The organism is Citrobacter sp. CK195 (genome assembly GCF_030333365.1).
Taxonomy (GTDB): Bacteria; Pseudomonadota; Gammaproteobacteria; order Enterobacterales; family Enterobacteriaceae; genus Citrobacter_B; species Citrobacter_B koseri.
The window spans coordinates 1-56,436 of sequence record NZ_JAOWGB010000017.1; the positions used below are offsets into that span (position 1 = coordinate 1).

55 protein-coding genes and 3 tRNA genes (1 of these 58 only partly in view) are annotated in these 56,436 nt (G+C 53.8%); 23 read left to right on the top strand and 35 right to left on the bottom strand.

Going from position 1 to position 56,436, the window contains the following annotated elements; translation table 11 throughout:
- Positions 1-153 precede the first annotated feature (153 nt).
- Positions 154-822 carry an epoxyqueuosine reductase QueH gene (locus OGX93_RS00800; RefSeq protein ID WP_024130285.1) on the bottom strand — a complete coding sequence of 223 codons (669 nt, stop codon included), beginning with the start codon at positions 820-822 and terminating at the stop codon, positions 154-156.
- Positions 823-1,149: 327 nt separating this feature from the next.
- Between OGX93_RS00800 and OGX93_RS00805 the strand changes: the two genes are divergently transcribed.
- Entirely contained in the window at positions 1,150-1,560 is a 411-nt protein-coding gene (locus OGX93_RS00805) for an ASCH domain-containing protein (RefSeq protein ID WP_165383406.1), read from the top strand.
- Between the two features lie 121 nt (positions 1,561-1,681).
- Here the strand turns inward: OGX93_RS00805 and OGX93_RS00810 are convergent, their stop codons facing one another.
- From OGX93_RS00810 to shiA, 3 genes are all read right to left on the bottom strand, one after another.
- Positions 1,682-3,460 (bottom strand): aminopeptidase P family protein, encoded by a 1,779-nt coding sequence (locus OGX93_RS00810; protein ID WP_286449285.1) that lies wholly within the window; start codon positions 3,458-3,460, stop codon positions 1,682-1,684.
- Between the two features lie 15 nt (positions 3,461-3,475).
- Positions 3,476-4,930, bottom strand: coding sequence for an AMP nucleosidase (locus OGX93_RS00815; RefSeq protein WP_012131819.1), 1,455 nt, complete (start codon positions 4,928-4,930; stop codon positions 3,476-3,478).
- 117 nt (positions 4,931-5,047) lie between these two features.
- Complete coding sequence (shiA, locus tag OGX93_RS00820) at positions 5,048-6,364, bottom strand: shikimate transporter (protein ID WP_012131820.1); 1,317 nt, start codon at positions 6,362-6,364, stop codon at positions 5,048-5,050.
- A gap of 228 nt (positions 6,365-6,592) precedes the next feature.
- Between shiA and OGX93_RS00825 the strand changes: the two genes are divergently transcribed.
- The 3 genes from OGX93_RS00825 to OGX93_RS00835 are packed head-to-tail and all read left to right on the top strand — an operon-like array spanning position 6,593 to position 9,409.
- The gene (locus OGX93_RS00825; protein WP_233593962.1) at positions 6,593-7,426 is read left to right on the top strand and encodes an ABC transporter ATP-binding protein; all 834 of its coding nucleotides are present in this window, start codon (positions 6,593-6,595) and stop codon (positions 7,424-7,426) included.
- 19 nt (positions 7,427-7,445) lie between these two features.
- Complete coding sequence (locus OGX93_RS00830; RefSeq protein WP_024130219.1) at positions 7,446-8,402, top strand: ABC transporter substrate-binding protein; 957 nt, start codon at positions 7,446-7,448, stop codon at positions 8,400-8,402.
- Positions 8,399-9,409 (top strand): FecCD family ABC transporter permease, encoded by a 1,011-nt coding sequence (locus OGX93_RS00835; protein WP_286449284.1) that lies wholly within the window; start codon positions 8,399-8,401, stop codon positions 9,407-9,409. The genes OGX93_RS00830 and OGX93_RS00835 overlap by 4 nt, the downstream gene beginning before the upstream one ends.
- A gap of 98 nt (positions 9,410-9,507) precedes the next feature.
- On the opposite strand, the gene OGX93_RS00840 is transcribed toward OGX93_RS00835, so the two are convergent.
- Positions 9,508-9,583 (bottom strand) — tRNA-Asn (locus OGX93_RS00840).
- A gap of 327 nt (positions 9,584-9,910) precedes the next feature.
- Between OGX93_RS00840 and nac the strand changes: the two genes are divergently transcribed.
- Both nac and cbl read left to right on the top strand, forming a co-directional pair.
- Positions 9,911-10,828, top strand: coding sequence for a nitrogen assimilation transcriptional regulator NAC (nac, locus tag OGX93_RS00845; RefSeq protein WP_047462844.1), 918 nt, complete (start codon positions 9,911-9,913; stop codon positions 10,826-10,828).
- A 101-nt stretch (positions 10,829-10,929) separates the two neighbouring features.
- Complete coding sequence (gene cbl, locus OGX93_RS00850; protein ID WP_024130225.1) at positions 10,930-11,880, top strand: HTH-type transcriptional regulator Cbl; 951 nt, start codon at positions 10,930-10,932, stop codon at positions 11,878-11,880.
- A gap of 37 nt (positions 11,881-11,917) precedes the next feature.
- Here the strand turns inward: cbl and OGX93_RS00855 are convergent.
- Positions 11,918-11,993: transfer RNA gene (locus tag OGX93_RS00855), tRNA-Asn, on the bottom strand.
- Between the two features lie 100 nt (positions 11,994-12,093).
- Positions 12,094-12,891: a DgsA anti-repressor MtfA gene (gene mtfA, locus OGX93_RS00860; protein WP_012131863.1), complete on the bottom strand. Its 798-nt coding sequence runs from the start codon at positions 12,889-12,891 to the stop codon at positions 12,094-12,096.
- A gap of 93 nt (positions 12,892-12,984) precedes the next feature.
- Between mtfA and OGX93_RS00865 the strand changes: the two genes are divergently transcribed.
- The 6 genes from OGX93_RS00865 (at position 12,985) to OGX93_RS00890 (ending at position 19,238) form a co-directional block, all read left to right on the top strand.
- Positions 12,985-13,074: transfer RNA gene (locus OGX93_RS00865), tRNA-Ser, on the top strand.
- Between the two features lie 609 nt (positions 13,075-13,683).
- The gene (locus OGX93_RS00870) at positions 13,684-14,292 is read left to right on the top strand and encodes a fimbrial protein (protein ID WP_153257679.1); all 609 of its coding nucleotides are present in this window, start codon (positions 13,684-13,686) and stop codon (positions 14,290-14,292) included.
- Positions 14,293-14,387: 95 nt separating this feature from the next.
- Positions 14,388-15,089: a fimbrial biogenesis chaperone gene (locus OGX93_RS00875; RefSeq protein ID WP_012131866.1), complete on the top strand. Its 702-nt coding sequence runs from the start codon at positions 14,388-14,390 to the stop codon at positions 15,087-15,089.
- An 11-nt stretch (positions 15,090-15,100) separates the two neighbouring features.
- Positions 15,101-17,587, top strand: coding sequence for a fimbria/pilus outer membrane usher protein (locus OGX93_RS00880; RefSeq protein WP_286449283.1), 2,487 nt, complete (start codon positions 15,101-15,103; stop codon positions 17,585-17,587).
- A complete protein-coding gene (locus tag OGX93_RS00885) occupies positions 17,578-18,573 on the top strand; it encodes a fimbrial protein (RefSeq protein WP_275375009.1) in 996 nt (331 codons plus the stop codon). The genes OGX93_RS00880 and OGX93_RS00885 overlap by 10 nt, the downstream gene beginning before the upstream one ends.
- Before the next feature lie 14 nt (positions 18,574-18,587).
- Positions 18,588-19,238 (top strand): fimbrial protein, encoded by a 651-nt coding sequence (locus tag OGX93_RS00890; protein WP_104868514.1) that lies wholly within the window; start codon positions 18,588-18,590, stop codon positions 19,236-19,238.
- A gap of 59 nt (positions 19,239-19,297) precedes the next feature.
- On the opposite strand, the gene mrkJ is transcribed toward OGX93_RS00890, so the two are convergent.
- From mrkJ to iucA, 8 genes are all read right to left on the bottom strand, one after another.
- Positions 19,298-20,014, bottom strand: coding sequence for a cyclic-di-GMP phosphodiesterase MrkJ (mrkJ, locus tag OGX93_RS00895; RefSeq protein ID WP_286449281.1), 717 nt, complete (start codon positions 20,012-20,014; stop codon positions 19,298-19,300).
- 142 nt (positions 20,015-20,156) lie between these two features.
- On the bottom strand, positions 20,157-20,741 hold the full coding sequence (locus tag OGX93_RS00900; RefSeq protein ID WP_441302677.1) for a helix-turn-helix transcriptional regulator: 585 nt from the start codon (positions 20,739-20,741) through the stop codon (positions 20,157-20,159).
- A 15-nt stretch (positions 20,742-20,756) separates the two neighbouring features.
- Positions 20,757-21,470 carry a flagellar brake protein gene (locus OGX93_RS00905; protein ID WP_286449280.1) on the bottom strand — a complete coding sequence of 238 codons (714 nt, stop codon included), beginning with the start codon at positions 21,468-21,470 and terminating at the stop codon, positions 20,757-20,759.
- Between the two features lie 176 nt (positions 21,471-21,646).
- Positions 21,647-23,848: a ferric aerobactin receptor IutA gene (iutA, locus tag OGX93_RS00910; RefSeq protein WP_286449278.1), complete on the bottom strand. Its 2,202-nt coding sequence runs from the start codon at positions 23,846-23,848 to the stop codon at positions 21,647-21,649.
- Between the two features lie 25 nt (positions 23,849-23,873).
- Positions 23,874-25,208 (bottom strand): NADPH-dependent L-lysine N(6)-monooxygenase, encoded by a 1,335-nt coding sequence (gene iucD / locus OGX93_RS00915; RefSeq protein WP_012131874.1) that lies wholly within the window; start codon positions 25,206-25,208, stop codon positions 23,874-23,876.
- Positions 25,209-25,211: 3 nt separating this feature from the next.
- Positions 25,212-26,945, bottom strand: coding sequence for an NIS family aerobactin synthetase IucC (iucC, locus tag OGX93_RS00920; RefSeq protein ID WP_286449277.1), 1,734 nt, complete (start codon positions 26,943-26,945; stop codon positions 25,212-25,214).
- Complete coding sequence (gene iucB / locus OGX93_RS00925) at positions 26,945-27,892, bottom strand: N(6)-hydroxylysine O-acetyltransferase IucB (protein WP_286449276.1); 948 nt, start codon at positions 27,890-27,892, stop codon at positions 26,945-26,947. Before iucB ends, iucC begins: the two co-directional genes overlap by 1 nt.
- Positions 27,893-29,617, bottom strand: coding sequence for an aerobactin synthase IucA (gene iucA, locus OGX93_RS00930; protein ID WP_286449275.1), 1,725 nt, complete (start codon positions 29,615-29,617; stop codon positions 27,893-27,895).
- A gap of 132 nt (positions 29,618-29,749) precedes the next feature.
- Here iucA and OGX93_RS00935 point away from each other — a divergent pair, with 132 nt between their 5' ends.
- Positions 29,750-30,961: an MFS transporter gene (locus tag OGX93_RS00935; protein ID WP_286449274.1), complete on the top strand. Its 1,212-nt coding sequence runs from the start codon at positions 29,750-29,752 to the stop codon at positions 30,959-30,961.
- 15 nt (positions 30,962-30,976) lie between these two features.
- Positions 30,977-31,873 carry a siderophore-interacting protein gene (locus OGX93_RS00940; RefSeq protein WP_071258796.1) on the top strand — a complete coding sequence of 299 codons (897 nt, stop codon included), beginning with the start codon at positions 30,977-30,979 and terminating at the stop codon, positions 31,871-31,873.
- A gap of 64 nt (positions 31,874-31,937) precedes the next feature.
- Here OGX93_RS00940 and ompC read toward each other — a convergent pair whose 3' ends face one another.
- Positions 31,938-33,116, bottom strand: a complete 1,179-nt coding sequence (ompC, locus tag OGX93_RS00945) for a porin OmpC (RefSeq protein WP_286449273.1) — start codon at positions 33,114-33,116, stop codon at positions 31,938-31,940.
- A 405-nt stretch (positions 33,117-33,521) separates the two neighbouring features.
- Between ompC and OGX93_RS00950 the strand changes: the two genes are divergently transcribed.
- The 3 genes from OGX93_RS00950 (at position 33,522) to OGX93_RS00960 (ending at position 36,174) form a co-directional block, all read left to right on the top strand.
- Entirely contained in the window at positions 33,522-34,217 is a 696-nt protein-coding gene (locus OGX93_RS00950) for a phosphohydrolase (RefSeq protein ID WP_286449272.1), read from the top strand.
- A gap of 72 nt (positions 34,218-34,289) precedes the next feature.
- Positions 34,290-35,723 carry a DNA cytosine methyltransferase gene (locus tag OGX93_RS00955; RefSeq protein WP_286449271.1) on the top strand — a complete coding sequence of 478 codons (1,434 nt, stop codon included), beginning with the start codon at positions 34,290-34,292 and terminating at the stop codon, positions 35,721-35,723.
- Positions 35,704-36,174 (top strand): very short patch repair endonuclease, encoded by a 471-nt coding sequence (locus tag OGX93_RS00960; protein WP_219936895.1) that lies wholly within the window; start codon positions 35,704-35,706, stop codon positions 36,172-36,174. Before OGX93_RS00955 ends, OGX93_RS00960 begins: the two co-directional genes overlap by 20 nt.
- Here OGX93_RS00960 and yedA read toward each other — a convergent pair.
- Positions 36,163-37,083 (bottom strand): drug/metabolite exporter YedA, encoded by a 921-nt coding sequence (yedA, locus tag OGX93_RS00965; protein ID WP_286487711.1) that lies wholly within the window; start codon positions 37,081-37,083, stop codon positions 36,163-36,165. The genes OGX93_RS00960 and yedA overlap by 12 nt on opposite strands.
- Before the next feature lie 177 nt (positions 37,084-37,260).
- On the opposite strand from yedA, the gene OGX93_RS00970 reads away from it, so the two are divergent.
- The 3 genes from OGX93_RS00970 to dgcQ all read left to right on the top strand — a co-directional run bounded on the left by OGX93_RS00970 (position 37,261) and on the right by dgcQ (position 40,247).
- Positions 37,261-38,172: a DUF808 domain-containing protein gene (locus OGX93_RS00970; protein WP_286449269.1), complete on the top strand. Its 912-nt coding sequence runs from the start codon at positions 37,261-37,263 to the stop codon at positions 38,170-38,172.
- A gap of 78 nt (positions 38,173-38,250) precedes the next feature.
- On the top strand, positions 38,251-38,433 hold the full coding sequence (locus OGX93_RS00975) for a YodC family protein (RefSeq protein ID WP_024130230.1): 183 nt from the start codon (positions 38,251-38,253) through the stop codon (positions 38,431-38,433).
- Positions 38,434-38,531: 98 nt separating this feature from the next.
- Positions 38,532-40,247 carry a cellulose biosynthesis regulator diguanylate cyclase DgcQ gene (dgcQ, locus tag OGX93_RS00980; protein WP_110494109.1) on the top strand — a complete coding sequence of 572 codons (1,716 nt, stop codon included), beginning with the start codon at positions 38,532-38,534 and terminating at the stop codon, positions 40,245-40,247.
- Between the two features lie 170 nt (positions 40,248-40,417).
- Here the strand turns inward: dgcQ and yodD are convergent, their stop codons facing one another.
- A complete protein-coding gene (yodD, locus tag OGX93_RS00985; protein ID WP_024130232.1) occupies positions 40,418-40,645 on the bottom strand; it encodes a YodD family peroxide/acid resistance protein in 228 nt (75 codons plus the stop codon).
- 130 nt (positions 40,646-40,775) lie between these two features.
- On the opposite strand from yodD, the gene dsrB reads away from it, so the two are divergent.
- The gene (dsrB, locus tag OGX93_RS00990; RefSeq protein ID WP_012131894.1) at positions 40,776-40,964 is read left to right on the top strand and encodes a protein DsrB; all 189 of its coding nucleotides are present in this window, start codon (positions 40,776-40,778) and stop codon (positions 40,962-40,964) included.
- A 55-nt stretch (positions 40,965-41,019) separates the two neighbouring features.
- On the opposite strand, the gene rcsA is transcribed toward dsrB, so the two are convergent.
- The 14 genes from rcsA to fliF form a co-directional block, all read right to left on the bottom strand.
- Positions 41,020-41,643: a transcriptional regulator RcsA gene (gene rcsA, locus OGX93_RS00995; RefSeq protein WP_047462896.1), complete on the bottom strand. Its 624-nt coding sequence runs from the start codon at positions 41,641-41,643 to the stop codon at positions 41,020-41,022.
- Between the two features lie 280 nt (positions 41,644-41,923).
- Positions 41,924-42,718, bottom strand: a complete 795-nt coding sequence (fliR, locus tag OGX93_RS01000) for a flagellar biosynthetic protein FliR (RefSeq protein ID WP_012131896.1) — start codon at positions 42,716-42,718, stop codon at positions 41,924-41,926.
- A gap of 6 nt (positions 42,719-42,724) precedes the next feature.
- Positions 42,725-42,994: a flagellar biosynthesis protein FliQ gene (fliQ, locus tag OGX93_RS01005; RefSeq protein WP_012131897.1), complete on the bottom strand. Its 270-nt coding sequence runs from the start codon at positions 42,992-42,994 to the stop codon at positions 42,725-42,727.
- Between the two features lie 9 nt (positions 42,995-43,003).
- Entirely contained in the window at positions 43,004-43,741 is a 738-nt protein-coding gene (fliP, locus tag OGX93_RS01010) for a flagellar type III secretion system pore protein FliP (protein ID WP_012131898.1), read from the bottom strand.
- On the bottom strand, positions 43,741-44,115 hold the full coding sequence (gene fliO / locus OGX93_RS01015) for a flagellar biosynthetic protein FliO (RefSeq protein ID WP_058669300.1): 375 nt from the start codon (positions 44,113-44,115) through the stop codon (positions 43,741-43,743). Before fliO ends, fliP begins: the two co-directional genes overlap by 1 nt.
- Positions 44,116-44,117: 2 nt before the next feature.
- Positions 44,118-44,531, bottom strand: coding sequence for a flagellar motor switch protein FliN (fliN, locus tag OGX93_RS01020; protein ID WP_012131900.1), 414 nt, complete (start codon positions 44,529-44,531; stop codon positions 44,118-44,120).
- Entirely contained in the window at positions 44,528-45,532 is a 1,005-nt protein-coding gene (fliM, locus tag OGX93_RS01025) for a flagellar motor switch protein FliM (protein WP_012131901.1), read from the bottom strand. The genes fliN and fliM overlap by 4 nt, the downstream gene beginning before the upstream one ends.
- 4 nt (positions 45,533-45,536) lie before the next feature.
- A complete protein-coding gene (gene fliL / locus OGX93_RS01030; RefSeq protein WP_012131902.1) occupies positions 45,537-46,004 on the bottom strand; it encodes a flagellar basal body-associated protein FliL in 468 nt (155 codons plus the stop codon).
- A gap of 104 nt (positions 46,005-46,108) precedes the next feature.
- The gene (gene fliK, locus OGX93_RS01035; RefSeq protein WP_058669299.1) at positions 46,109-47,323 is read right to left on the bottom strand and encodes a flagellar hook length control protein FliK; all 1,215 of its coding nucleotides are present in this window, start codon (positions 47,321-47,323) and stop codon (positions 46,109-46,111) included.
- Positions 47,320-47,763 (bottom strand): flagellar export protein FliJ, encoded by a 444-nt coding sequence (fliJ, locus tag OGX93_RS01040; protein WP_012131904.1) that lies wholly within the window; start codon positions 47,761-47,763, stop codon positions 47,320-47,322. The genes fliK and fliJ overlap by 4 nt, the downstream gene beginning before the upstream one ends.
- A gap of 21 nt (positions 47,764-47,784) precedes the next feature.
- Positions 47,785-49,155, bottom strand: a complete 1,371-nt coding sequence (gene fliI, locus OGX93_RS01045) for a flagellar protein export ATPase FliI (protein WP_012131905.1) — start codon at positions 49,153-49,155, stop codon at positions 47,785-47,787.
- Positions 49,155-49,859, bottom strand: coding sequence for a flagellar assembly protein FliH (gene fliH, locus OGX93_RS01050; protein WP_071258771.1), 705 nt, complete (start codon positions 49,857-49,859; stop codon positions 49,155-49,157). The genes fliI and fliH overlap by 1 nt, the downstream gene beginning before the upstream one ends.
- Positions 49,852-50,850 (bottom strand): flagellar motor switch protein FliG, encoded by a 999-nt coding sequence (gene fliG / locus OGX93_RS01055; protein ID WP_012131907.1) that lies wholly within the window; start codon positions 50,848-50,850, stop codon positions 49,852-49,854. The genes fliH and fliG overlap by 8 nt, the downstream gene beginning before the upstream one ends.
- A complete protein-coding gene (gene fliF / locus OGX93_RS01060) occupies positions 50,840-52,516 on the bottom strand; it encodes a flagellar basal-body MS-ring/collar protein FliF (protein WP_058669296.1) in 1,677 nt (558 codons plus the stop codon). Before fliF ends, fliG begins: the two co-directional genes overlap by 11 nt.
- 216 nt (positions 52,517-52,732) lie before the next feature.
- Here fliF and fliE point away from each other — a divergent pair, with 216 nt between their 5' ends.
- Complete coding sequence (gene fliE, locus OGX93_RS01065) at positions 52,733-53,047, top strand: flagellar hook-basal body complex protein FliE (protein WP_012131910.1); 315 nt, start codon at positions 52,733-52,735, stop codon at positions 53,045-53,047.
- A gap of 63 nt (positions 53,048-53,110) precedes the next feature.
- Here fliE and yedF read toward each other — a convergent pair whose 3' ends face one another.
- Together yedF and yedE are read right to left on the bottom strand one after the other, a co-directional pair.
- Positions 53,111-53,344, bottom strand: coding sequence for a sulfurtransferase-like selenium metabolism protein YedF (yedF, locus tag OGX93_RS01070; protein ID WP_000790504.1), 234 nt, complete (start codon positions 53,342-53,344; stop codon positions 53,111-53,113).
- Positions 53,341-54,546: a selenium metabolism membrane protein YedE/FdhT gene (yedE, locus tag OGX93_RS01075; protein ID WP_200090721.1), complete on the bottom strand. Its 1,206-nt coding sequence runs from the start codon at positions 54,544-54,546 to the stop codon at positions 53,341-53,343. The genes yedF and yedE overlap by 4 nt, the downstream gene beginning before the upstream one ends.
- A 186-nt stretch (positions 54,547-54,732) precedes the next feature.
- Here yedE and yedD point away from each other — a divergent pair, with 186 nt between their 5' ends.
- Positions 54,733-55,146 (top strand): lipoprotein YedD, encoded by a 414-nt coding sequence (gene yedD / locus OGX93_RS01080; RefSeq protein WP_047463076.1) that lies wholly within the window; start codon positions 54,733-54,735, stop codon positions 55,144-55,146.
- Positions 55,147-55,226: 80 nt separating this feature from the next.
- Here yedD and amyA read toward each other — a convergent pair whose 3' ends face one another.
- Positions 55,227-56,436, bottom strand: the 3' portion of a protein-coding gene (amyA, locus tag OGX93_RS01085; RefSeq protein ID WP_286449268.1) for an alpha-amylase. It continues 278 nt past the right edge of the window; only the last 1,210 of its 1,488 coding nucleotides appear in the window; its start codon lies beyond the right edge, outside the window — the gene reads right to left on this strand; its stop codon occupies positions 55,227-55,229.

The following is a 56,436-nucleotide window of genomic DNA, read 5'->3' on the forward strand; positions in this document are numbered from 1 at the left end:
TGAGCGAATAGCAGCCAATGGTTTCGAAGATGGTGCTGGCTTTTATTTAGTGTCAGTGTCCTTACGTTACAAGAATGAATGCAATATATGGGATAAACGCCGTGGTTGTGCCAATGCTTACAGAAGCCCACATGCGAATGTGGGCTTCTGGTATTACTGTTCTTCGCCTTCCTTACCGTAGTAAAGTTTACCGAGTTTGATGAGCGGCCTGCCCTGCGATTTACGGTGCATATTAGTATCACGCAGTGAATAGACGCAGCCACAATACTCCTGCTGGTAAAACTGCTCGCGTTTGCTGATCTCAATCATGCGCGATGACCCGCCCTGCTTACGCCAGTTGTAATCCCAGTATGCCATTCCCGGATAATGCGCAGCAGCGCGTTGTCCGCAGTCGTTAATCTGCTGCATATTCTTCCAGCGGGAAATCCCGAGTGAGCTGCTGATCACGCTGAACCCATGTTCCGCGGCATACAGCGCGGTGCGTTCAAAGCGCATATCAAAGCACATGGTACACCGAACACCGCGCTCAGGCTCCCACTCCATCCCTTTCGCACGCTCGAACCAGTTGTCGGTGTCGTAATCCGCATCAACAAAAGGCACGCCGTGTTTTTCGGCAAAACGGATATTCTCCTCCTTACGGATGAGGTACTCCTTTTGCGGATGAATATTAGGGTTATAAAAGAAAATTGTGTAATCAATGCCCGAGGCCTGAATCGCCTCCATGACTTCCCCCGAACAGGGCGCACAGCACGAGTGCAGCAGTAGCTTGTCTGCGCCGTTCGGCAGCGTCAGTTGCGGGCGTTTAAAATCAGCGTTCTTCATAAATGGATGCTTTGGCAATAGTGAAACTTTCAGGAATTTTAGCATTCACATCGGCGATAACGAAATTAAGAAGTCGCTGTTGTCGTTGAACAAAGGTTTGCTGAGAAGCATCTGAAACGGTCGACAAAATCTGACCGCGATTTGAGAGCTGGTCAGAACAATTAAACTTCCGCTCCTGGCACGCAGCGGACAGGCTGGGCTAAAAGTCCGCTGTGAGAGATAAGCGGACCACATTATCTGAAGAAAGGCATCACTGATAATGTCGGGACAGCTCATACTAAAAAATGTATAACTTTTCTTTTCATCGACGATTCAGAAGGGATTTTAATGGTTTCGGTTGAGGAAATAAAAATGAAGTATCCAGGCGCAGATGCCTGGCAAATGGGTGACAGCCCGGAACTGGCTAGCGAGCTTGCGGACTTGATCAAAAAAGGGATCAAAACGGCCTCTTGCGGATCTTTTGCCTCTTACCAGCAGGAGGAATCTGCCCCGAGGATTGGGAGTTATAACATTATCCTTGATGGCCAGAATGTTCCGGTCTGCGTGATCAGACTGGTTTCAATGCGACTGGTGCGTTTTTGTGATGTGACTGAGGCGTTCGCCCGCAAAGAAGGTGAAGGCGATTTAAGCCTTGAATACTGGCAGAAAGAGCATCAGCGGTTTTTCACCCGCGAAGGTCATTTTTCTGAAGATATGGAGTTGATCGCAGAAGAGTTTGAAGTGGTTGAAATGCTGTAAGACGAGATAAACGGCTGATGTTTTATCAATTGCCATTTATAACAACATCCCCTCCTGGCACAAACCCGCCCCTCTACCCAAAGCCCACTTTTAGCGGGCTTTTTGTTTTCAGCATACAGGGTTAATTTGCGCGCACCCGTATGGGAGCGGTAGCGGCGAACAGCCACGGGCGGGCGTTGCTTTCTACGCGAGGGGATAATGTTTCTCTTACCTGTTGATGGTACTCATCAATCCACAGTTTTTCTGCCTCGCTAAGCAGATGCAATTCCACGAGACTTAAGTCGATCGGCACCAGCGTCAGTGTGGAGAATTTGCAGAAACCAGGGCGGCTTTCGACAATTTCGACCTGATTTTCAATGCGGATACCGTATTGTCCGGCGAGGTAATAGCCCGGCTCTATCGTAATGATGTTGCCCGCCACCAGCGGCCAGGGGTTCACTTTTTTGGCGATACGGTGCGGCTGCTCATGAATCAATAGCTGATGGCCTACGCCGTGTCCCGCACCGTGATCGTAATCCAGACCAAGATCCCAAAGCGCCCGGCGGGTAAAGGCGTCAAGCTGGTGTCCCTGAGTTCCGCTGGGGAATTGCAGGGTAATCAGCGACAAAAAGCCCTTCAACACAGCGGTGTAGTGTAACCGACGCTGCGGCTCCTGCGGCCCAAATGCGAGGGTACGGGTCGTGTCTGTCGTACCGTTCTGATATTGACCGCCCGAATCGTTCAGGTACATCTCCTGGGTTGTGACTGGCGCGTTTGTTTTCTCGCTTGAATGATAGTGGCACATGGCGGCATTGCCTGCCGATGCAGAAATGGTGTTAAAGCTCTGCTCAAGAAATCCCGGTTGTTGCTGGCGATAAGCCAGCTGTTTTTCCTGGGCTTCCAGCTCCGTTATCGGATTGCCTGCGGCTTCACGCAGCGGCACTTCGTGCGCCAGCCAGGCGAGGAAATTAACCCAGGCAGCGCCGTCCTGCTCATGGCATTCGCGGTATCCTGCCAGCTCGGTTTCGTTCTTGTGCGCTTTCATCAGCGTAATCGGATCTGCTGACCAGATGACGTCACCGCCATGCTGCTCAATGGCGAAGCGCAGGGCGACTGGGGCGAAATCTTTATCAACCAGGAAACGCTTTCCGGCCGCGCGTTGCTGACAGCGTGCAAGGAACTCACCCGGCGGGGAAATGGTCAGCGTGCTGAGCAAACTTGCAGGTAACGGCTGAGTTTTCTTTTCATCAACGAACCATTCCAGTTCGCCCGTGCGGTGCAATAACGCAAACGAGAAGGGAACAGGCACCATGTTGAGGTCGCTGCCGCGCACGTTCAGCATCCAGGCGATATTATCCGGCAGGGTGATCGGCAGGTAATCCGCCTGCTGTTTTGCCAGTTCGTCGAGAATGCGCGCGCGTTTCTGCGCGCTGCTTTCACCGCTGATTTCAACGGGCATTTCCCGGATGATGCCGCAGGGGGCGGCGGGGCGGTTTTGCCATACAACGTCGAACGGATCGCTGTCTAACGCCACCAGTTCGCAGTGGGTGGCTGAGAGTGTCTCAAACTGGCTGTTGACCATCAGCAGAGGTTCGAAGGCAATACGTGCGCCGGAGGCAACCTGTTCCTGCAAATACTCCGCAAGCGGCTCGTTATGCAGGTGATGAATTTCAAAATCATTACGATCGACTTCGGCGCGGGCCTGAACCTGGTAGCGGCCATCCACAAACAGCAATGCGCGGTCGCGAAGCACTAACGCCAGTCCGGCAGAACCGCTAAAGCCCGTTAACCAGGCCAGTTTATTATCGTGTGGCGTACAGTCCTCGCTTTGATGAGCATCGGCGCGAGGAACGATCATGCCATCCAGCCCCTGTGCAATCAGGAGATTACGCAGGGCGGAAAGGGGAGTTGGGTTGCTCATAGACACCTTCATGCCTTAACGGAACGGCGGTTCGTTGAATGTGCGCAGTTTACGTGAGTGCAGGCGATCGCCTTCTGCGCGTAACAGGTCAATGGCGCGGATGCCGATTTGCAGGTGCTCCGAAATCGCACCTTCATAGAAACGGTTAGCCTGACCGGGAAGTTTAATCTCACCGTGCAACGGTTTGTCGGAGACGCACAATAGCGTGCCGTAAGGTACGCGGAAGCGATAGCCCTGGGCGGCAATTGTGGCGCTTTCCATATCAATGGCGACGGCGCGGCTCAGGTTGAAACGCAATGCGGAGGCGGAGTAGCGCAACTCCCAGTTACGATCATCGGTGGTGACGACCGTACCGGTACGCAGCCGTTGTTTAACCTCTTCGCCAGGCATGCCGCTCACCATTTTTGTGGCGTCATACAGCGCGCGCTGAACTTCTGCGATGCTGGGGATGGGAATATCGGGCGGCAGTACGGCATCGAGCACATGATCGTCACGTAAGTAGGCGTGCGCCAGCACATAGTCGCCAATCGCCTGACTTTCACGCAGGCCGCCGCAGTGACCAATCATCAGCCAGACGTCCGGGCGCAGTACCGCCAGGTGATCGCAAATAGTTTTGGCGTTTGACGGCCCGACGCCAATATTCACCAGCGTAATCCCCTGGCCGTCAGCCGTAATCAGGTGCCAGGCTGGCATCTGGTGTTTTTTCCACGCCAGATCGGAGGTGGCTTCTTCAGGAGCCTCGGTTTCTGCGGTGATCCAGATCCCGCCAGCACAGGAAAGTGCGATATAGGGACTGTCCGGGTCCAGAATCTGGCTGCATCCCCAGCGCACAAATTCGTCTACATAGCGGGTGTAGTTGGTAAACAGAACAAAGGGCTGAAAATGTTCAACTGGCGTCCCCGTGTAGTGACGCAGTCGCGCCAGCGAGAAATCGACACGGCGCGCGTCGAAGTGAGAGAGCGGATAAAACTCACCGGGGTGGAACAAACCGTCTGCGGTCTCGTCGCCAATCTGCGCCAGTTCAGTGGTGGGGAAAAAGCGCGTCAATCCGGCGCTCATGGAGCGGTCAAGCGACAGTTCGGAACCGTCAATGACATAAGGATACGGAATTTCATGATGGGACGGTTCAACCGCGATATGCGCGTCATAATCCTGATACAGCAGCGTTAATTGCTCTTCAAGGTAAGGGCGAAACAGCGCAGGACGGGTGATGGTTGTGGTGTAGCAGCCAGCATGGGTAAAGCGGCCATAGGCGCGGGTCTTGGGGGGATTCGTCGCATTGCCGCTCCAGGAGACGGAAAGCGATGGGTAAACAAAAAGGCCATTATTTCGGGCTGTAATATCTGGAAGCTCCCCGTTTTCAACATACTTGCCAATTGCGTTACGCAGAGCCTGAACAGATTGCTCGTAGAGTTCGTCCAGTTTATCCAGCGCCTGAGACGGGGTCAGGCCGGCGCCCTTATTATTCATGTCTGTCTCCTTGTTCCACAGGTGTACTGCTCTCCCGATAGTATGTCACAGGAATGTGAAACAAAAGTCAGACGTTGCGTAAGAACAGACGGAGGCCAGATGGCCCCCGTACAGGGATTAGACGTGTGGTTTATTTTTCATCAACAGCGCCGTAACGGCAGAGATCAGGCAGCCTGCCAGCAGGTAAATGGCAACGCTGTGCCAGTTCCCATCGGAGAAGGTGACCAGTGCGGCGGCGATAAAGGGAGTGAACCCGCCGCCCACGACGCTGGCGACCTGGTAACCGACTCCGGCACCGCTGTAGCGATAACCTGCACCGAACATGCCGGTAAACATCGGCTGCTGTACGCAGACCACCATATCATGAGCAATATTGGCCAGCATGATGGAGAAGAACACAATCCAGAAGATTGACTGGGCTTCAAGCGCCATAAAAAACGGGAATGCGCTGAGCGTACCGATTAAGGCACCTGTAATATAGACACGCCGACGACCGAAGCGGTCCGCAAGCCAGGCAAAGCAGGGAATCGTCAGGCAGCTTAGTCCCCCCACCAGCAGACCGATATTCAGAAAAAGCTCACGCGGAAGGCCCAGATTTTGGGTGGAGTAGTTCAGGGCGAACGCGGTGACGATATACATCGTCAGCAGCTCGCACAGGCGCAGGCCGATGATTTTCAGAAATGCGCCAGGGTGGCGGCTCAACGCCTCCATAACCGGCAAGCGTTTTTTCGCCGGTGGTGTTTCCTGTTTTTGCTGTTCAAATTCGGCGGACTCTTCCATGCCATTGCGCACCCATAAGGCGCCAAGCACCAGAATAATGCTGAACAAGAATGGGATGCGCCAGCCCCAACTCAGAAACTGTTCATCGGTCGTCAGCGTGCTGATCAGCGAGACCAGACCGGTCGAGAGCAGCAGCCCTACGCCATAACCCACCTGAACGCCGCTGCTGTAAAACGCTTTTTTGTTCTCCGGCGCGCTTTCAACCGACAGCAATGCCGCGCCACCCCATTCGCCACCGACGGCAAAACCCTGAACAGCCCGTAATATCACCAGTAGTACCGGCGCCCACCAGCCTATAGTGGCGAAAGAAGGGAGGATGCCAATCAGTGCGGTAGCGATACCCATCATCCATACGGTCAGCATCAGCATACGCTTACGGCCCAGACGATCGCCGAAGTGGCCGAAGATCACCCCCCCCAGCGGGCGAAACAGAAAGCCAACGCCGAAGGTGGCAAACGCCGCGAGTGTACCCATCGCCGGGCTGATTTGCGGGAAGAATTCACGATTAAACACCAGGGCAGCGGTGATGCCATAGAGCAGAAAATCGTACCAGTCGACGACTGCGCCAGCGAAGCTTCCTAATGCGGCGCGGCGCGCGCGATTAAGCGAAGGCGTCTCATCCTGGGGACGCGTGGAGGTGAGGGTGGAATCCATAGTTATCCTGTCTGTGCTGTTTTTTTAGTTATTAGTATGGAGAAATGATTACTCATATTGCTGCCGACATATTAACGGCTTTTATGAGACTACCGCGACAGACGGAAAGAGAAAATGATTTTATCCGTCACGCGGGGGCAAGATGAAAAATAGTACGGAGCCCGGTTGAAATCGCCTTGTATCTCAGGGTTGTTAACGTTAATTGTTATGATATAACATATCCAATTAATGGTTCGATCATGGAAGAGGTTAAGTATTGTGCAATTCGTCGCATCCAGTGATCACCCGGCGAGTGCTCTGAGCGTCAATATTGCGTCGCTACAGCGGCCCGGAGGCGGAGAACTGCTTTGTGCAATTCGCTTTGAGGTTGAGGAAGGGAAATGCCTGGCCGTTATTGGGCCTAACGGCAGCGGTAAAACGTCTTTACTGAGGGCAATAAGCCAGGAACTCCCCCTTCAGAAGGGCGATATTCAGCTACTGGGCCAGTCTGTTTCGGCGCTGTCGCGGCAGCAGCGGGCAAAGCAGATCGCCGTTCTGGCGCAAAATGATACGCCCGATCTGAGGCTGGCTCTTGAGGATTATGTGGCGCTGGGGCGTATCCCGCACGCCCGGGATGCACCACGCGACAGGCATGATGCCATCGTGACGAAGGCCATTAAAGAGACGGGATTACTGGCGTTGCGAAAGCGGTCGCTGTCTGCGCTTTCTGGCGGAGAAAGGCAGCGGGCGGCGCTGGCGCGGGTGTTAGCTCAGATGCCGAGCCTGGTGCTGCTTGATGAGCCAACCAACCATCTGGATCCCTCCGGTCGGGTGGAACTGCTTTCGTTGGTGAAAAACAAGGGGATAACGGTGGTGGCGGTATTGCACGATCTGTCGCTGATTGAATCTTTTGCTGACCGCGTTCTTCTTCTGTCGCAGGGAAGAATGGTGCTCTGCGACACACCGGAGCGTGTGCTGGTGTCTGAAAACCTTTATCCCGTTTTTGGGTTGACCTGCTTTACCGTACCACACCCTGATACGGGGAAAGCGTTACGTATTTTTGAAGTTCCTGGCTATGCATAATAACTATCTGAGGATTGTGATGAAAAAATTGCTTGCAGGCATGGTTGCTATTTTGTCGGTATCGGCAGTAGAGGCTGCGGATTTTCCTGTCACCATAGAGAGTTGTGGAACACCCGTGACGTTCACGGAACCGCCAAAGCGAGCGATTATTAATGACCTTAATATGTCTGAAATGGCGTTCGCTCTGAATTTACAGGATCGTATCGTCGGTCTGACCGGTATCAGCGGGTGGTACAAAATGACGCCGGAATTTAAAAAAGCAATGGGGTCGATCCCTGAACTGGCACCAAAATATCCCTCTCTGGAAACATTGCTGGCGGTTAATCCAGATTTCTTTTTCGCAGGCTGGAATTATGGCATGAAAGTAGGGGGTGAAGTGACGCCTTCTTCACTCAATAAATATGGCATCAAGACTTTTGTTCTGAGCGAAAGTTGCGTCTTTACTGCCGCGCATAAGCGTAAAGCCAGTATGGATCTACTTTATAATGACGTACTGACGCTGGGGAAGATTTTTGGTAAGCAAGATGACGCTCGGGCGCTGGTTAATCGCTGGAAAAAGACGCTGGAGGCGCTGCCCAAACCGCCGAAAGGAACCCGACCATTAAGCGTGTTTGTTTATGATTCGGGAGAGGATAAACCTTTTACCAGCGGGAAATACGCGATGCCTGACGCCATTATTGAAGCGGCTGGTGGTAAAAATGCGATGGAGGCGCTGGATATCAGTTGGGGCACAACTTCCTGGGAAAGTGTGGCTGCCACTGAGCCGGACTTTATCATTCTGCTGGATTATCAAACGGGAAGTGGGGCTGATGAGCTTCGTCACTTCCTGGAAAATCACCCGTTGATGAAACTCACGCCAGCGGTGAAACACCAACGTTATCTGAAGCTGCAATATGCTGAACTGACGCCAGGCCCTGCGAATGTCAAAGCAGTAGAAAAACTGGCTCGGGCCATGTATCAGACGGCTGCACAATGAGTTTTACTTCGTACCGTTACCACTGGGCGATGTGGAGCGCGGTGGTGGTACTGGCAGGATTAATGTTACTCAGTATTGCCAAAGGCGCTGTTTCGTTATCGCTGTTGCAGGTGCTGGGAGCGATGGGGATTGCAGATGTGCCGGTATCGGATATGGTCAGCAGAATTGTGATTGACTTACGCGTGCCGAGGACGCTCCTCTCTGTACTTGCAGGGGCAGGGCTGGCGATAGTGGGCGCGTTGTTGCAGACCACCACACGTAATGATCTTGCCGATCCGTTTTTATTCGGGCTGTCATCGGGTGCATCGGCGGGCGCAGTACTGGTCATTACCCGATTCGGCAATCAGCTTGGCACGCTGACGCTCCCCGTATCGGCATTTGTTGGTGGGCTCTGCTCCGCTATGGCGGTGATGTTACTGTTCCACTTCAAAAAGCAACGCGGGGCTGAGCAGTTAATTATCAGTGGGCTTGCTATCTCCTTTCTGTTTGGCGCGTTAACCAGCTATTTCATTTTTTCTGGCGATCAACGTGCCGCCAGTTCCGTGCTGTTCTGGTCACTGGGCGGCCTGGGATTAGCCAGTTGGGGCAATCTGCCTTTTGCCTTACTGAGCCTGATATTACTGAGCGCTTTTATTCTGCTGCGATGGCGTGCGCTGGATGGCATGCTGGCCGGTGAGCAGACGGCGTTATCGCTGGGGATTAACGTCAGCCGCCTGCGGATGGAAATTTTCCTGTGCTGCGCGCTGGCGACCTCTTTCTTAGTGGCACTGACGGGAGTGATCGGCTTTGTTGGGCTGATGGTGCCACATTTGTGTCGGTACTTTTCTGGCGTTAAGCATCTGCTTTTACTGCCTCTTTGTGGTGTCTGGGGGGCTGTGCTGTTGTGCGGCGGCGATATTGTCAGCCGAACGTTGCTGACTTCGCAGGAACTGCCTGTCGGCATTATTACGGCGGGTATTGGCGGTTTGTTTATTATTGTGTTGCTCGCCAGAACGTCGTCAATATGACGGCCAGAAACGGTAAGCGGCTGGAACGTATACCTGATTGTGGTTGTTCGGAGTACAGAAAAGCAAAAAGCCCGCTAAAAAGCGGGCTTCTCTAAATTTGGCTCCTCTGACTGGACTCGAACCAGTGACATACGGATTAACAGTCCGCCGTTCTACCGACTGAACTACAGAGGAATCGTGTGAACGGGGCGCATATTAACGACGCCCACGAGCATTGTCAAAGGGTGAAATGCGATTGCGCGTTCGTTTGCTGACAAAATCAACAAAGCGATGATCTTTCATTCGGCCGCTATTTTGCGCCATTCTGGTGCAAACGTACCTCTTATGGGGCAGATCGGAAACAGTTGTTAACGTTAAAAACGTTGTCTTGTAATCACATTCTCTTATTTGACAGCAGGTTAGCATAAAAATCAGCGTCGGCCAGAAACTGGCAAGCCTTTTGCAAAATCCTTCATAACATGACAGCCAGTATCATGACTGGTATTCCTGACAGGAGGCAAAATGAACTTCAGACGACTGAAATACTTTGTGAAAATCGTCGACATCGGTAGCCTGACGCAGGCCGCGGAAGTATTACACATTGCGCAACCCGCACTCAGCCAGCAGGTCGCTACGCTGGAAGGGGAACTGGATCAGCAATTGTTGATTCGGACAAAGCGCGGCGTGACGCCGACTGAAGCAGGAAAAATCCTGTATACCCATGCGCGAACGATTTTGCGTCAGTGTGAACAGGCACAGCTGGCGGTTAATAACGTCGGGCAAACGCTGAGGGGGCAGGTGTCTATTGGTCTGGCGCCGGGAACGGCCGCTTCGTCGGTGACGATGCCGCTGCTACAGGCCGTGCGGGCGGAATTGCCAGAGGTGTTGGTCTACCTGCATGAAAACAGCGGGGTGGTGCTGAATGATAAATTACTCAGCGGCCAACTTGATATGGCGGTTCTTTACGAGCGTTCTCCGGTGGCCGGTATTACCAGCCAGCCGCTGCTGAAAGAAGATCTTTTTCTGGTGGGAACCCGGGATTGCCCTGGGCCGAGCGTGGATTTAACGGCGGTTGCGGAGATGAACCTTTTCCTTCCTCGCGACTATAGCGCCGTTCGTTCGCGTGTGGATGAGGCCTTTTCCTTACGCCGATTGACCGCAAAAGTGATTGGCGAAATCGAATCCATCGCGACATTAACAGCGGCTATCGCCAGTGGGATGGGGGTGACGGTGTTACCGGAGTCGGCAGCCCGATCGTTAAGCGGCGCGGCAAATGGCTGGATGGCGCGTATCACCACGCCGTCGATGAGTTTACCGCTGTCGCTGAATATGTCGGCGAGGGGGAGCCTGACGCCGCAGGCACAGGCAGTGAAAGAGATCCTGATGTCGCTGGTGAGCCGCCCTATGCTGGAAAACCGTGAACTTCTGCTGGTGAGCTAAGCGTTATTCCATCGCGGTATAAGATGCAGGTTTTTATTATTTGTTATGCCGGGCTTCAGACTTTAACAATAGCGTCATGTCTGATGTCTTCGGAGCTAAGCGTGAATTTCCAGCAACTTAAAATCATCCGCGAGGCGGCCCGTCAGGATTACAACCTGACTGAAGTCGCCAATATGCTTTATACCTCTCAGTCGGGAGTGAGTCGGCATATTCGCGAGCTTGAAGATGAGCTCGGTATTGAAATTTTTATCCGGCGCGGCAAGCGCCTGCTCGGGATGACAGAACCGGGTAAGGCGCTGCTGGTCATCGCCGAGCGCATTCTGAATGAGGCCAGCAATGTTCGCAGACTGGCCGACCTGTTCACCAATGATACATCTGGCGTACTGACCATTGCCACGACGCACACCCAGGCGCGATATAGTTTACCGGAAGTGATCAAAGCCTTTCGCGAGATTTTCCCGGAAGTCCGACTGGAGCTTATTCAGGGCACGCCGCAGGAGATAGAGGGGCTGTTGCAAAACGGTGGCGCGGATATCGGCATTGCCAGTGAGCGTCTGAGTAATGACCCGTTGCTGGTGGCCTTTCCCTGGTTTCGCTGGCACCACAGTTTATTAGTACCTCGCGATCATCCCCTGGTGCAGACCTCGCCACTGACGCTGGAAGCGATCGCGCACTGGCCGCTAATCACTTATCGTCAGGGCATTACAGGGCGCTCCCGTATTGATGAAGCCTTCTCCCGCAAAGGGTTGTTGCCGGATATTGTTCTGAGCGCTCAGGACTCTGATGTGATCAAAACGTACGTTGCTCTGGGGCTGGGGATTGGATTGGTCGCCGAGCAATCCAGCGGCGAGCAGGAAGAGGGGGCGCTGACGCGTCTTGATACCCGACATTTATTTGATGCCAATACCGTCTGGCTGGGGCTGAAGCGCGGACAGTTACAGCGCAACTACGTCTGGCGGTTTATTGAGTTGTGTAATGCGGGGCTGTCTGTCGAAGATATTAAGCGGCAGGTGATGGAGTCGGATGAGGCGGTCATTGATTATCAGATATAAAGCAAAAAGCCCGCTAAAAAGCGGGCTTCTTTAAATTTGGCTCCTCTGACTGGACTCGAACCAGTGACATACGGATTAACAGTCCGCCGTTCTACCGACTGAACTACAGAGGAATCGTGTGAACGAGGCGAATAATACTGACCGCTCTATAACGTGTCAACAGTAAAATTCGCACGTCATTTCAATTGGTTAATTAATCTTCAAAACCGCGATTTAATGGACGTGTGATGTCGGTATATTGTCCTCTTCTGGGTTATCACGCAGTCGCAGTAAGGGGTCCTGGCGATAAAACTGACAAAAACGTTGCCACAATGCCGGGAAACGCGGGGCGAACAGTTCCGGGGCGCTGAAGAAGTATTCTGACAGAACCGCAAAGCATTCAGCAGGGTCGGTTGCTGCGTAAGCATCAATGCTGGATGCGGTTTCACCCACAAGATCAATTTCATCCTGAATATTGTTCATAGCCGCGTGGAGATCGTGCTCCCAACTGGCCACTTCGCGCAGAGGAATCAACGGGATGCCGCTAGCCCGGTCGCCATTGCGCATATCAAGTTTATGCGCCACTTCATGGATAATCAGATTGAAGCCGGACGCATCGAAGGAGTCCTGGATATCAAGCCAGTTCAGAATTATTGGGCCTTGCTGCCAGCTTTGCCCGGACTGGACAACGCGCTGGTTATGCACCAGACCAATATCATCTTCCCATTCATCATCCACAACAAAAGGCACAGGGTAGATCAGCACTTCATGGAAGCCATCGAGCCATTCGATGCCCAGCTCCAGAACCGGGAGACAAAAAAGCAGCGCAATACGCGCGCTTTTCAACGCATCCAGTTCAAATCCCTGAAGAGCGACCAACCTTTTTTGCTGTAAAAAACGCTCGGCCAGCGCAATTAATCTGGCTTGCTCTTGCGCAGTCAGGTTGACCAGAAGGGGAATTGCCAGGGCGTCATCCCACGGCAAGGCCGCATTCTGGTCTGTTTCGTGTACTTTCCAGGGCCACTTAATCATCGTTTTGCTCGCAAACTCGTCACTTGAACAAAATTGCAGGAACAGGGTCTGTTAAAATGCCAAATTACCTGGCATCATGGCAACCACCAGAACGGAGAGATGCCGGAGCGGCTGAACGGACCGGTCTCGAAAACCGGAGTAGGGGCAACTCTACCGGGGGTTCAAATCCCCCTCTCTCCGCCACTATTCAAGCACTTAGTTCACTCCCTTTCAACGACCCCCGTCACACTTGGTATAGTGTTGGTATATTCACCGGGTATGCTTCTCGCCATCATCCTCCTCCGATTTTTCCAGAACAGGACGAGTCAGCGTCGTGGAACACTTACGCTTTGCGATCGGCAACAAACCTCTGGCTTTCCGTTCTATGATCGGAGAATAACGGCTTCTCTTTGCCGGGTTCGCCGCAAATTTAACCGGTGATCTTATTTGGCAATATTGGTGAAGCACTGACAGGCAGTACAGAGAGAAATTGTAGAAGTTTTAAGATAGCAATATGCCATTGAGTGGATTTTTCTATTTTTCAGGTGAGGATTAATAGGTGTAATCCTGTTAAACGGCCTCAATCAAGATATGAAAAAATGTATATTTGACTCCGAAATAGCATTCTTTGACGCCGACAGCATCAACGAGTTTTTATCGAGTTCGTTTTTGATACCTTAAATATAGCAGCTTCCGGTCAGTCGAAGTTTCTATTAACAGTCGCACAAGTAAGAATCGCATATCGCTTCTGATTTTTGTGTGAACTCACTGTTTGCTCATTGATACTTAATTCACTCTGACAAGGAAATGGCAATGAAAAAGGTTCTTCTCTCTGCTGCAATCGCGACTGCATTTTTTGGCATGGCTGCGGCAAATGCTGCTGATACTAATGTCGGCGGCGGTCAGGTTAATTTCTTCGGTAAAGTTACCGACGTATCTTGTACTGTTTCCGTAAACGGCCAGGGCAGCGATGCTAATGTTTATCTGTCTCCGGTAACGTTAACGGAAGTTAAAGCTGCGACTGCGGATACCTATCTGAAACCAAAATCTTTCACCATCGATGTTTCTAACTGCCAGGCGACGAATGGTGATCCACAAGATGACGTGAGCAAACTGGGTGTGAACTGGACCGGCGGCAACCTGCTGGCGGGCGCTTCCGACAAACAACAGGGCTACCTGGCCAATACGGAAGCGGCTGGCGCGAAGAATATCCAACTGGTTCTGTCTACCGACAACGCCACCGCGCTGACCAAGAAAATCATCCCGGGCGACGCCGCTCAACCGAAAGCGACTGGCGACGCGACTGCCGTTCAGGATGGCGCGCGTTTCACTTACTATGTTGGTTATGCCACCAGCACGCCTGACAGCGTGACAACCGGTGTGGTCAATAGCTATGCGACTTACGAAATTACCTACCAGTAATATCGGCTGAGAGATAAAACCGCCTCGCGCCGGGGCGGTATAAAACAATAATAAAGCGGCCGCTGCTGCCGCTTATTTTTTATTCAGAGGTCAGCATGAAGCTTATTGCCCTTTTTTTCTGTTTCATTTTTAGTTTTGCGGCTAATGCTAATAACATTATTGTTAATGGCACCCGCTTTATTTATCCAGGAAATGAAAAAGAAATAACGGTGCAGCTCTCTAATACCGCAGATCGTCCGGCACTGGCACAAGCCTGGCTGGATAACGGTAATGCCGATGCGACGCCGGATACGATTACTACGCCATTTATTATTACACCACCTATTTCCCGCGTTGACGCTAAAAGCGGTCAGACTTTGCGTATTAAGCTTGGCAGCAATGCAGGGCTCGCTAAAGATAAAGAGACATTATGGTGGCTGAACCTTCTGGAAATTCCGCCGGTAGAGGCTAACCAGAAAAATGAAGGGCAGAATATTCTGCAACTGGCGATTCGTTCTCGCTTTAAGTTTATCTATCGTCCGAATGGATTAGGCAACCGTGATGCGGCGGCGGAAAAGTTGGTGCTTTCCGCCAACGGCAGCAGCCTGTCCGTCAACAATCCCACGCCTTTTTATATCACCGTAAGCCGTATCTCTCGTGACGGCGGCAAAGCGCTGAACAGCAAAACGGTGATGTTTGCCCCACAGTCCAGTCAGACCATCGCACTTTCCTCGACAGTGAACAAAGGCGAGACCCTGACTGTTAACAACATTAATGACTATGGCGCAGATGTCGCAGTGAAAGTTGCCGTTAAATAAGGGAAACGATCATGAAGCAGAGGTCAATCCGCCCGGAAAGATTAAGTACGGCAATTGCGATTGCACTGTACTGCTTTCCGCCATTTTCAAGCGGCCAGGAAAACCCAGGAACGGTTTATCAGTTTAACGATGGCTTTATTGTCGGCAGTCGCGAAAAGGTCGATCTGTCGCGCTTTTCCACGAGCGCTATCTCCGAGGGTGTTTACTCACTTGATGTGTATACCAATGGTGAGTGGAAAGGCCGCTACGACCTGAATATCACCCGTGGAAAAGACGGCAAAATGGGCGTCTGCTACACCAAAGCGATGCTGATGCAATACGGTATCTCGCCAGAAAAATTTAACCCACAGCTTAGCGCGAAAGAGGGCTATTGCGGACGACTGCAAGAGTGGCGTAACGAAGAAAATGTCAGCGACAACCTGATTCAGTCCTCTCTGAGGCTGGATATTTCCGTACCGCAAATCTACGAAGATCAGCGCTTTAAGAATTTTGTCAGCCCGGAGTTCTGGGATAAAGGCGTTGCAGCGCTGAATTTAGGCTGGATGGCTAACGCCTGGAACAGCCACACGTCATCGGCCAACGGGTCAGATAACAGCAGCGCCTATCTTGGCGTTAACGCGGGTCTTTCCTGGGACGGCTGGCTGCTCAAACACATTGGTAACCTGAACTGGCAACAGCAGCAGGGGAAGGCGCACTGGAACAGCAACCAGACCTACCTGCAACGTCCGATTCCGCAAATTAACTCGATTGTCAGCGGTGGGCAGATTTTTACCAACGGTGAGTTTTTCGACACCATCGGCCTGCGAGGGGTAAATCTGGCGACCGATGACAATATGTTCCCGGACGGTATGCGTTCCTACGCCCCGGAAATTCGCGGCGTGGCGCAAAGTAACGCGCTGGTGACGGTACGTCAGGGCAACAATATTATCTATCAGACCACCGTGCCGCCGGGACCGTTTACGTTACAGGATGTTTACCCTTCCGGCTATGGCAGCGACCTTGAGGTTTCAGTAAAAGAAGCCGATGGCTCGGTACAGGTGTTCAGCGTGCCTTATGCCTCGGTAGCGCAATTACTGCGTCCGGGGATGACCCGCTATGCGCTCTCTGCCGGTAAGGTTGATGATAGTTCGCTGCGCAATAAGCCGATGCTCTACCAGGCGACCTGGCAACAGGGCTTAAATAACCTGTTCACCGGCTATGCTGGCGTGACCGGTTTTGATGACTATCAGGCATTCCTGCTGGGAACCGGGATGAATACCGGCGTCGGCGCCTTGTCATTCGATGTCACCCATTCGCGGTTGAAGAGCGATACCCTTGACGAGCATGGTCAGAGCTACCGCGCCACCTTTAACCGCATGTTCACCGAAACGCAGACCAGTATTGTCCTGGCGGCGTATCGTTACTCCACCAAAGGCTACTACAACCTGAACGACGCGCTGTACGCCGTCGATCAGGAAAAGAACCACAACAGCAACTACACCGTGTGGCGACAGAAAAACAGCATGACCTTTACCGTAAACCAGAACCTGCCGGACGGCTGGGGCGGTTTCTACTTAAGCGGTCGGGTTTCGGATTACTGGAACCGTTCAGGCACGGAGAAGCAGTATCAGCTCAGCTATAACAATATGTTCGGTCGTCTCTCATGGTCGGTCAGCGCTCAGCGCGTCTATACGCCGGACAGCTCCGGTCATCGTCGCGACGATCGCGTTTCGCTCAACTTTAGCTACCCGCTGTGGTTCGGCGAGAATCGCACCGCGAATCTGACGTCAAATACCTCGTTCAACAACTCGCACTTCGCCAGCTCGCAGATTGGCGTCAACGGCTCGCTGGACAGTGAAAACAACCTCAACTACGGCGTATCGACCACCACCGCGACCGGAGGTCAGCACGATGTGGCGCTGAACGGCAGCTATCGTACCCCGTGGACCACGCTGAACGGCAGTTATAGTCAGGGCGCAGGGTATCGTCAGAGCGGTCTGGGCGCCAGCGGGACGCTGATTGCCCATCAGCACGGCGTGGTGTTCTCGCCGGAAAGCGGCACCACGATGGCGCTGATCGAAGCGAAAGATGCCGCAGGCGCCATGTTGCCAGGTTCGCCGGGGACCCGCATTGACAGCAACGGCTACGCCATTCTGCCGTATCTGCGGCCTTACCGGATTAACGCCGTTGAAATTGACCCGAAAGGCAGTAATGACGATATCGCTTTCGATCGTACCGTGGCGCAGGTTGTGCCGTGGGAGGGGAGCGTAGTCAAAGTTGCCTTCAATACCACGGTGCAAAACAACATCACGGTGCAGGCGCGCCAGGCGAATGGCCTGCCGTTGCCGTTCGCCGCCACGATTTTTGACCCGAGCGGAAAAGAGATCGGTGTTGTGGGGCAGGGCAGCATGATGTTTATCAGCGACGCCAGCGCGTCAAAAGCCACGGTTAAGTGGAATGGCGGGCAATGTACGGTGGATCTGAGTCAGGCAAAAACAAAGGAAACGCTATGTCGCTGAGTAAAAGACTGACGCTTTTTATTGGATTAATGGCGCTGGGGACAACATCGGCATGGGCTTTCTGCTCGCGCCTTTCACAGCCGACGGTGACATTAGACATGGCCATCGGGCGAGTGGTTGTTCCGCCGGATCTGCCGGTGGGCTCAGTGATTGTGTCCCGTGACTGGACAATGTCGGCGTCGGGTGGAGCAAGCTATAGCTGTTCAGCCGGTACTAACCGTTTTGCGGCGAAAATTGTCGTGCCCGGAGCCACCGACCTGGGGAATAAAATTTATTCGACAAACGTAGACGGCATCGGCTTGCGTTTTAGTCGCGGTGGCGCAACGGTCAATATTGTCTACCCGGATGTCTACTCCTCCTATGTCAACAGGCAGACCAGTTATTCACTGGAAGGCTCCCGTTTTACGCTGGAAGTGATTAAAACTGCGAACGTGACCGGCAGTGGCACCCTGGCGGCGGGGAAATATACCTCTTATGACTGGGAAAACGGCAGTAACCCGATCCTTGAAACTTTCCTCAGCGCCAATGCCATCACCGTCGTCTCGCCCTCCTGTACCGTGTTAAGCGGTAAGAATATGAACGTTGATATCGGTACGATTAAGCGCAGCGATCTGAATGGCGTTGGCACTACGGCGGGAGGCAAAGATTTTAATATCCAGTTGCAGTGCAGCGGCGGCGTAAGTGAATCCGGTTTCGCCAATATCCATACGACTTTTTCCGGCAACCTGGCGACAAGCACCACTGCCGCTCAGGGCGTGCTCATCAACGAAAAAAGCGGAAACGCTGCGGCGAAAGGGATTGGCGTCCAGGTACTGAAAGACGGCACCCCGCTGGAATTTAGCAAGAAATATAATATCGGCACCTTGCAGACCCAGGAAACCCGTTACATTACATTGCCTTATCGTGCACGCTTCTATCAATACGCATCGACCACAAGTACCGGTGAGGTGGAGTCGCACATGATCTTTAATCTGACGTACGATTAATTCGGGAGGTGGGTATGCGTGATTCAGCACAGTATAAAAATATCAGACGACTCACTCAGTTGACCCTGATAAGCGGAATGCTTGTCGCCTCTTCAGCGTGGGGATTTGAAACCAATTACGATCGCGGACGGGTGGACTTCGCAGGGCGAGTGACGGATATCTCCTGTAGCGTGGCGCTCAACGGGGGCAACAATGCGGGCAGCGGTAGCGTCTGGCTGGCTCCGGTAAGCCTGGCGGAAGTACATGCCCGTGGCGCGGGCGCATTTATGAAACCGCAATCCTTCACCCTGGAATTGTCGAACTGCCAGTTACGTCATGATGGTGGCGCTGCGAATAACGATGAGATCAGCACGGTAAGTGTGCGCTGGATTGATGGATTCACGGTCAATACCGTCGGCAACGAAAATGCCGGTTATCTGGCGAATACACGAGCGGATGGGGCCAGCCATATTTTTCTGGCGCTGTCGACCAACGACAATAATACGCTGGATAAAAGCAATAAAATTGTTCCGGCTGACCCGCAGCAAAACCGGGTGCCTTTGGTGGAAAAAGCGGTAAGCGGCGGTGTGTTTACTTATTACATCGGTTACGTTACGCCAGCGCCGGAGAAAGCGACCAGTGGCCCGTTGACCAGTTGGGCGACCTGGGAGTTAGTGTATAACTGATTTCTTGCGTGTGAAGGTTGATTTTGATGCCGGAGTCTTCCGGCATTTTTTTCCCTTTTTTAAACCGCAATCTCTTCTTTGACCAGTTGTTCAATACTGACTTCTTTCCAGTAATGCCCCTGAATGGCAAACCACTCCATACCCTGCAACCATTTCTTATGCGCTTCGCTTTCGACGCCTTCAATAATCACATTATGTTGGTTACGGGAAAGGAAAGTGACCAGCGCATCCATCAATGGCCGACCAGACTCTTTTTGCATTAAATGCCAGAAGAAGTTTCTGTCGATTTTGACATAGTCAAAATGATAGCCGCGAATCGCGTTAATTCCCGCGTAGCCAGCGCCAAAGTCATCGAGCCAGAGTGGGGTGCTGTGGGAATCACACCAGGCGGCGAGAGAGTTATTCAACAGTTCGTTAGAGTTTTCCGTGATTTCAAAGTGAACGCAGCCCAGTGCTTTGACTTTCGCTTTCACTTCTGGCCGTAGCAGGACGCTAAGTATATGGTCGTCAACGTTAATCGTGGCAGAAACATTGTTTTTTATAAACCACGCTTTATGTTTTTCTATTAACGCCAGTTGTTCCATAAAGATACTTTCCCGTAAGTCCGCATTGGCATAACGAAATAACTCTTCTGGAGAAACAGGGATATGGTCAAAGCGGCTCAGGCACTCAACGGCGACAAGCGCCCCGAGAGGTGAAAACATTTTTTGGAAGACATATCGAACGGATATATCGCTACGTGACAAATTATGATTGAAAAACATAAGTGCGTCCATTATATCTCGTCAGAAATCAGGTCAACGGTGGGAGGAGGTGGTATTAATATAAGTGATATTTTTGTCGGTGAAAATGATTGACAGGGGGCTGGTTAACAATTAATTATCGGTTTTTGATTGGTCATCTGCACATTTAATATGTTTAGCATCGAAACATATTGACGATTCTTTTGTTCATCACTTGCGAGTTATTCATGCCTAACTTTCTCATAATACTCGCTCTGTGAGTGTGGGCTGTTTTATAGTCAATATTGAGAAGCTCTGCTATTTGTTTATTGTTATGGTTGGCAATCATTAGCGCCAGCACCTGCTGCTCCCTGGTAGTGAGTTTTCGCCGGGTGTATAAGCGCTGATATTCGCGGGTCGTTAAAGGATGTTTCAAGATAGCCGAGAGATCGGAGCAAGACGCGTTTTCCGTCAGAATCAATACATTTTCAAGATCGAGAAGTTCACGGCATAAGCTGGCGAGGTCGCTTTTTACAATCAGAACGAGCAGCGTGCAGTGCGTGAGATACATTCGTAATCTATTGAGTAAGGCGACCGTTCTGGCCGCAGAGATATCCTTATGAATGACATTGATAATAATCGTACCCGACTGAGGGGCACGGGTTCTCCCGGCGATCTCCTGATAGCCCAGCGTGGTAATATTTATCTCATTGTCCACCATGTAATGCAGGATTGATTGCCCAATGAGATTATCATCCGTGTAAAATAATAAATTGCTCAATGTTTTCCCGGTCCGTTAAACTAAAAAAATCTTATTTTTAATTTTATTGTCAATAATTAATTTGACGATAACATTCTCTATGTAATGTTTATAATCGTCACTTTTATGCTGAAACATACAAGAGATGCGGAAATCTGCTTCTTCATACGATTTTTCATTATGGAGTTCTGTTACGCTGATGATTTTTAAGTTAGTCATTACGCTGCCATATTCACCAAAGCTCATCTCAACATTTTCTAACACATTATCTTTACGCATAAATTTAAGTTGAGATTGGGTGGATATGAAAGAACACCCGCCGTCAGAGACATCATTTAACGTATGTTTAAAAGTAACGCCATTTTTATAACGACCAGAACAACAGAATTGATAACTCTCTCTTGTCTTAAGTCGGGGGGACGAACGCCGTTGCAATATGTTTATGCTCTCAGGAATGGCAAAGCGGAAAATATTATCCGGGCTATTGTGCTCAGTATTTATCTGTGCGGTGGCAAACTCAATCCTGCCAAGTTTACTGTGGATCTGAAAACAGACATCGTCGTTTTCAGATAACGAAGGCTGAAAAGAGGGAGGGAGATCGATATAAAAAGATGAACTGTCAACTTTTCGTAAATCTGATTGCCAGCTCAGATCGTTAAAACTAAAATCCAGTTTAGACTTAACCCTGAATTCTTCTCTCAGGATAGCAATAATTTCATATCTGGATTTTTTCGAAACTCCTTCTGACATACCATCTCTCTAAAATACAATGTCCTTTCAGATTATTATCCCATGTTGCGATCGCCTGTTTATTAAAAATAAAAGGATGCGGCCTATTGTTGAATTTTCAAAAATAGTTCAATGCTATTGATTGCGTATTGACATTCGGTGAATTTGCCCGGCATGTGCCGGGCAAGGAGGGCGGTTTAGAACAGAACTGAGTAGTTCAGACCAAAGGTGCGGCCGCGTCCTTTGTAGTCATACAGGGACGCGGGGCCGTAACCTGGGCTGTAGTACAGCGGCGCGCGCTGCCCCCAGACGGTGGTGTAGTCACGGTCGAAGAGGTTCTCAACGCTGAAGCTGAGTTTACCCACCGGAAGCTGATAGCTGCCGAGCAAATCGACGGTGGTATAGCCATCAATGCTGTAGCCTTCTGCATCGCTCACATCGAAGGAGGTGGTGCTCTGTACGCGCAGGCTCCACGGGTCCGGCGCCCAGCCGATGTAGGCTGTCGCTTTCGATGGGCTTGCCACCTTCACGTCATATTTCTGCCAGCTACCGTTCACTTTCGACTCGGTTTTCAGCACGTTGAAGTTCGCACCGGTACTCCAGTCGGTATCTGGAATCAGGTAGTCCACCGCGCCTTCCACGCCGTAAATGCGGCGTTTGTCGTCCACCACGCTGATGGTCAGATCTTTATTCGCCACCACGCTCTTATCGGAAATCGAGTAGTAGGCCGCGATTTGGGTGCGCAGGTTGTCGCCGGTAAAGCGCCAGCCCAGCTCATAAGAATCGACCTTCACGCCTTCCAGCTTGCTGTCGCCGACGTTCACGCTGTTGGTCAGAGGAAGGTGACCGTTCACCGCTGCGCCATAGGTGCCGCGACCGTAGTATTTACCCGGGTCCGGCAGCTCCACGCCCTGGGAGAAGTTGAGCCATGCCTGCTGGCGTTCGGTGATGTGCATCAGCAGACCGGCGTTGAACAGGAAGTTGTCGTAATCGACCGAGCCGCCCGGAATGGCGTCGGCGGATGTCGCCTTCCCGGCGGCAATCTGCTGTTGCTGCGCGTAGCCGATGAAATCATCAATCTTGTTCTCTGTGTACTGATAGCGTACGCCGCCGCTGAGGGTAAAGATATCATTGATGTCATAGCTCGATTGCAGGAAGGCCGCCAGGTTGGTGATGTCATACGACGGATAGCGCCCGGTGGTGTAAATCTTCTGGTTGTTCAGCCCCCCGGAAGCGCTTGCCTGGGCCAGATCGAAGAACATCTGGTTGGAGGTAAAGCGCTCGTGGTCGGCATCCAGCCCGTAGGTGATTTGCCAGCCGTCCAGCGGTTTGCTGTTCAGGGTCAGTTTCATGCCGTACTGGTCGGTGTCCTGCTGTGACGAGGAGAAAGCCGTCGCCTGTTTGTTCGCATTTACGGTCGGGAACGGGTAGAACAGCAGCGACTCATCACGGTAGTAAACCTGGCCGACCAGCTCCTGACCAAAGAAATCGCTGTTGGAGTACTGTAGGCTGATCAGATGACGCTCGGTGCCGGGAATACGGTCGGAATTCAGCCCCTTACTGACGTATGGCGTGCTGGTCCCGCTAATGGCGGAGAAATATTTCCCAAGATTCAGCCCGTAATCGTCGTCGCCCTGGCTTTTATAGTACTGCGTGATCAACTGAAGCTGCTGGGTTTCATCGATGTTCAGCGTACCGGTGCCCATGATGTCCAGGCGATCGGAATACTGTAGGCCGGTCTGGGTGTTATCGAGCAGGGTGGCATCGCCGTTACCGTCAAACCAGCCGCCAAACTTCTGGTACGCCACTGAAACACGCCCGGAGATATGGTCATTGCCGCCGGAGATGGCGCTGGCAATGCGCTCATCGTGATCTTTACTGCTGTTAAAGCCGCTTTTGGTGCCAGCCTCAAACTCCATCTGGGTTTCCGGCTGGCCTTTTTTGGTCACGATGTTGATCAGACCACCGGTACTGCCGCCGCCGTACAGGGCCGTCGCGCCGGAGATCACTTCAATATGGTCGATATTGAAAGGATCGATAGAATCCAGCTGTCGGCTGTCGGTGCGTGAAGAGTTGAGACGCACGCCGTCAACCAACACGACCAGCGGGCGGCCACGCACGTTCATACCGTAGTTGGTGCGGCTCTGGCTACTGACGTCAAGGCCAGGGATCAGCTGAGCCAGCGCGTCTTTCAGCTCTTTGCCGCCCTGAATCTGCTGTTCCAGTTCGGCGTTTTCGATAACCCAGGTGGTTTGCGCCATCTCCGCTACGGTGCGATTGCTGCGGTTGGCAGACACCACGAGCGTTTCATCATCGGTTTGTTGAGCGACTGCTGGCGCCATCATGGCGAGAAGCAGTGGGTTGAGAGCCCAAAGCGTATACTTTTTGCTTATCATCATTATTCCTTCACACGGGCGGAAAAAATCAGCCCAAAGATGCTGTGTAGCGAGTTAAAGAAGCAGCCTCCGGCTGCGGTTTTTCCCGGCTGCCGCTGCGCCATTGAATCAGGGCGGGCGGCATACTGAGATCGAATAAATCACGCCCCAGCGCGCGATTAAGAATACGGGCGGAGCGCCAGGCCATCAGGCTGAGCTGTGGTTCGGCGATGCCGTGGGTTTGCATACTGGCGTTGACCGCGAAGATGTTGTTCTCTTTCGGGCCGTTCCACTCCAGGGTGAAGTCGTCGCGTACTTTGAAATTGCACTCATCGCGCATGGCGATTCGCGACATCAGCGGTGAAAGTATCTGCGGCAGCGCGGGACGGTAGCCGGTGGCGAAAATCACCACGTCGCTTTCCAGAGTGTCATAGCCGTTATCCAGATGATGCTCCAGCAGCAGTTGCCAGCTCTGGCCGCGACTTTCCAGCCCGGTGACCGAGCGGCTTGGCAGCAGACGGGCGTTACGCGGTTGCCTCAGTACCTCGAAGCGGTGATACAACTCGCGATAGATGGTCAGTAGCGAGTCGGCCGTGATGCCGTCGGAGGTCATTTTCTGCTCGTCGAGCATCTTCTGGCGCGCGCTTTCATTCAGACCGACGAAGCCTGAAACGTACTCAGGCGTGAAGTATTCGTTGGCGAACGCCGCCTCATCCAGCGCGTTAAAGTTATTGCGGCGCGAGACCCAACTGATCTCTGCAACGTCGCCCCATTCTCCGCGCAGCGCATTGAGGAACAGGTCGGCGCCGCTTTGCCCGCCGCCAACCACGGTGACTCGCTTGCCGCCGAGGTCTGGCTGGCGCAGGCTCATTTCACTGGCGTGGAAGCAGGTTTGCGTCGCCGTTTTTACGCAAGGCGGCAGGTGCGGTTGCTTGCCAATGCCAAGGCAGATATTGCGGGCAACGCTTTCGCCCTGGCTGGTCTGCACCACAAACCGCTGGCGTCTCTCGTCGAAATCAATACTCTCAACGGTATGATTGAAATGCAGATTGTTCATCCCTTCGGCGGCCCAGCGCAGGTAGTCGGAAAACTCATCGCGGGACACGGTACGCAGCTCGGTGGTCAGGAAGCGGTAGAATTTTTTGCGCTTCACCAGATAGTTAACAAAGCTGTACGGGCTTGTGGGAGCCACAGCGCTAACCAGATCTTTCAGAAACATGGTTTGCATATGGCAGTCCGGCACCAGCATGCCGGGATGCCAGGCAAAATGCGGGCGGCCGTCAAAGAAGCGGCTGCTTAATCCTTCGGCCTGATGAGACAGCGCCGCGATGCTCAGGTTGAACGGGCCGATGCCTACGCCAATAAAATCTACAGTGTTTGTCATGATTCAGTCCCTGGTTGCCAGCCACAGCGGGTTTTGCAGATCCTCAAGGTAATTCGGCAACATGCGGCTGCCGCCATCCTGGTCGGGCCAGGTCAGTTTTACCGGGTTCAGCACTACGCGAATGATTTGTGGCTTGAAGAGTGAGAAAAGCGCAAAGCGCGCTGACATTTGTGGATGTTCCTGCATGTAATCACTCAACACTGCTGCCAGCAGTTGATAAAAACGCCTCTCCGGTACGCCAAGGCGAGCCATCAGCGGCGAAACAAAGCGCAGAACCGTCACGAAGTGGCCGGTCTGCAAATCATGAATTAAGTAGTCGGCGCTCAGGCGAGCGGTGACGTCCCGCACCTCCTGAGGCAGGGAGTCCATCTCCGGGAACGCATCTTTCACCAGCCGCATATCGCCCTGGAAGTCTTTCAACAGCACGCGCTGCGGTACGCCCTCTTTCATGGCGAGCGTTATATTTTGTCCGTGGGCGATAAGCGCGACGCCGTAGCGGCAGAGCAGGTGATACAGCGGAACCACTACCACCCGGAACAGCTGCGTGAGCCAGGTTTCAGCGTCCAGCCCGGAGCGGTCGATATATGCGCCTATCAGCGGCTGATTGTTTTCATCGCACTCCATCAGTGTCGCCATCAGAATCGGACTTTCGTCCGGCTTCAGCCAGCGACACGGATTCTCACGCCAGATAACGCCGAGCATCTCCTGGTAGCGGTAGGGGGCCTGGGCAAGCGCGGCATAGCCTTCATGGGACACATAGCCCGCCGCTGGTTCACCGAGGATCACCGCGCCGCTTTGCTTAAGCGTGGCGTCGGTCGCAAAAACCTGTTGCAGCCAGCGTGAGGCCAGCGGCCCGGCGGCGATGTATTTGCCCGGAATCCCCCGGTAGCAGGAGGTGTTGTAGATGGTCAGCGGCAGCTTGATATCCAGCCCGCCCTGGCGACTGGCGTTGGTCAGGGTGCGCAGCGACTGCTGGGCGAGCCACAAGTCGCCAAACTCGCCGAGCGAAACCATCCTGCCTTCGGCAAGATCGGCGATGAAGTCGAGGGCGATTTTTTGCTGCCACTGCCACGGATGTACCGGCAGTGGCAGCCAGTCGTTATCCAGCCCGTTTTCCTGCCAGACCTGATTGAAGCGGGCAAACTCCTGCGGGTCCATCGCGGCCGTCAACAACTGCTGAATATCCAGCTCGCTGTCGCAGCGCCAGACCATATGCTCACGTTTTACCGCCAGCCAGTGCAGTCTGAAGGTGTTGGCGTACTCTGGCGCATATCGCTCCAGCGCCTCTTTGCCCCAGCCCCGACGGCCTTTATTAAAAGCGAATTTAGGATGGCCGCTTAGCAGGCATTGCAGGCGGTCGGCATCAAGATCAATCAGGTCACTGGCGCTCAGCCCGCGCCGTGCCTTCAGCAGTTGCAGGTCACCCAGCAGCGTGGCATACAAATCCTGCATATGCTCAGCAACGGTGGCATCGCTCATCGACAGCACCGGCTTTAGCTGCATCAGTAGCGTTTGCACCAGAACGGGCTCGTCCGCGCAGCGCAGCGTTTGAGCATCAATCCACAGCCAGCCCCAGATGCCGCGTTCAGCGCTGAAGCGCCATTGCGCGCCCGGCAGGTTAATGCAGTAGCGGCCATCGCCCTGAGATTCCGCGTGGAAAACCTGCTCATACTCCAGCTCGGCCAGCATTTTTGCCACCAGCTGGCGGTTAACAAAATCCCAATCCTTGTGATTCATTACAGACCGACCTCCGTGAAGAAGTGATGGCGATCCGCCATCACCATGCGCGAGCGCTTGTGTGGGAAGTCGAACTCTTTAATTGTCCGGTATCCCGCAGGCTCAAGGTGGCGGAACAGGCGCTGGTTATCGGCGCGTGGCTCAAGTACGGTGCGCTGCGTGCGGGACTCATCCAGCAGCAGGTAATGCGTCAGCCCGCGCAGCCAGCTTTGCACGTAGTGGGCTCCGCGCCATTGCTGTTCACCAACCAGCAGATGCAGGCCACGGTCAAAGGGTTGCCATGAATAGTGGCGGCCAATGCGGTCTTCCGCCGCCCAGTAGATTTCGAAATAGCTAAACGGCCGATCGTCGAAGCAGCCGATCAGCGGGAACGCATGTTTACCGGTGAGCTGGCGCTCCAGATAGGCGGTCTGTACCTCCAGCGAGCCGCTTTGCTCCCAGAAATACTCAACGCGTGGATCGTTCATCCAGCGGGTGAAACGTTCTGCATCAAGAACGGGATCGGCAACGCGGAAACTCAGCGTCTTGCGAACGCGTGGATCGTAACGGCGATAAACCTCGCCCTGCGGACGGGGCGGGCGCAGCGGGAAATAAATCTCACGCTCTGCATCAAAAACCATTTCGCCGGAGGCCCGGTTTGCCGGAGAACTCAGCCATAGCGGTAACTGCCAGAAGGCGGCGCGATGGATGATGTCGCTTTTTACCTGCCCGAAAAGCGTCAGCGCCTGTGGCTCCTCGCGCCATTCGGCCCAGGGGAGAACCACCGCTGAAAGTTGCGGTGCGGCGATAAATATCTGATCCAGCGCGTCGCGCAGCCACCCTGTCGGCAGCGGCCCCGGCCAGCGCAGCACCGCGCTATTGTCCAGCCCCCAGCTAAGATTCAGAGGCTTGTCGAGTTTTTCACAGCGCAGTCCATATCCGCTGTGAACGATGTTTGCCTTAGACATTTAGCCCTCCTGAGCCAGCAGCGGGTTGGCGAAATCGAAGTAGATCACCGAGGGATCGACGATGGTGTTCTCGTTGTGGTCGTTCAGATAACAGAAAAAGTTACCTTTTACGTTCCAGTACGGACTTTCCAGCACGTAGTTGAGACAGGTTTTATGAGTCACCTGATCACGCACTTCAGCCAGCAACGTTCGTACGCGAGCCATCAGATTCGCTTCTCTGTCCAGCCCGGCGGCGCCCAGCGCGGCGGTCACGGCAAAAGTGGAGTTAACCAGCAGGTAGTAAGGGAAGTAGCGCAGCAACTGCTCACGGGTGAAGACGTTTTCCGCCTGCGCCTCGCCAATGGTGTCGAGCCAGCCTGCCGCGTGAGGCATAAACGCGCTGCCCTGGCAGTCACGGTAGATAAGCCCGACCGGCAGATCCCCAAGCATCTGAACCAAAATATTTTGCTGATGCGCCAGCAGCACCAGGCCGTAATCCGCTTCAGCCGTAAACAGCGGCTTCAGCACCTGCTGACAGTAAGCATCGACCCATGCATGGGCGGCCTGTTGCGCAGTGATGCCGAGGCGATCGCTCAGGCGTTTTACCGCCGCAACCAGCAGCGAATCACCGCCATCCGGCGCGGCCTGGGTCAGGGAGACCAGTACGTTAGTCTGGCTTTGCGGCTGATCCACCAGCAGGTTTTCACGCAGGGCAAACAGGCTTTCCTGCATGATGTTGCCGTGGAGATCGCGCAGCCCGGCCCAGCCGTCTTCCTGCATCACCCGGAAAGTCGGGAAGCGAGCCTGTAGCGTCTGCCAGTCGTCGGTTTGCGCCAGGCGCGCCAGGCGCATTCCACGCTTCACTTCTTTCACTGACAGGGTACGGACGGAGTTGGTCAGGCGCACGCTCAGGGAGAATTTGATCATGTCGCGGCTGGTGGCGCAGTAGAGCGAGCGGGAAGAGGTGGTCGGTAGCCACGGCGCGCCGGCTTCGCCTAAATCTTTAATCAGCCCTTTAGCGACAAGCTCCTGGCACCACTCCTGCTGCAACAGATACTCCCCCTGCCACGGGTGCAGCGGGAATAGCCATTTATTGTCGCTTAATTCGTTGAGTAACTGCGGCGCATTCTCTGCGGCAAATCGCGTCAACCGCTGTTGCAGGTTGAGATGCAGGCTTTCACCGGCGATCTGCGTTTTGTCCACCGCAAACCACCGCAGCGGGAAGTGGGGCGCGAAGTCCGGCAGGTAGCGTTCGGCCTCCTGCTGGTTAAACGGTTCATGAGACTTAGGCGCCGGGTGGAAGGCGTGCCCGACCAGCAGGGCCTGCTCCGCCTCGCCAAAGTTCAACGCTTTTTCACGCAGGGCTGCCCAGTCATGGCGGGCATCAATCGCCTGCTGCGTATGGGCGTGGCTTTCCATCACGCGCTGGTGGAAGGTTTCGCAACTGGTCGCGGGCAGCAAGAGTTGGTGCTGGAGCTTATCAACAATAAGCCGGGAGAGGGTGGCGAAATCGACGGGGTGACTGCCGGATGCCGTGACCAGACGCGCCGGAAATTCAAAGCGGTGATGCTGGGTTGGGGAAAAATAAGCCACTCTGAAATGGAGCGCCTGCTGTTCGCCCAGCGGGATGATCAATTCGGTTGGCTGGTATTCCGTCAGCCGCCAGTCTTTGGTTTCACGAACCAGGGAATTCAGGAAGCACTGCGCAGCCACATCCAGGGCTGACGTTTTAGTTGGCAAAGTCATAATCAAACAGATCCCACTCGTTATGATAATGCGAATTTTGCCGATAAGGTTTCTCATTATCAATAACAATTGTTAGAATCGGTAAAATTAATTTTACAAATAAACACAATTAATACATGGAATTGCAACATCGTGACGTCTCTTGAGAGCGCGGAAACGCCGCAAAAACCATTGTCCTGCTGGCCGCTTGCGTTCAGTGCGGGGTTACTCGGTGTCGGGCAAAACGGCCTGCTGGTCGCGATCCCTGTACTGGTGATTCAGACAAACCTGAGCCTGTCGATTTGGGCGGCTTTGCTGATGCTTGGCTCAATGCTGTTCCTGCCGTCTTCCCCGTGGTGGGGAAAGCAAATTGCTCGTGTGGGCAGTAAGCCTGTGGTGCTGTGGGCACTGGGGGGATACGGCGCAAGCTTTACTCTGCTTGGGCTGGGAAGCATGCTGATGGCGACCGGCGCCGTAACAACTGCGGTGGGGCTGGGAATATTAATCATCGCGCGGATCGCCTACGGGCTTACCGTGTCGGCGATGGTGCCAGCCTGTCAGGTCTGGGCATTGCAGAGAGCGGGGGAAGGGAATCGCATGGTCGCTCTGGCAACCATTAGCTCCGGCTTGAGCTGCGGCAGACTATTCGGGCCGTTGTGCGCGGCGGCGATGCTGGCAATTCACCCTCTGGCGCCGATGGGGCTGCTGATGGCAGCGCCATTGCTGGCGCTGGTGATGCTGCTGCGGTTGCCTGGCACGCCACCGCAGCCCGCAGCGGAGCGCAAGAGCGCCAGCCTGAGGCTGGATTGCCTGTCTTATCTGCTTTGCGCGCTGTTATTAGCCGCGGCGGTGAGCATGATGCAGCTTGGGCTTTCACCCGCCCTTACTCGCCAGTTCGCTACGGATACCGCCGCCATTAGCCACCAGGTGGCGTGGCTGTTAGGGCTGGCCGCAGTTGCTGCGCTTATCGCACAGTTCGGGGTGCTCCGCCCGCAGCACCTGACGCCGATGGCGCTGCTTTTGAGTGCCGGAGCGCTGATGATTTGTGGCCTGGCGATAATGCTCGCTGAACAGCTATGGTTGTTTTACCTCGGCTGTGCGGTGCTGTCGTTTGGGGCTGCTCTGGCAACACCCGCTTATCAGCTTTTACTGAATGATAAGCTGACAGACGGCGCGGGCGCGGGCTGGATCGCGACCAGCCACACGCTTGGCTATGGGTTTTGCGCATTGCTGGTGCCGCTGGTGTCGAAAACCGGCGCCGCAGCGGCGCTGATTGTGGCGGCTTTTTTCGTCGCTGTATTATTTACCGTGGTGTCTGGCTTTATCTGGCACAGCCGCTACCGTTCACGTCATTCCGCGATTTAAGCGTAAGGAAAAGTTATGGCTGGAGTTCAGGGCTACCGCCTGTTCAACGTTCAACTGGCGCGTAAGACGGAGGTTTCCCCTTCGCTGCTGAGCCTGGTTTTCAGCGGGCAGGAGGTGGCGCAGATGAAATGCGACTCGCCGGATCAGCGTATTAAGATGTTGTTTCCGTCTGAAGACGGGACGCCGCCGTCGTTGCCTGCCGAAGGGCACTGGTATCAGCTTGTACTGGGGATGCCAAAAGAGAAGCGCCCGGTTATCCGCACCTATACGCTGCGACATGTCGATCCTGCTCGCCAGGAGGTCACCGTGGAATTTATCAATCATGGTACAGAAGGACCGGCTTCGGCATGGGCGATTAACGCCAGACCCGGCGACGCCATTCAGATGGTGGCGCCTGACGCGGCGTATGCTGAAGACAGCGGCGGCTATGAATGGACGCCTCCCCAGGGACTGCGGAATGCGTTAATCATTGCCGATGAGACGGCGCTCCCCGCCGCGCGCGGCATCCTTGAGATGCTGGCGAGACAGACTAATCCGCCACAGGTTCAGGCGTTCTTTGAAGTTCCTGAACAGGGCGACTGCGCGAATTTAAGCGAGTTTAAGTTCGCCGACATTTTTTGGTTGCCGCGTAACCCCGCAGCGGCGAAGCACGGTGAATGCCTGATTCAGGCCGTGAAAACGCATGCCAGAGTACCCGAAAGTCGCCATCCCGATACGGTGGATACGGTGAAAGAAGAAGCCGAAGGGGAGCTTCTCTGGGATAAGGCCACGACCAGCAGCACGGCGTTTTATGGATGGGTGGCCGCAGAGTCCACCGTCGTCAAACTGCTGCGCCGCCATTTAATTGGCGAGCGTGGCGTTGAGCACAAAGCGATTAACTTTATGGCATATTGGTCTAAAGGGCGCGCGTGATAATAAAAAGCCCGCATCATGAAATTATTCCATTATGCGGGCTTAGTGCAGTATCTAATGAATATTAGAACTGGTAAACCAGACCGACGGCTACGATATCATCGGTTGCGATACCGTTGTCTGCGTAGAAGCTATCGTCTTCATCCAGCAGGTTGATTTTATAATCAACATAGGTGGACATATTTTTGTTGAAGTAATAGGTCATACCCACATCAACATATTTCACCAGATCTTTATCGGTGTAACGCCAGTTGCCACGGCTATCGGTATCCTGACCACCTAAATCTTTGCCTTTAGATTGCAGGTAGGCAATAGATGGGCGCAGACCGAAGTCAAACTGATACTGTGCAACAACTTCAAAGTTCTGCGTTTTGTTGGCTATACCGCCTCCTGTATTATCACCTGCACCATAATAAGTCATATTACGGGTTTCAGCGTACATGGCGGCGAGGTAAACATTGTAGGCGTCGTATTTTGCACCAACGGTCCAGGCTTCGGCGGTTTCACCACCCGCCATTTTATTGCCATGAGCACTGTCACCCAGACCATGACCTACCTGAGCATCGGTACGATCGGAATTGGCATATGCCGCACCCAGGCTTAAACCGAAGTCGAAGTCGTAGGAGGTGGACATACCGAAGCCGTCGCCGTTTTCTTTGGCCAGCTTGCGACCTGCGCTATTGCCGGAACCTTCCTGACCAAAACCGGTGCCTTCATTATTACCCTGATACTGGAGCGCAAAGTTCAGACCATCAACCAGACCAAAGAAGCCGTTATTACGGTAGGTTGCTACGCCGTTAGTACGGCCTAACATATAAACGTCGGTCTGAGTGTAAGTATCGCCGCCGAATTCTGGCAGCATATCGGTCCAGGCTTCTACGTCGTAAACCACGCCGTAGTTACGACCGTAATCGAAAGTACCGTTTTGACCAAAACCTAAACCGGCGAAGCCGAGACGAGTCCAGGAGTCACCTTTATCACCTTCAGTACCGTTGGCCTGAATGTTGTATTCCCACTGACCGTAACCGGTTAACTGCTCGGCAATTTGCGTTTCGCCTTTAAAACCCAGACGGGCATAGGACATGTCGCCGTCGCTGCCTGCATCGTCAGAGAAATAACGCAGGCCATCAACTTTACCGTACAGGTCCAGTTTATTGCCGTCTTTATTATACACTTCAGCCGCATTTGCAGCGCCTGCAATTAATAAAGCAGGGACAAGCATCGCCAGAACTTTTCTTTTCATTATGTATTCCCTATAATAATTGATATGAATAAGTGATCGAATCCTGAAGATCACTGTTGAATACTATTCCAGGAAGTTCATTCTTTTTTAAATATTACATGTAACAAATGTATTTAAAATATTTCTAATTATTTCCTTGGGTGTGATTATAAATAATTTAATATGTATTTATTGCTTTATATTTAACTGTATTATGTTTTTCTTTTAATAAATTATGATTTGCGTTTTTGGAATTTATTTTGTGAATGTTTTATCGTAATTAACGCTATTTTAACGTCGTTCTGATTTTCTTTTTATTCCATTTATTGCTTTCGTCAACCTGTCTGATACCTCCTTCCGTAATCATTGAGCGTGAAGACAAGGCGGAATATTGCTAATGTTGCTTTCTGATTCAGAGGAGGCAGCGTGGATTTACACTACTGGCAATCGCAGTTCGAAGCGTGGTTGGGCAAAAATCACCACGAGCAGGATAGCGCCCATGACATTTTTCATTTTCGTCGCGTCTGGGGAACGGCACAAAAGCTGTCGACGGACGAGGATGTTGACTGGCTTGTTGTGCTGACCGCGTGTTATTTCCACGATATCGTCAGCCTGCCGAAAAATCATCCCGATCGCCATCGTTCATCCGTGCTGGCCGCTGACGCGGCTCGTTGCATATTAATGAACGATTTCCCTGCGTATCCTGAAGAGAAATTAGCGGCAGTCAGTCATGCGATCGAGGCGCACAGTTTTAGCGCCCACATTGCGCCAATGACCAGCGAGGCGAAGATTGTGCAGGATGCCGGCCGGCTTGAAGCACTGGGCGCAATCGGTCTGGCGCGCGTGTTTGCCGTTTCCGGCGGGCTGGGCGTTTCGCTATTTGATGCTGAAGATCCCTTCGCGCAACGTCGCCCGCTTAACGATAAGCAATTCGCCCTCGACCATTTTCAGACAAAACTTCTGACCTTGCCGCAAACCATGCAAACCGCGCGGGGAAAGCTGCTGGCAGAGCATAACGCCGACTTCCTGGTGACCTGGATGGCGAAGCTAAGCGCGGAGCTAAGAGGGGAGTACGACACGTTGGATCAGACGGTAATTCAGGCTTTTAGCCGCGATAAGTAGCAACCATACCCAAAACGTAAACGCGTTCATTTTGTGTTAACCTGTCGAATATCAATTTCGCCGGTTAAATGTATGCAGGAAAATCTTTCAGTAACAGGTTTCCAGGATCTGATGACGGACAATGCCGGGGTTGCCGTACAGGCGCTGCTGGGCAAACTGCTGGAAATCTATGATGTGAAAACGCTGGTGGCGCATCTGAATGGCGTTGGGGAGAACCACTGGAGCCCGGCTATTTTTAAACGCGTCGTGGCGAACGCAACGGCGTGGCATCGTCTGAGCGAGAGCGAATATACGCACCTCAGGACATTGTTGCCAACGCCTCCGGCACACCATCCGCATTATGCCTTTCGTTTTGTCGATCTCTTCGCCGGGATCGGCGGAATTCGCCGTGGCTTTGAAGCGATAGGCGGGCAGTGCGTGTTTACCAGCGAATGGAATAAACACGCGGTACGCACCTATAAAGCCAATTATTACTGCGATCCGCAACGGCATCATTTCAATGAAGATATTCGCGATATTACGCTGAGCCACCGCGACGGCGTGAGCGATAGCGAAGCGGCGGAGCATATTCGCCAGCACATACCGGAGCACGATGTTCTACTGGCCGGTTTTCCCTGCCAGCCATTCTCTCTGGCAGGGGTATCAAAGAAAAACGCGATGGGACGGGCGCATGGTTTCGCCTGCGATACGCAGGGGACGCTCTTTTTCGATGTCGTGCGGGTTATTGACGCCCGACGCCCGGCGATTTTTGTGCTCGAAAACGTCAAAAACCTGAAAAGCCACGACCAGGGAAAAACGTTTCGCATCATTATGCAAACGCTTGACGAACTGGGGTATGACGTCGCTGATGCTGCGGATAACGGGCCGGACGACCCGAAAATTATTGATGGCCGCCATTTTTTACCCCAGCATCGGGAGAGGATTGTGCTGGTGGGATTCCGCCGCGATCTTAATCTGAGAACCGATTTTACGCTGCGGGATATTGCCACCCGCTATCCGCAGCAGCGCATCACGCTGGCGGAACTGCTTGAACCGGCGGTTGAAGCGAAATATGTGCTGACGCCGGTATTGTGGAAGTATTTGTACCGCTACGCGAAAAAGCATCAGGCCCGGGGTAACGGTTTTGGCTATGGGATGGTCTATCCTGCGAATCCCGGCAGCGTAACGCGCACATTGTCGGCGCGTTACTATAAAGATGGCGCGGAGATACTGATTGACCGTGGCTGGGATATGGCCGCAGGAGAGGCGAATTTCGACGATCCGGTGAATCAGCAGCACCGTCCACGCCGGTTAACGCCCAGAGAGTGCGCGCGGTTAATGGGATTCGAATCGCCGCAGGGATATCAGTTCCGCATTCCCGTTTCAGACACCCAGGCCTACCGTCAGTTTGGTAACTCCGTCGTGGTTCCGGCATTTGCCGCAGTAGCAAAACTGCTGGAGTCGAGAATTAAACAGGCCGTTACATTGCGCCAGAAAGAGAGCCAGCATGGCGGACGTACACGATAAGGCGACGCGCAGCAAGAATATGCGGGCGATAGCCACGCGCGATACGGCGATAGAAAAACGCCTTGCCGCTCTGTTGCAGGAGCAGGGGATGGCGTTTCATGTGCAGGACGCCACGTTGCCCGGACGCCCGGATTTTGTCGTGGATGAGTATCGCTGCGTTATCTTCACGCACGGCTGTTTCTGGCATCATCATGACTGCTACCTGTTCAAAGTTCCCGCCACGCGTACCGAGTTCTGGCTGAACAAAATCGGTAAAAATGTGGAGCGCGATCGGCGAGACATGCTGAGGCTTCGCGAGCTTGGCTGGCGTGTGCTGATTGTCTGGGAGTGTGCTTTGCGTGGCCGGTTGAAACTCAGCGACGCCGCACTGGCGGAACGGCTTGAGGAGTGGATCTGCGGCGGTGGCCCCACCGCGCAGATCGACACGCAGGGTATTCATTTACTGGAGTGATTTGTCCGATTCACTCACTGCGGTCGTGGGTCTGGCGGGAAACAAATATTTCCCCAGCGTCACCAGAACGACAGCGAAAACAATTACCCCTAATGCCAGCCACTCGACGGAAGAAAGGCTTTCTCCCCCCAGACCTGTTCCCAGCAACACCGCCACTACCGGGTTGACGTAAGCGTAACTGGTCGCCAGCGCCGGGCTGACATTACGGATCAAATACATATAGGCATTAATGGCGATAATGGAACCGAATAGCGCCAGATAACCTACCGCCATGAAGCCGGAGAGCGTCGGCATCGTCGTCAGCTTTTCCCCGGCGATAAAGGAAGCGAACATCAGCACAACACCGGCAGCCAGCATTTCAATCGTTCCGGCCATCATGCCTGTCGGCAATGCGATGCGGGCGCCGAACACGGAGCCGAATGCCCAGCTCATCGAGCCAATCAGGATCAACAGCGCGCCCCAGGGGTTGCCGCTCAAATTTCCGCCGCTATTGAGCATGATGATCCCCGCCAGGCCGATGGCGATGCCTGTCCACTCCAGTTTTCGCGTTTTAATGCCAAAGAAATGGCTGAAGCACAGCGTGAAGAGTGGGACCGTCGCGACCACCACGGCGGCGATGCCGGACGGTACATCCTGATGTTCCGCTACGGTAACCAGACCGTTCCCCACCGCCAGCAGCAGAATGCCAATCAGCGCGGCATTGAGTAATTGACGCAAAGGGGGCAGTTTATGCCCACGAAGAAGTAAGAATGTTGTTAACAAAATCCCCGCAGACAGAAAACGGACGCCCGCCATCATCAGCGGCGGCCAACTCCCAACGCCAATACGAATAACGAAGTACGTGGAACCCCAAATGATATACAGCGCGAAGAGTGCGCTAAAAAGTGGTAGTAACTGCCTGAAACGCATAATCCCTCACGGCGGAAATAAAAAGGTGCAACATAGTAAACGTCAAAACTATCGCGCTGGCGAGCGTTATAATTGCACTCTTTTGTTAAATTTTTGTTGACGATTGCTACCCGTTTCGGCATTACGTTTTTTACTTCATACTTACCTCTTCAAAAGAAAAATATTGAGGGATTTATTTTGGCAGGAAGTAGTTTGCTGACGTTGCTCGATGACATCGCCACGCTGTTGGATGATATCTCGATGATGGGAAAACTGGCCGCGAAAAAAACGGCAGGCGTATTGGGTGATGACCTGTCGCTAAACGCGCAGCAGGTGACGGGCGTGCGGGCGAACCGCGAACTGCCGGTCGTCTGGAGCGTGGCGAAAGGGTCGTTGATCAACAAGGTCATCCTGGTGCCTCTGGCGCTGCTGATCAGCGCTTTTATCCCGTGGGCGATTACACCGTTGTTGATGATTGGGGGCGCTTTTCTCTGTTTTGAAGGCGTAGAGAAAGTTTTACACACGCTTGAGGCCCGAAAGCACAAAGAGAGCCCGGAGGCGCGTCAGCAGCGTCTGGTCGCGATCGCCGCACAAGATCCTCTCACGTTTGAGAAGGAGAAAGTGAAAGGGGCCGTGCGCACCGACTTTATCCTTTCTGCGGAGATCGTCGCGATTACGCTGGGAATTGTCGCGGATGCGCCGTTGCTCAATCAGGTTCTGGTGTTGTCCGGTATCGCGCTGGTGGTGACGATTGGCGTTTATGGTCTGGTGGGACTCATCGTAAAACTGGACGACATGGGGTACTGGCTGGCGGAAAAACGCAGCGTACTGGCTCAGGCGGTGGGCAAAGGGCTACTGGTTACGGCGCCCTGGCTTATGAAGGCGCTGTCCATTGTCGGCACACTCGCGATGTTCCTGGTGGGGGGCGGGATCGTGGTGCACGGCATCGCGCCATTACACCACGCGATCGAACATTTTGCTCAGCAGCAGAATGGTCTTATTGCGCTCACGCTTCCCATGTTGATTAATCTGGTGCTCGGTTTCATCATCGGCAGCGTGGTGGTGGGGCTGGTAAAAACTGTTGCCAACGTTCGCGGTGGTTCGCACTAATTTATGCCTCGCCGGATTATGCAAAAAAGGCCATCGTCGTCTAAGGTGAAAAAGTTTCACTGGATACAGGAGGCAGGTATGGTCTTTTTTGTCAGTGAGGAAGTTATCGCAAAAGAAGGTGGTCCACGCATGATCGTAACCGGTTATTCCAGCGGCATGGTGGAGTGCCGTTGGTATGACGGTTTTGGCGTCAAACGGGAAGCATTCCACGAGAATGAACTTATGCCCGGTGATGGCAGGCGGTTGCGGGAAGATGTCTGATAAAGGAACGCCCGGTTAATGCCGGGCGTTTTGTTACCCCAGAAAATTGCCGTTGAGTCGCGACACATAGTTCAGGAATAAAAGTAGGGAGCCGTCAGGTGCCGCATGAAACAACGCCAGGAAACTGGAGCTGGCTGAGAACGTTAGCACGACGCTTTGGGCCAGGCCATGTCGTAAATATCTGTTTTCTGGTTGTGATGATTTGTTCAACATTGCTGACCTGGCGTGAAGTGGTCGTGCTGGAGTCAGCATACCGGGCCAGTCAACGTAACCATCTGGAAAACGTCGCTAATGTGCTGGACAGACAGCTGCAATTCAGCGTGGATAAACTCTTGTTTCTGCGCAACGGTATGTACGAAGCGCTGGTCACGCCGCTCGATTTTGCCGACCTGCACGATGCGGTGGCGCAATTTGCGCAACTGCGCGGCAAAAGTTTCTGGCAACTGGAGCTAGACAGACGGCGAACGTTACCGCTTAACGGCGTCTCTGACGCGTTTGTTAACCGTACAACGCTTCTCACGCGGGATAACGATGCGCTGGCAAACGAGTTAAGCGCCGCGCTGGAACTGGGGTATTTGTTACGGCTGGCGCATTCTTCTACCATGCTGGCGCAGCGGACAATGTATGTTTCGCGTTCAGGCTTTTATGTCTCAACTGAACCCACAACCAATGGCGGCGATATTATGTCCCGCTATTACCAGTATGTGATCCAACCCTGGTTCAGCGGGCAATCCCAACGACAAAATTCAGCGCGCGGCGTGCGCTGGTTTAGCTCGCCGGTGCCGGGCGGCGAAGTGCAACAAAAGGTCACCGTGAGCCTGTCGCTGGATAACGAAAGACACTGGTATGGCGTGCTGGCAATGGATATTCCGGTGTCATCCATGAAGCGTTTCCTGGAGGATGCGGTCGAAAAAGATTCCGAAGGGGAGTACCAGCTCTACGACTATCAGCTCAGGCTACTGGCGACCTCAACGCCGGAAAAGCGTCAGGTTAATACCTTTGATGACCTTGAACTGGCGTTGCTCGCGAATGACATCGAACATGATACGCATGGCGGTATCCGTATGGGCAGCCGCTATATCAGTTGGGAAAGGCTGGATCATTTCGATGGCGTGCTTTTGCGTGTTCATACCCTGAGAGAAGGCGTGCAGGGGGCTTTTGGCAGTATCAGTATTGCGCTTGGTCTCCTGTGGGCGCTTTTCACGATGATGTTGCTCATCTCATGGGTTGTTATCCGCAAGATGGTCAGCAATATGTTTGTGCTGCAAAGTTCCTTGCAATGGCAGGCCTGGCACGATCCTTTGACACGGCTGTATAACCGTGGCGCATTGTTTGAGAGGGCGCGCGTACTGATACAGCGCTGCCATGAGCAGCGACAGCCGTTTTCCGTTATTCAGATCGATTTGGATCACTTTAAGAGCGTCAATGACCGTTTCGGCCATCAGGCGGGAGATCGGGTGCTCTCCCATGCCGCCGGGCTTATTAGCGGCACAATACGTTCGCATGACCTTGCCGGGCGTGTAGGCGGCGAAGAGTTCTGTATTGTCTTACCGGGGACGACGCTGGTGCAGGCAGCACAGATCGCAGAGCGGATACGCCAGCGCGTGAACGACAAAGAAATCCTGATCGCAAAAGGCACGACTCTGCGCATTAGTGCATCGCTGGGCGTAAGCGGGGCGCAGGAGAACGGAGACTACGATTTTGAACAGTTGCAGTCGCTGGCGGATCGCCGGTTGTATCTGGCAAAACAGGCCGGGCGCAATCAGGTTTGTGTCCGTGACGACCATCCCGCGCCATCGCCTGATACACGCTGAACCATTAGCTGTATTAATCATTTCTGCGAGAAATATTTGCTTGTCATACAAAAAAATTGCAGATAAGGTAAAACGCACATCAGATTTTCTGGTGTAACGAATTTTCAAGTGCTTCTTGCATAAGCAAGTTTGATCCCGGCTCTGAGAGCCGGGATTTTTTTCACCCCAGATCAGCGATTGATTTCCGTGACGCTAAAATCATGAATATCGAGTTCAAACGCATCCGCTAATTCATGCCATGTATGATAATCGCGGCCATCCACACTGACTTTCTCAGGATCATCAGCGCTGCGATGAATTTCGCTCTCGCTGATTTCATTGATCGCCGCGAGCAGGGCGTCAACATCAACGCTGACTTCGCGCTTGGCCGTTTCGCTGTACTCTTTCGCGGTTTTCATCTTCAGTACCTCATTTAACCGTGGCATCTGTAAGTATAGACCGTTGAGAAAACCAGCAATCACGCGCGGCAGACGCTGCCAGAAAAAGGAATTTGTTCTACACTGGCACAAAGCCACAGGAGGATAATTGATGAAGGTGAATGATCGGGTAACAGTCAAAACAGACGGTGGCCCTCGTCGGCCAGGCGTGGTATTGGCGGTTGAAGAGTTTAGTGAAGGTACGATGTACCTGGTTTCGCTGGAAGACTACCCGCTCGGGATCTGGTTCTTCAATGAGTCAGGCCATCAGGATGGGATCTTTGTGGAAAAAACAGAGTAATGTGATTTTCGTCGCTTTTACCCTGACTGGTGGAATATCCACCAGTCAGGGGGCCTCATCGCATGTTAACAAAAATTCCGTTTGTCACGTTATCCGTCAGCCGCACGACATGATAGATAACCTGTTTATTATGCGTTTTTATCTTCCGTTTAATATTCCCTTTGTGGGATGACACCGTCTTTGCCTTGATATTCATTTGATCTGAAATCTGTATTGTTCCCTGTCCATCCATCCACATTCGCAGCATACTGGATTCAGTACGGCTTAAAGATAACGTAGGTAAATTTACTACTCCTACAATATCCGTCTCTTTTTTCAGAATATCGCCAAGAATATCATCCAGAGAATCTGGCTTAATTGATTTTGAACTAATCAATAAGTTTTTTCTTACTAATAAGTATTCATCAAAATGCACATTAGCAATTGCCATAAAAACAATAAATAACGTGTTGGGATGCTGATTAATGATCTGCTTTATTTGCTGACTGTTAGATGGATCATGGATGAAACAGTCCTCATTAATAAACACCACAGAAGGCTGCTGTGAGTCACAAGCGATGGCGAGTTCGTCAACGGTCTCAATGTCGTTGATTTCCCTTTTTTTCACCCCTCTGCTTACCAGATACCCGGTCAAACCTAGCCGGGTGTAACTGCATAAATCCATAATAATCGTTGACATGGCATACCCTCACTCAATGCGTAACGATAATTCCCCTTACCTGAATATCTCATCACAACCCAACGGAACAATAATAGTGACCTAAGATGACGCTTTCGCTGTTTTCAGGCGAACTTACTATCCCGTAAAGTTACGTATAATTTGCCAGGAATCTTCTCAAAGTAAAGTAAATGTTATGTTATGTGAGTAAGGTAAAAACAAATAAAGCGCAGCAGATATATCCTGGTAGATGTTTTTAGATTTTAAATTTAGGAAAATCCTTAGTAAGACAGGATAAAAATTATGGGTTATTGGTTGTCGGCATTTCGCTAACGATATCAGCAAGCAAATTGAAAATTTCACCGAATAAGTGTTCACAGAAAGGGGCAATTAATGGCATGAGCGCGGTTATTAACAAAATGCCGACGGATAAGGTTAGCGGGAAGCCAATAACAAATACGGATAACTGCGGAGCCATACGGTTTAATAGCCCGAGCGACAGGTTGAGTGTGAGCAGTAACGTAATGACCGGCAAGGCTAACATGAGTCCGTTGAGGAAGATCAGTCCGCCTGCCCGGGCAAGCGCCAGAAACGCATTGCTGTTGACCGGGTCGCCGCCGATAGGCAGCGTATGGAAGGTGTCTACCAGCAGCGAGATCAGCCACAGATGGCCGTTAAACGTAAGAAACAGCAGCATGGCGAGCATGTCGAGGATTCTGGCGAGTACCGGCATATTGAGGCGGCTGCCCGGGTCAACAAACGTGGCGAAAGAGAGACCCATTTGCAGACCGATGAATTCCCCCGCCGTACGCACCGCAGCAAAGGCAAACTGCATGGTAAACCCTAGCGCAATGCCGATCATGATTTGCTGCATGGCGAGCCATAAGGCTTCGGTGGAAAAAACAGGCACATTATTCGCCGGGAGTGAAGGGGCGATAATGAGAGTGATCATAAACCCCAGCCCCAGCTTTACCCGTTTGGGAACCGTACGTTCACTGAGGATCGGCGCGGTAGAGATCAGCGCCAGTACACGTAACAGCGGCCAGAAGTAGAGGTTAAGCCAGTATAACCATTGATCGCTTGTGACCTGCAACATCGCGTCTTATCCGATGATATACGGCAAGTTACTGAACAGCGTACGCACGTAATCCAGCAGCAGGTTAAGCATCCAGGGGCCCGCCACAATAATCGCCGTAAATACCGCCACAATTTTCGGGATAAATGACAGCGTCATTTCGTTGATCTGGGTGGCGGCCTGTAAAATACTGATGATAAGGCCGGTAAACAGCGCAACCAGCAGCAGAGGCGCGGCAAGCGCAAGCGCGACCTTCATTGCCTCCGTGCCTATCATCATGACCGATTCGGGTGTCATTTCGCGCCTCTAACTGTAAAAACTTTGGGCAAGAGAGCCAACGAGCAACTGCCAGCCGTCGACCAGGACAAAAAGCATAAGCTTAAACGGCAGAGCAATGGTGGCCGGCGGCACCATCATCATCCCGAGCGCCATCAACACGCTGGCGATAACCAGATCGATAATCAGGAAGGGGATGAAAATCGTAAAACCGATCTGAAAAGCGGTTTTTAACTCGCTGGTGACGTAGGCCGGGAGCAAAATTCGCATCGGCACGGCTTCCGGCCCCTGTAGCGGGCCGCTGTTTGCCAGACGCGCGAACAGGCCCAGGTCAGCCTCACGGGTCTGCCGCAGCATAAACTCCCGTAGCGGCTGAGCGCCTTTTTCCAGCGCTTCCTGCATGGAAATCTTCTCTTCGCTGAAAGGCTGCCAGGCATCCACATAAATTTTGTCGATAACCGGAGACATAATAAAAAACGTCAAGAACAGCGCCAGCCCGAGAAGCACCTGGTTTGGCGGCGCAGAGGGCGTTCCCAGCGCGTTTCGCAGCAAGCCGAAGACGATAATGATGCGGGTAAAGCTGGTCATCATCAGCAAAATGGCGGGCAGGAACGTCAGTGACGTAATAAAGACCAGCGTCTGTACCGGCAGGGACCAGCTTTGCCCGCCGCCGGGTAGCGGTTGGCTGACCAGTCCGGGTAATTGTGCGAACGCGGCAGGGCTGATAAACCACAAAGCCATCAGCGTGAGGGATAACAAACGGCGCATCAGGATCTCCCGGAACGCTTCAACAAACTCTTCATCATGGCCTGGAAATCCGCAGGGGCGGCCGGTTTTTCTTCTGCAACGACAGGCGCAGGGGGGAGGGTATGCAGCACATTGACGTGCGTGGCCGTAACGCCCAGTACCAGCCGAGCGTCTTCAACATCGACAATGACCACGCGCTCACGCGGGCCCAGCGAGGTGCTGGCTGACACTTTCAACCCTCGCGTACCGGCGCCTTTGGGCGCAAACCCCAGGCGTTTAATGACCCAGGCTGCGACCAGAATCAACACGATGATCCCAAACAGCGCGCCGCTCACCTGAACTAACGGCGAGCCTGATACGGCAGAGGGCTGTGAAACGGTAGCCTGGGTTTTCATGCTTAACGGCTCAGACGACGCATACGTTCAGACGGCGTGATGATATCCGTGATGCGCACGCCGTATTTATCGGCGACCACCACGACTTCACCCTGGGCAATCAGGTAGCCGTTAATCAGAATATCCAACGGCTCGCCTGCCAGTCCGTCCAGCGCGACCACTGAACCCTGCGTCAGGCGCAGCAGCTCTTTGATGGTCATGCGCGTGCGACCCAGCTCCACGGTCAGCTTGACCGGAATATCCATGATTAAATCGATATCCTGTAGGTTTCCACTGACGTCGCCGCCGCCCAACTGCTGGAAGACGGCATCGGCCGCGCTTTTGCTGGTCGTTGTTTTTTGCTCGTTTAACGCGTCAGCCCACAGATCGTCCAATGCGCCGGTATTCTCATCGGACGGATTATTCATGTCACTCATTTGGGCTGTTCCTCATTCAGCGAATTCAAAATCGGGTTGATCAAATGCTCTACGCGCAACGCATACTGACCGTTCACGGTGCCATACTGGCTGGTCAGTACAGGTACGCCGTCCACATGAGCAATAATGCGGTCGGGTTTTTCAATCGGCAGCACGTCGCCGGGTTTCAGCTTTAATATCTGGGAAAGGCGCAGCGGGATGTCAGCAAAGTTCGCCACCAGCTCCAGCTCTGAATGCTGAACCTGACGCACCAGATTGTCGCGCCAGTTCTGATCTTCATGACGCGAGTTTTCCAGCGGCGGGTTCACCAACAGCTCCCGCAGCGGCTCAATCATGCTGAAAGGCAGGCAGATGTTGAACTCGCCTGTCAGGTTGCCAATTTCGACGTGGAACGGTGTGTTCACCACAATGTCGTTCGGAGAGGTGGTGATATTGGTGAATTTCACCTGCATCTCAGAGCGAACGTACTCCACTTCCAGCGGGTTGATCGCTTTCCACGCGTCGCTGTAGCTTTCAAGCGCCAGCTTCAGCATGCGGTTGATAACGCGCTGTTCGGTATGCGTAAACTCACGACCTTCCACTTTGGTCGGAAAACGCCCGTCGCCGCCAAACAGGTTATCCACGGCGATAAACACCAGACTCGGCGAGAACACCACCAGACCCGTACCGCGCAGCGGCTTCAGATGGATCAGGTTCAGGTTGGTCGGTACGGGTAAATTACGCGCAAATTCGTGATATGGCTGAATGCGGATCGCGCCCACGGTAATATCCGGGCTGCGACGCAGCAGGTTAAACAGTCCCATACGGAATTGACGCGCGAAACGTTCGTTAATGATCTCCAGCGCCTGTAGGCGCTCGCGCACCACGCGACGCTGTGTATTAGGATCATAAGGACGAATATCATTGTCGCCCACGCCGCCAGGGGTGGGTTCGTCTTTGGCCTCGCTGTCGCCGTTGAGCAGCGCATCGATTTCAGCCTGAGAAAGAATACTATCGCCCATGTCTTTACCGCAGAATGAAAGCTGTATAAAGAACGTCGGTGACTTCCTGTTTCGGTTGTCCAGCAACGAGCGGAGTAGAGAGCGTTTCTTTGATTGCCGCGATCAGCGTCTGCTTCCCGGCTTCCGTCGAAAGCGCAGTGGCATCCTGACGCGAAAACAGCAGCAACAGACGGCTGCGCACTTCTGGCAGATATTCGCTCAGACGCGCGCGCGTCACTTCGTCCTTCAGGCGCAGCGTAATCCCGATATACAGCACGCGATCGGCATCGCCCAGATTGACGGTAAACGTATCCAGCGCGAAAAATACGGGCGCTGGCGGCGGTGGCGGGGCCGCGGTAGCGCTGGCGGTCGGGTGCTCCTGCATCCGCCAGTAGCTATAGCCAGCGGTTGCGCAGGCGGCAAGAGTAATCAACACCAGCAAAGGGATCCAAATTGAGCGTTTGCTCTTTCTGTTAATCGCGGAGTCAGTCATCAGATACGGGCTTCCTGTTTCGGTACAGCTTATTGGCTGATTATCCCGTGTCCTGTCCACGGCAAAGCGTGGAAAAGACGCGGATAATCATGCTACCTCTGGCGTTAGGCGAAGATATCCACCGCGCCATCGCCACGAGCGGCAGCCTGGAGCGAGCCCGGCGTCGTCAGTGCGATGTCATCTTCGGCGGCAAAAGCCTCTTGTCCCTGTGCGCGGGAAGCGTGCTGTTGTTGGGATGACGACTGCTGCTGTCCGGCGAAACTTTCACTGCTGATACTGCTTTGTCCCAGCTGGATGCCGTTTTCCGCCAGTTGGGTACGCAGTACGGGTAACGCGGCTTCCAGCGCGGCGCGAACGTGGCTATGCGCTGACACCATTTGCAGTTGCGCCTGGTTATCATCCATTTTGAGGGAGATTTGAATCTGCCCCAGTTCCTCCGGGTGCAGACGCAGTTCCGCGCTCTGCTGCCCCTGGCGGGTAAACAGCGTCACATGCTGGCTTAATGACTGCTGCCACTCATGGCTGCCCAGCGGCGCGCTGAGCACCGGGGCGGCTGCGACAGGCGCGGGTTGCGTCTGCGTCGTCATACCGCCAGGCGTGGTCATGGCGCCAATGGTCGTGACCGGAGAAGGCGTGCTTTCCATGTCGGCTTTAGCGGCAGCGGCGGCGACCAGCGGCGTTACCGGCTGGTTGCTTGCTGAGTTTGCGGTGACGTCAGGCGCGGCATCGACTTTCCCTTTTTTCAGCTCGCCCGTCGTCAGCCCGGCAACCGCATCCTGCATAGCGGCGCGCGTATCGCCACGCAGCGATGCCGGGGCGGAGAGTGCGCCTTCAGCCGACGCGGTTCGCGTGGTTGGCGTCAGCGCCGGCTGGCCCGGTAACATGGCGAAGAGCGCGCTCAGATTCGCGAGGTCCTCATCGCTCAGCGCCGGTGCGTTGTCGTCCTGCCGGGCAGTCTTACTTAACGCGTTCAGGGCGTTGCTTTTCAGCGAAGGCGTCAGCGTGGACAGCAACTGCTGTGCCTCGGTCAGGTCTGCTGTGGCGTCATCCGTCAGCAGATCCTGGCGCGCCAGAAGATCGGCCAGCGCTGTCGTCTGCGGCGTATCGCCATTTTTTTGCAGCAATCCTTTTTGCAGTTTGCCGCCTGCCGCCTGGAGATCGGCAAGCGAAAGCGGGGCATCTTTACCCTGCGCGTCGCCTGCGCCCAAAGCACCGGCTAACAGCGCCAGAAAATCCTGGGCTGAATCGGCTGTTTTACCAGCCTGAAGGCCTGTCGTTACGTCTGTGTCGGTCGTGATCAGTTGGGGCAAGGTGATCATTCGGTTTTCCTCATTGCAGCACGCTGAGCAAATTCATCCATTTTTTTCTGGTCCAGGCGGTTTTCAGCCAATAACGCTGCCGCACTTTGTCTGTCCTGTAAGGTCTGCCAGGCCTGAAGCCGTTGTTTCTTTTCACGCCAGCTGTTCAGCGCCACGTCCACTTTTTGTGTCCACTGCGTCAGCTGCTGGCGATGCTGCTCAATGGCCTTCTCCAGCGTCTGAATAAATTGCTGATAGTTAATCCAGCGGTTGCTGGCAATCCCCTGGCCCATATCGGCATTGAGATTGTTGCGATACTCATGCTGATAATCGATCAGCATTTTCAGTTGTTCTTCCGCCTGCTGGAATCCGCGTCGCATTTCCCCTAATAAGAGAGCGGCATCATCCACTTCTTTCTCGGCCAGATCTTTTAATGTTGCCAGCGCACCATGTTGTGCCATGACCTATGCCCTCCTGCTTCATCACACCGTCGGGAAAATCAGTTCCAGCGCCTGGAGAGAATCTTCCCAGTCGGCTCGTTCGAAAATACCTTGTTGCAAAAACGCCTCCAGCTGCGGCCACAGCGCGATGGCTTTATCCAGCATGGGATCGCTGCCTTTGGCATACGCGCCGACGCTCACCAAATCGCGGTTACGCTGGAAACTGGACAGCAACTGTTTGAAATTCCGTACGCGTGCATAGTGTTGCTCGGTGATCAGCGACGTCATCGCACGGCTGATCGACGCTTCAATATCAATGGCCGGGTAGTGACCGGCTTCGGCCAGACGACGGGATAACACAATGTGTCCATCCAGGATCGCACGCGCCGAGTCGGCGATCGGGTCCTGCTGATCGTCGCCTTCGGTCAATACCGTATAAAACGCGGTGATGGAGCCGCCGCCGTGAATGCCGTTCCCCGCACGTTCCACCAGCGCAGGTAATTTTGCGAAGACCGAAGGCGGATACCCCTTGGTCGCAGGCGGTTCGCCGATCGCCAGCGCAATCTCACGCTGCGCCATCGCGTAGCGGGTCAGGGAGTCCATGATCAGCAGTACATGCTGCCCGCGATCGCGGAAATCCTCGGCAATACGCGTGGCATAGGCCGCTCCCTGCATTCGCAGCAGTGGCGAGACATCCGCAGGCGCGGCAATCACCACCGAACGCGCGCGCCCGTCAGCGCCCAGAATGTTTTCGATAAAATCTTTAACTTCGCGGCCACGTTCGCCAATCAGCCCGACGACGATAACGTCCGCGCGGGTATAGCGCGCCATCATGCCGAGCAGAACGCTTTTACCCACGCCGGAACCGGCAAACAGCCCCATACGCTGTCCGCGTCCGACGGTGAGCAGCGCGTTGATGGGGCGGACGCCGGTATCCAGCACATGCTCAATGGGCGTTCGCTGTAAAGGGTTGAATGGCTGAGTGATTAACGCGCCGGTTTCCGTGGTGTCTGGCGCGGGAAGACCATCCAGCGGCTTGCCGCCGCCGTCCAGCACGCGCCCCAGCAGGGCAGGGCCGAGCGGCAGCTGTTTTCCGCTTTGCAGACCTTCCCCGGCAATATTTTTTGCGTAAACGCGTGCGCCGGGAAGAATGCCTTCGACCTCTTCCAGCGGCATTAAAAACAGACGCTGGCCATTAAAGCCGACGACTTCGCTTTCCACTTCGCGTGTTTCCGTCCCGTCCTGCCGTTCAATGACGCAGGTCGCGCCGAGCGGCAACTGCAAACCGGTGGCTTCCAGCACCAGACCGGTGGCGCGGGTCAGTCGCCCGTAGCGACGTACCGCCGGGAGCTGCGCCATTTTGGCTTCGAAGTTATCCAGCGTATTTAGCCAGCGGGTCAGGCGCGTAGTCATCAGACGACTCCGGGAGCCGCCAGGCGGCAGAGTTCTTGCCAACGCGTGGCGACGCTGGCGTCCAGGTCACCTTCATCGGCGGACACTTTACAGCCGCCATGATGCAGCGTGGGATCGCCGCGCAAACGCCAGCCGTGCAGGCTGAGCGTGGCTCCGAGCATCTCTTCGACGCGCTGTAAATCATCCGGGTGAACGCGCAATTGCGGTTTCCCGCTGAACAACGGTTCCTGTTGCAACAATTGCTGGATCTGTTTAATGAGCGCGGAGTTGTCCACCGCTGGCGTCTGGCCGATCACCTGGCGAGCGGCTTCCAGCGCCATTTGCATCAGGCGCGAGGCAATCACGCTGTCCAGCGCGTCCAGCGTATTCTGAAACTCGCTGACCAGTTGCTGCATTCGGGCATTCAGCGGCGCCTGTTGAGCGCGCGCCTGCGTCTGGCCTTGCTCCAGCCCTTGCGCTAATCCTTCCTGATAGCCCTGTTCGTGGCCTTTCTGGCGACCTTCGGCGAGGCCCGCGTTATACCCTTGCTCGTGCGCCTGCATTTTCAGCTGCGCCAGTTGCTGCTCAAGCTGCTGTTCGGCACTCAGCTCCGGTTCGTCATCGATGGCTATCGGTTCGTCGCGGTGCTCCATTGGCACAAACTCGGCCAGGGGAGGGACGAGATCGTCCGGTGTCCAGATCTGCCACGGCAATTCGTTAGACATAGGTATCCTCGCCGCTGCCGATTACCATTTCGCCGGTTTCCGCCAGACGACGCACAATAAGCAGAATGGCTTTCTGTTCGTTCTCCACCTGAGACAGGCGTACCGGGCCACGGTTGGCGAGGTCGTCGCGCAGAATATCGGCAGCACGCTGCGACATGTTGCGCAGGAATTTCTCGCGTAGCGGCGGCTCGGCGCCTTTCAGGGCGATCAGCAACGACTCGGAATCCACTTCCTGCAACAGACGCTGGATGCTGCGATCGTCGACTTCCACCAGATTTTCGAACAGGAACATTTCGTCGATAATTTTCTGCGCCAGCTCGCCGTCGAATTCGCGTACGGCGCTGATAACCGCCTCTTCCTGCTGGGTTTTCATCAGGTTGATGATTTCTGCCGCGGTTCTCACGCCGCCCATTTTGCTGCGCTTGAGGTTCTGACCGTCGAGCAGACCATTCAACACTTCGGTCAGTTCCGCCAGTGCGGCTGGCTGTACGCCGCCGAAGGTCGCGATACGCAGCATGACATCGTGGCGCAGACGTTCGTCGAACAGCGCCAGAATATCGGCGGCCTGGCCGCGTTTGAGATGCACCAGGATGGTGGCGATAATCTGCGGGTGTTCGTCGCGGATAAGGTCGGCGGCGCTTTGCGGCTCCATAAAGTTGAGCGTTTCAATGCCGCTGGCGGTATCCCGCGTTTCGAGGATATCTTCCAGCAGACTGGCGGCACGTTCTTCACCCAGCGCTTTAACCAGCACGGAACGCAGGTATTCGTTGGCGTTGATGTTGAGTGCGGCAAACTGTTCGGCTTCTTGCTCAAATTCCGCCAGCACATCGGTCAGCTGTTTGTTGGAAATCTGGCGCACGTTCGCCATTGCCGAACTCAGGGTTTGCACTTCGCGCGTGGAGAGGTGCTTAAACACCTCTGCCGCACGGTCTTCGCCAATGGTCATCAGCAGGATGACGCTTTTATCGGTGCCGGTAAGTTTATTGCTCATGATCGTTATTCATCCACTGGCGAATGACCAGCGCCACGACGCGCGGATCGTTATCTGACATTTCGCGAATACGCTGGCTCATCACTTCTGCGCCCAGACGCTGGTTCGCCCGGCGCTGCTGGGTCTGTTCGTCTTTGCTGAGGCGAACTTCTACCGCTTCTTCGGTTTCCTGACGAACCTGCGCCTGTTCCTGCGCGGCTTTCGTCTCTTCAGCGCGGCGAGCAAGCTGCGGTCGAACCGCTTTGCGCCACAGAATCCAGGCAACCAGCAGGACCAGGAGCCAGCGACCTGCGGAGATCAACTGCTCAATAAAGGCTTGCTGTTTCCAGAATGGCAGCTCGCCGCCCAGGTCGTCCGTTGCGGTAAACGGTGAGTTCACCACGTTAAGGGTATCGCCGCGTTTGTCGGAGAAGCCCATTGCTTCGCGGGTCAGATCTTCGATCTGCTTCATCTGTTCCGTGGTTAACGGCAGCGGTTTGCCGTCCGGCAGGGCGCGGTAGTTCACCACGACCGCCACGGAGAGTCGCTGCACATCGCCCACGTTCAGTTTGGTGTGGCGAATGGTGCGATCCACTTCATAGTTACTGGTTTCGTTGCGCTGCGTATTGCGCGGCACATTGCTGTTCGCATTGTTGGTCGTCTGCGTGTTCTGCGCGTTTTGCTGATTAGCAGGCGGTGTGCTGATCGGCGCAGCATTCGCCGGCGCAGGCTGATTCGACAGCGCACCCGGTACGCCGCCCGGATAGCCGGAGCCGATTTGCTCGCTTTCATTAAGCTGGCGTGAGCGCAGCACGGCCTGCGATGCGTCGCCGTTCGGACGGTATTGCTCTTCCGTCTGCTCTTTGTTGGCAAAATCCAGCTGCGCAGTAACCTGAGCATGGACGTTGCCGTTGCCGACGATTGGCGAAAGAATCGATTCGATACGGCGCTGAATGCGTCCTTCCACATCGCTGGCGTATTTCAACTGCGCGTCGTTCAGATCGCGGCTGCTGGTATTGGACTGAGTCAACAGATGACCGCCCTGATCGACCAGCGTGACGTTACCTGGCGGCAGACCCGCAACGGCGCTGGATACCAGATGCACCACCGCGCTGATTTGCCCTTCATCCAGCGCGCGGCCTGGTTCAAGATTGACCGTCACGGAAGCGGAAGGGGATTTCTGCTCGCGCACGAACAGAGAAGGTTTCGGCATCGCCAGGTGGACACGGGCGCGTTTTACCGGCCCCAGGGTTTCGATAGTGCGGGCCAGCTCGCCTTCCAGCGCGCGCTGGTAATTGACCTGCTCGCTGAACTGGCTGATGCCGAATTTTTCCTGGTCTAACAGCTCGAAGCCGACAGCGCCGCCTTTTGGCAATCCCTGTTGCGCCAGGCGCAGGCGAAGCTCATGCACTTTATCGGCAGGCACTTCAATCGCCCCGCTTCCTTCGGTGAAGCGGTAAGGGATGTTCATCTGGGTCAGCTGCGTGACAATGGCCCCGCCATCCTGATCGGAAAGGTTGCTGAACAGCGTGCGATAATCTGGCGCTTTCGCCCACAAAACCATAGCAACGATGATGGCAACGGCGGCTGATCCCGCCACAATCAGAGGAATTCTGGGATTCGCGCGCAGGCGATTAAGCCACTCGAGAGGTTTAGGTTGGGTTGCAGTCGATGCAGTCGCACTCATCTCGCACCTCGTGACTGATCGTGGACGGCGTTTTTTGCAAAGTGGAACAAGACTCACTCCCGGGTCAGCAAACTCGAAAAATTGACGGTCTCATTATTTGCGGTTTCGAATTTTTCTATGCGCCAAAAACCGAGGTTTTTTATCGCTATTTAGCGCCTTTATCTTATTGACAAACTGGTAATCTCTGCTGTGTAAAAAATCATCCAGGGGATTAGCATGTCAGCAATACAGGGGATTGAAGGGGTCATCAGCCAGCTACAGGCAACGGCGATGTCCGCACGGGCGCAAGACGCGCTGCCGCAACCAACCGTAAGTTTTGCCGGTCAACTGCATGCGGCACTGAATCGCATCAGTGACACGCAAACCACCGCGCGCGTACAGGCAGAAAAATTTACTCTGGGTGAGCCAGGCATTGCGCTTAATGATGTGATGACCGATATGCAAAAAGCGTCTGTCTCAATGCAGATGGGTATTCAGGTACGCAACAAACTGATGTCGGCGTACCAGGAAGTGATGTCCATGCAGGTGTAGCCAGACCTGCTGAATGCATCATGCAGGCCGGATAAGGCGCTTGCGCCATCATCCGGCAAATGATTACTTCTGAATCAGATAGCGAATTGTTGGGCCATCCTGCTGAATATCCAGCACCGTATAGCCGTGGTTGCGCGCATCCAGCGGAATATTATTGATGGATTGCGGGCAGTCGCTCACCACTTCCAGAATTTCTCCCTTTTTTAACTGCGGCATCGCTTCCAGCGTGGCGACGGCCGGGTAAGGGCAGGGCTCGCCGACCATATCAAGACGGTAATCAGGAACGATATTTTTCATGCGGATTCCTTAGCAGGGATTAACCCGGAGCGACGGAAGAAACGTTTTTCCCAACCGATTATCAGCATCAGCGCGGCAAACAGCAGCAGATAAGTGACCAGCAGGCCGCCCAGAGGGCCGAAGGTGTCGAGCAGATTCACTTTGTCCCAACGGGTTGCCAGCGCCGGGGCAAAATCATCCCAGTAATATGCCAGAATAGTGGAGCCGATAACGTTGCCGAGGCCCACCCACCAGTAGTGCACCTGACCTTCCACGGCGCGGTACATCCAGCCGGTTTCACACCCGCCCGCCAGCACGATGCCAAAACCAAACAGCAGACCGCCGATAACGGCGTTCGGGCCAGCCCACATAATCTTCGCTTCCACGCCTAACTGTACGTAGCTGAAAATTCCGATAGCGCTCACCGCCATCCCGAAGATGATGGCTTTCGCCATATGGGTGCGACCGGTGATCCACAGGTCACGGAAGGCCGAGGTGAAACAAATTTGCGCACGTTCAATCAGCAGACCAAAACCCACGCCGAACAGCATGGCCAGCCCCAGTTTTGGCTGGTTCATCGCCGTCAGCAGCGCCCAGCCGATCATGCCGATAAAGACCAGCATCCCCAGACGGAAACGGCGGCGTGCCTGATCCGGCTTCTGCGTCAGCGGCGAGGCAGCGGAGACTTTCTGCATTTTGACCGGGATACGGAATATGGGCAGTAGCGTGAAGCGCGCGCCGAACCAGGAACCGATGGCGGTTGCCAGCGCAAAGAACCAGGCATGAAGAGAAAACTGCGGAATACCGGTGAAGAAGGCTGCCAGATTGCAGCCCATCGCCATGCGTGCGCCAAAACCGGCAATCATCCCGCCGATAATCGCCTGCATAATGCGGATACGACTGCGCGGCATACGTAATTTAACGTTGTTGGCCCACAGTGCCGCGGCAAAGCAGCCGCCGAACATGCCGAGGATCATCATCCCGTCGATGCGGGTAAGAGGGGAACCTTCCAGATGGATCAGCTTGTAGTAACCCCACTCTTCAGCATGAACGCCAAACAGCTGGAGGATTTGTCCACCCCAGCGGGTGAATTCGCCCGTAACAGCCCAGAACGTACCGGTGATACCGAAATAATAAGTGGAGAGAATACCTGCTGCGATGACCGCAGGGACAGGCGCCCAGAATTTAACTAACCAGGCTTGTTTGAATTGTTGCCATGACATGCTTTCTTAGCCTCTGAACTCAGAAGGAAAATAAAAGAAGAGCGGATAGTACACCGATCAGATTTTTTGCCTACTACTAATAAGAAGTAATATCGACTGGATCAATATTACTTGTTGGCCCTGAAAGGCTGGCGACATCAGGGCTTTAATGCCACAATCCTGTTTTCTTCGCATGCAGGATGAATGATGAAAAAAATAGCGATCGTTGGCGCATTTCTGGTCCTTACCGGGTGTGCAGAGGTACAGAATTATAACGATGTGGTGAAGACGCCAGCGCCAGCCGGACTGGAAGGATACTGGCAGTCAAAAGGCCCTCAGCGCAAACTGGTAAGCCCCGAGGCGATAGCCAGTCTGGTGGTGACCAAAGAAGGAGATACCCTGGATTGCCGTCAGTGGCAGCGGGTGATTGCCCTGCCGGGTAAACTGACGCTGCTTTCCGGTGATTTAACCAACGTTACGGTGAAGCGCGAACTCTATGAGATTGAGCGTGAAGGGAACACGCTGGAATATGATGGTATGACGCTGCAACGCGTGGACCGACCCACGACCGAATGCGCCGACTATTTATCGAAACATCCGCTCGCGAGTCAGTTACCGTAAACATTTTCTGTAAACGCTGGCGGTAATCATGTTGATGCCGGGGGCGCTAACGCTTACCCGGCCGATGTTCTCCCCTGTACTTACAGTGCATCTTCAATGACCCATACGCTGACGCAGCCACCGTTGCAGGTAAACGTGGCCTCACCCTGTTCATCGGTGGTTACGCGCTCTTCCCGATTACCTAAAAAATCACGCCAGGTCTTGTTGGCGTAATTTTCACCTAGCGTAATGGTCTTTTCGCCGTCATCGCCGTTGGAAAGTACGACCACGCAGCCAGGATCGTCGTCTGTACCGCTACGGCTAAAGGCAACGCAGTTGGGGTGGTCGAAAAAGAGCGTCTGGATGCCGTGGGCAAAACGCTGGCGCGCGAGAATCAGTTGATCGAGCTGTTCGATAACGGGCATATCAATGGTGTAGGTTTCGCCGTCGCCACCCGTATCTTCGTAATGTGCGCCGTAGAGATCAGGGTAGAACACTGACGGTACGCCGTTCTCCCGCAACAGGATCAACGCATAGGCCAGCGGCTTAAACCAGGCCTCAACGGGCGCTTCAAGCGCCTGTAACGGTTGGGTATCGTGATTTGCCACGAGCGTTACGGCATGGAAAGGATCGGCTTCCACCAGCGTGTCGGTGAAAATCTGGCTCATATCGTAATCACGCCCCCGACGAGAGGCTTCGTGGAAGTTCATCTGTAGCGGCGCGTCGAACAGCATGGTTTTTCCATCCACCTGATCGATATAGGCTTGTAGCTTGTCCACTTCATGAGACCAGTACTCCGCCACAATGAACAGCGGCTTTGGCGCAACCTCCTGGACGTGTTCTATCCACTCTTTATAAAACCAGGCCGGAATGTGTTTGACCGCATCCAGGCGGAAGCCGTCGCAATGGGTTTGCGCCATTACCCAACGCGCCCAGTATTTGATCTCCTCGGTGACCGCATGGTTGCGAAAGTCGATGTTTTCGCCCATCAGATAGTCGAAATTACCCATCTCATCATCGACCTGGTCGTTCCAGCCGTCGCCAGTGTAGTCGTTGACGATCTTAAAGATGCCATCTTCGTCCGGGTTTTCGATGTGATCAATACCGCTGAAGCATTTGAAATCCCAGATAAACTGCGAATATTGACCGGCGCGGGCAGGGAAGGTGTAACGCGTCCAGCCTTCACATTCGATGATCTCGTCATCGATTTGCGTGCGATCATCTTCATTGACCCGCTGTACGCGAATGGCCTCTTTTTCATCCGCGCCCATTTTGTGGTTGACGACCACGTCGAGCAAAACCGCAATGTCA

What these genes read in the sequence shown, in the direction of transcription:
- OGX93_RS00960 (WP_219936895.1), top strand. Translation starts at nt 35,704, where the DNA reads ATGGCGGACGTACACGATAAGGCGACGCGCAGCAAGAATATGCGGGCG.
- fliL (WP_012131902.1), bottom strand. Translation starts at nt 46,004, where the DNA reads ATGACTGACTCCGCGATTAACAGAAAGAGCAAACGCTCAATTTGGATC.
- OGX93_RS00975 (WP_024130230.1), top strand. Translation starts at nt 38,251, where the DNA reads ATGGTCTTTTTTGTCAGTGAGGAAGTTATCGCAAAAGAAGGTGGTCCA.
- fliM (WP_012131901.1), bottom strand. Translation starts at nt 45,532, where the DNA reads ATGGGCGATAGTATTCTTTCTCAGGCTGAAATCGATGCGCTGCTCAAC.
- fliI (WP_012131905.1), bottom strand. Translation starts at nt 49,155, where the DNA reads ATGACTACGCGCCTGACCCGCTGGCTAAATACGCTGGATAACTTCGAA.
- OGX93_RS00825 (WP_233593962.1), top strand. Translation starts at nt 6,593, where the DNA reads ATGGTTCGATCATGGAAGAGGTTAAGTATTGTGCAATTCGTCGCATCC.
- OGX93_RS00885 (WP_275375009.1), top strand. Translation starts at nt 17,578, where the DNA reads ATGTCGCTGAGTAAAAGACTGACGCTTTTTATTGGATTAATGGCGCTG.
- OGX93_RS00880 (WP_286449283.1), top strand. Translation starts at nt 15,101, where the DNA reads ATGAAGCAGAGGTCAATCCGCCCGGAAAGATTAAGTACGGCAATTGCG.
- iucA (WP_286449275.1), bottom strand. Translation starts at nt 29,617, where the DNA reads ATGACTTTGCCAACTAAAACGTCAGCCCTGGATGTGGCTGCGCAGTGC.
- fliR (WP_012131896.1), bottom strand. Translation starts at nt 42,718, where the DNA reads ATGTTGCAGGTCACAAGCGATCAATGGTTATACTGGCTTAACCTCTAC.
- ompC (WP_286449273.1), bottom strand. Translation starts at nt 33,116, where the DNA reads ATGAAAAGAAAAGTTCTGGCGATGCTTGTCCCTGCTTTATTAATTGCA.
- OGX93_RS00890 (WP_104868514.1), top strand. Translation starts at nt 18,588, where the DNA reads ATGCGTGATTCAGCACAGTATAAAAATATCAGACGACTCACTCAGTTG.
- fliO (WP_058669300.1), bottom strand. Translation starts at nt 44,115, where the DNA reads ATGAAAACCCAGGCTACCGTTTCACAGCCCTCTGCCGTATCAGGCTCG.
- dsrB (WP_012131894.1), top strand. Translation starts at nt 40,776, where the DNA reads ATGAAGGTGAATGATCGGGTAACAGTCAAAACAGACGGTGGCCCTCGT.
- OGX93_RS00805 (WP_165383406.1), top strand. Translation starts at nt 1,150, where the DNA reads ATGGTTTCGGTTGAGGAAATAAAAATGAAGTATCCAGGCGCAGATGCC.
- OGX93_RS00955 (WP_286449271.1), top strand. Translation starts at nt 34,290, where the DNA reads ATGCAGGAAAATCTTTCAGTAACAGGTTTCCAGGATCTGATGACGGAC.
- nac (WP_047462844.1), top strand. Translation starts at nt 9,911, where the DNA reads ATGAACTTCAGACGACTGAAATACTTTGTGAAAATCGTCGACATCGGT.
- fliQ (WP_012131897.1), bottom strand. Translation starts at nt 42,994, where the DNA reads ATGACACCCGAATCGGTCATGATGATAGGCACGGAGGCAATGAAGGTC.
- OGX93_RS00830 (WP_024130219.1), top strand. Translation starts at nt 7,446, where the DNA reads ATGAAAAAATTGCTTGCAGGCATGGTTGCTATTTTGTCGGTATCGGCA.
- fliK (WP_058669299.1), bottom strand. Translation starts at nt 47,323, where the DNA reads ATGATCACCTTGCCCCAACTGATCACGACCGACACAGACGTAACGACA.
- OGX93_RS00800 (WP_024130285.1), bottom strand. Translation starts at nt 822, where the DNA reads ATGAAGAACGCTGATTTTAAACGCCCGCAACTGACGCTGCCGAACGGC.
- mrkJ (WP_286449281.1), bottom strand. Translation starts at nt 20,014, where the DNA reads ATGGACGCACTTATGTTTTTCAATCATAATTTGTCACGTAGCGATATA.
- fliN (WP_012131900.1), bottom strand. Translation starts at nt 44,531, where the DNA reads ATGAGTGACATGAATAATCCGTCCGATGAGAATACCGGCGCATTGGAC.
- yedE (WP_200090721.1), bottom strand. Translation starts at nt 54,546, where the DNA reads ATGTCATGGCAACAATTCAAACAAGCCTGGTTAGTTAAATTCTGGGCG.
- fliJ (WP_012131904.1), bottom strand. Translation starts at nt 47,763, where the DNA reads ATGGCACAACATGGTGCGCTGGCAACATTAAAAGATCTGGCCGAGAAA.
- yedA (WP_286487711.1), bottom strand. Translation starts at nt 37,083, where the DNA reads ATGCGTTTCAGGCAGTTACTACCACTTTTTAGCGCACTCTTCGCGCTG.
- yedF (WP_000790504.1), bottom strand. Translation starts at nt 53,344, where the DNA reads ATGAAAAATATCGTTCCTGATTACCGTCTTGATATGGTCGGCGAGCCC.
- fliF (WP_058669296.1), bottom strand. Translation starts at nt 52,516, where the DNA reads ATGAGTGCGACTGCATCGACTGCAACCCAACCTAAACCTCTCGAGTGG.
- iucD (WP_012131874.1), bottom strand. Translation starts at nt 25,208, where the DNA reads ATGACAAACACTGTAGATTTTATTGGCGTAGGCATCGGCCCGTTCAAC.
- OGX93_RS00905 (WP_286449280.1), bottom strand. Translation starts at nt 21,470, where the DNA reads ATGTCAGAAGGAGTTTCGAAAAAATCCAGATATGAAATTATTGCTATC.
- iucB (WP_286449276.1), bottom strand. Translation starts at nt 27,892, where the DNA reads ATGTCTAAGGCAAACATCGTTCACAGCGGATATGGACTGCGCTGTGAA.
- OGX93_RS00875 (WP_012131866.1), top strand. Translation starts at nt 14,388, where the DNA reads ATGAAGCTTATTGCCCTTTTTTTCTGTTTCATTTTTAGTTTTGCGGCT.
- fliG (WP_012131907.1), bottom strand. Translation starts at nt 50,850, where the DNA reads ATGAGCAATAAACTTACCGGCACCGATAAAAGCGTCATCCTGCTGATG.
- rcsA (WP_047462896.1), bottom strand. Translation starts at nt 41,643, where the DNA reads ATGTCAACGATTATTATGGATTTATGCAGTTACACCCGGCTAGGTTTG.
- iutA (WP_286449278.1), bottom strand. Translation starts at nt 23,848, where the DNA reads ATGATGATAAGCAAAAAGTATACGCTTTGGGCTCTCAACCCACTGCTT.
- iucC (WP_286449277.1), bottom strand. Translation starts at nt 26,945, where the DNA reads ATGAATCACAAGGATTGGGATTTTGTTAACCGCCAGCTGGTGGCAAAA.
- OGX93_RS00810 (WP_286449285.1), bottom strand. Translation starts at nt 3,460, where the DNA reads ATGAGCAACCCAACTCCCCTTTCCGCCCTGCGTAATCTCCTGATTGCA.
- mtfA (WP_012131863.1), bottom strand. Translation starts at nt 12,891, where the DNA reads ATGATTAAGTGGCCCTGGAAAGTACACGAAACAGACCAGAATGCGGCC.
- OGX93_RS00940 (WP_071258796.1), top strand. Translation starts at nt 30,977, where the DNA reads ATGGCTGGAGTTCAGGGCTACCGCCTGTTCAACGTTCAACTGGCGCGT.
- fliP (WP_012131898.1), bottom strand. Translation starts at nt 43,741, where the DNA reads ATGCGCCGTTTGTTATCCCTCACGCTGATGGCTTTGTGGTTTATCAGC.
- shiA (WP_012131820.1), bottom strand. Translation starts at nt 6,364, where the DNA reads ATGGATTCCACCCTCACCTCCACGCGTCCCCAGGATGAGACGCCTTCG.
- fliH (WP_071258771.1), bottom strand. Translation starts at nt 49,859, where the DNA reads ATGTCTAACGAATTGCCGTGGCAGATCTGGACACCGGACGATCTCGTC.
- OGX93_RS00870 (WP_153257679.1), top strand. Translation starts at nt 13,684, where the DNA reads ATGAAAAAGGTTCTTCTCTCTGCTGCAATCGCGACTGCATTTTTTGGC.
- yedD (WP_047463076.1), top strand. Translation starts at nt 54,733, where the DNA reads ATGAAAAAAATAGCGATCGTTGGCGCATTTCTGGTCCTTACCGGGTGT.
- OGX93_RS00815 (WP_012131819.1), bottom strand. Translation starts at nt 4,930, where the DNA reads ATGAATAATAAGGGCGCCGGCCTGACCCCGTCTCAGGCGCTGGATAAA.
- fliE (WP_012131910.1), top strand. Translation starts at nt 52,733, where the DNA reads ATGTCAGCAATACAGGGGATTGAAGGGGTCATCAGCCAGCTACAGGCA.
- yodD (WP_024130232.1), bottom strand. Translation starts at nt 40,645, where the DNA reads ATGAAAACCGCGAAAGAGTACAGCGAAACGGCCAAGCGCGAAGTCAGC.
- OGX93_RS00835 (WP_286449284.1), top strand. Translation starts at nt 8,399, where the DNA reads ATGAGTTTTACTTCGTACCGTTACCACTGGGCGATGTGGAGCGCGGTG.